Origin of the sequence: Mesorhizobium hawassense (assembly GCF_003289945.1) — a bacterium.
GTDB lineage: Bacteria > Pseudomonadota > Alphaproteobacteria > Rhizobiales > Rhizobiaceae > Mesorhizobium > Mesorhizobium hawassense.
Genome location: NZ_QMBP01000027.1, coordinates 1 through 52811 on the forward strand (window position 1 = coordinate 1; position 52811 = coordinate 52811).

Annotated in this window: 62 protein-coding genes and 2 tRNA genes (1 of these 64 running past the window's edge); 34 read left to right on the plus strand and 30 right to left on the minus strand. The window is 63.8% G+C overall.

What is annotated here, in order from left to right:
- The first annotated feature begins 401 nt into the window (after positions 1–401).
- Entirely contained in the window at positions 402–602 is a 201-nt protein-coding gene (locus tag DPM33_RS32580; protein ID WP_112101472.1) for a hypothetical protein, read from the plus strand.
- A gap of 61 nt (positions 603–663) precedes the next feature.
- The gene (locus tag DPM33_RS32585; RefSeq protein WP_112101473.1) at positions 664–1608 is read left to right on the plus strand and encodes a ketopantoate reductase family protein; all 945 of its coding nucleotides are present in this window, start codon (positions 664–666) and stop codon (positions 1606–1608) included.
- Positions 1609–1668: 60 nt separating this feature from the next.
- Here DPM33_RS32585 and DPM33_RS32590 read toward each other — a convergent pair whose 3' ends face one another.
- From DPM33_RS32590 to DPM33_RS32605, 4 genes are all read right to left on the minus strand, one after another.
- A complete protein-coding gene (locus tag DPM33_RS32590; protein WP_112101474.1) occupies positions 1669–2037 on the minus strand; it encodes a response regulator in 369 nt (122 codons plus the stop codon).
- Positions 2034–5618 carry a CheR family methyltransferase gene (locus tag DPM33_RS32595; RefSeq protein ID WP_112101475.1) on the minus strand — a complete coding sequence of 1195 codons (3585 nt, stop codon included), beginning with the start codon at positions 5616–5618 and terminating at the stop codon, positions 2034–2036. Before DPM33_RS32595 ends, DPM33_RS32590 begins: the two co-directional genes overlap by 4 nt.
- Entirely contained in the window at positions 5572–6636 is a 1065-nt protein-coding gene (locus tag DPM33_RS32600) for a chemotaxis protein CheB (RefSeq protein ID WP_112101476.1), read from the minus strand. Before DPM33_RS32600 ends, DPM33_RS32595 begins: the two co-directional genes overlap by 47 nt.
- A 216-nt stretch (positions 6637–6852) precedes the next feature.
- A complete protein-coding gene (locus DPM33_RS32605) occupies positions 6853–7545 on the minus strand; it encodes a glutathione S-transferase family protein (RefSeq protein ID WP_112101477.1) in 693 nt (230 codons plus the stop codon).
- A 61-nt stretch (positions 7546–7606) separates the two neighbouring features.
- On the opposite strand from DPM33_RS32605, the gene DPM33_RS32610 reads away from it, so the two are divergent.
- The 4 genes from DPM33_RS32610 (at position 7607) to DPM33_RS32625 (ending at position 10979) form a co-directional block, all read left to right on the plus strand.
- Positions 7607–8119, plus strand: a complete 513-nt coding sequence (locus DPM33_RS32610) for a DinB family protein (RefSeq protein ID WP_112101478.1) — start codon at positions 7607–7609, stop codon at positions 8117–8119.
- A 185-nt stretch (positions 8120–8304) separates the two neighbouring features.
- Positions 8305–8982 carry a TrbL/VirB6 family protein gene (locus DPM33_RS32615; protein WP_146770362.1) on the plus strand — a complete coding sequence of 226 codons (678 nt, stop codon included), beginning with the start codon at positions 8305–8307 and terminating at the stop codon, positions 8980–8982.
- A 269-nt stretch (positions 8983–9251) separates the two neighbouring features.
- On the plus strand, positions 9252–10037 hold the full coding sequence (locus tag DPM33_RS32620; RefSeq protein WP_112101480.1) for a GGDEF domain-containing protein: 786 nt from the start codon (positions 9252–9254) through the stop codon (positions 10035–10037).
- A gap of 126 nt (positions 10038–10163) precedes the next feature.
- Positions 10164–10979 carry a sterol desaturase family protein gene (locus DPM33_RS32625; protein ID WP_112101481.1) on the plus strand — a complete coding sequence of 272 codons (816 nt, stop codon included), beginning with the start codon at positions 10164–10166 and terminating at the stop codon, positions 10977–10979.
- A 63-nt stretch (positions 10980–11042) separates the two neighbouring features.
- Here the strand turns inward: DPM33_RS32625 and DPM33_RS32630 are convergent, their stop codons facing one another.
- The 5 genes from DPM33_RS32630 to DPM33_RS36480 form a co-directional block, all read right to left on the minus strand.
- Positions 11043–11345, minus strand: a complete 303-nt coding sequence (locus DPM33_RS32630; protein ID WP_112101482.1) for a DUF982 domain-containing protein — start codon at positions 11343–11345, stop codon at positions 11043–11045.
- Positions 11346–11454: 109 nt separating this feature from the next.
- Positions 11455–11736, minus strand: coding sequence for a hypothetical protein (locus DPM33_RS32635; RefSeq protein WP_146770363.1), 282 nt, complete (start codon positions 11734–11736; stop codon positions 11455–11457).
- A gap of 105 nt (positions 11737–11841) precedes the next feature.
- A complete protein-coding gene (locus DPM33_RS32640; RefSeq protein WP_112101484.1) occupies positions 11842–13923 on the minus strand; it encodes an ATP-dependent helicase in 2082 nt (693 codons plus the stop codon).
- Between the two features lie 153 nt (positions 13924–14076).
- Positions 14077–14409: a hypothetical protein gene (locus DPM33_RS32645; protein ID WP_146770364.1), complete on the minus strand. Its 333-nt coding sequence runs from the start codon at positions 14407–14409 to the stop codon at positions 14077–14079.
- A gap of 36 nt (positions 14410–14445) precedes the next feature.
- The gene (locus tag DPM33_RS36480) at positions 14446–14613 is read right to left on the minus strand and encodes a hypothetical protein (protein ID WP_167449291.1); all 168 of its coding nucleotides are present in this window, start codon (positions 14611–14613) and stop codon (positions 14446–14448) included.
- Positions 14614–14741: 128 nt separating this feature from the next.
- Here DPM33_RS36480 and DPM33_RS32655 point away from each other — a divergent pair, with 128 nt between their 5' ends.
- On the plus strand, positions 14742–14924 hold the full coding sequence (locus DPM33_RS32655) for a hypothetical protein (protein ID WP_112101487.1): 183 nt from the start codon (positions 14742–14744) through the stop codon (positions 14922–14924).
- A gap of 291 nt (positions 14925–15215) precedes the next feature.
- On the opposite strand, the gene DPM33_RS32660 is transcribed toward DPM33_RS32655, so the two are convergent.
- Positions 15216–16184: a LysR substrate-binding domain-containing protein gene (locus DPM33_RS32660; RefSeq protein ID WP_112101488.1), complete on the minus strand. Its 969-nt coding sequence runs from the start codon at positions 16182–16184 to the stop codon at positions 15216–15218.
- A 112-nt stretch (positions 16185–16296) separates the two neighbouring features.
- Between DPM33_RS32660 and DPM33_RS36485 the strand changes: the two genes are divergently transcribed.
- From DPM33_RS36485 to DPM33_RS32695, 5 genes are all read left to right on the plus strand, one after another.
- Complete coding sequence (locus tag DPM33_RS36485) at positions 16297–17130, plus strand: hypothetical protein (RefSeq protein WP_167449292.1); 834 nt, start codon at positions 16297–16299, stop codon at positions 17128–17130.
- Complete coding sequence (locus DPM33_RS37210; RefSeq protein ID WP_245442596.1) at positions 17130–18254, plus strand: DMT family transporter; 1125 nt, start codon at positions 17130–17132, stop codon at positions 18252–18254. Before DPM33_RS36485 ends, DPM33_RS37210 begins: the two co-directional genes overlap by 1 nt.
- The gene (locus DPM33_RS32685; RefSeq protein WP_112101489.1) at positions 18244–18456 is read left to right on the plus strand and encodes a hypothetical protein; all 213 of its coding nucleotides are present in this window, start codon (positions 18244–18246) and stop codon (positions 18454–18456) included. The genes DPM33_RS37210 and DPM33_RS32685 overlap by 11 nt, the downstream gene beginning before the upstream one ends.
- Before the next feature lie 354 nt (positions 18457–18810).
- Positions 18811–19254, plus strand: coding sequence for a Ros/MucR family transcriptional regulator (locus DPM33_RS32690; protein WP_112101490.1), 444 nt, complete (start codon positions 18811–18813; stop codon positions 19252–19254).
- A 22-nt stretch (positions 19255–19276) separates the two neighbouring features.
- On the plus strand, positions 19277–19549 hold the full coding sequence (locus DPM33_RS32695) for a hypothetical protein (RefSeq protein WP_146770365.1): 273 nt from the start codon (positions 19277–19279) through the stop codon (positions 19547–19549).
- Here the strand turns inward: DPM33_RS32695 and DPM33_RS32700 are convergent.
- On the minus strand, positions 19534–19734 hold the full coding sequence (locus DPM33_RS32700) for a hypothetical protein (RefSeq protein ID WP_112101492.1): 201 nt from the start codon (positions 19732–19734) through the stop codon (positions 19534–19536). The two genes, DPM33_RS32695 and DPM33_RS32700, sit on opposite strands and share 16 nt — an antisense overlap.
- 375 nt (positions 19735–20109) lie before the next feature.
- Positions 20110–20487 (minus strand): hypothetical protein, encoded by a 378-nt coding sequence (locus DPM33_RS32705; RefSeq protein ID WP_112101493.1) that lies wholly within the window; start codon positions 20485–20487, stop codon positions 20110–20112.
- On the opposite strand from DPM33_RS32705, the gene DPM33_RS32710 reads away from it, so the two are divergent.
- The 4 genes from DPM33_RS32710 to DPM33_RS32725 all read left to right on the plus strand — a co-directional run bounded on the left by DPM33_RS32710 (position 20486) and on the right by DPM33_RS32725 (position 25261).
- Positions 20486–22363 carry an ABC-F family ATP-binding cassette domain-containing protein gene (locus DPM33_RS32710; protein WP_112101494.1) on the plus strand — a complete coding sequence of 626 codons (1878 nt, stop codon included), beginning with the start codon at positions 20486–20488 and terminating at the stop codon, positions 22361–22363. The two genes, DPM33_RS32705 and DPM33_RS32710, sit on opposite strands and share 2 nt — an antisense overlap.
- A 100-nt stretch (positions 22364–22463) precedes the next feature.
- The gene (locus DPM33_RS32715; RefSeq protein WP_112101495.1) at positions 22464–22781 is read left to right on the plus strand and encodes a hypothetical protein; all 318 of its coding nucleotides are present in this window, start codon (positions 22464–22466) and stop codon (positions 22779–22781) included.
- An 8-nt stretch (positions 22782–22789) separates the two neighbouring features.
- A complete protein-coding gene (locus tag DPM33_RS32720) occupies positions 22790–22990 on the plus strand; it encodes an NrdR family transcriptional regulator (protein WP_146770366.1) in 201 nt (66 codons plus the stop codon).
- Positions 22991–23155: 165 nt separating this feature from the next.
- Complete coding sequence (locus DPM33_RS32725; protein WP_112101497.1) at positions 23156–25261, plus strand: molybdopterin oxidoreductase family protein; 2106 nt, start codon at positions 23156–23158, stop codon at positions 25259–25261.
- Here DPM33_RS32725 and DPM33_RS32730 read toward each other — a convergent pair whose 3' ends face one another.
- Positions 25262–28075 (minus strand): tetratricopeptide repeat protein, encoded by a 2814-nt coding sequence (locus DPM33_RS32730; protein WP_112101498.1) that lies wholly within the window; start codon positions 28073–28075, stop codon positions 25262–25264.
- Positions 28076–28290: 215 nt separating this feature from the next.
- On the opposite strand from DPM33_RS32730, the gene speB reads away from it, so the two are divergent.
- The 5 genes from speB (at position 28291) to DPM33_RS32755 (ending at position 32931) form a co-directional block, all read left to right on the plus strand.
- A complete protein-coding gene (gene speB / locus DPM33_RS32735; RefSeq protein ID WP_112101499.1) occupies positions 28291–29100 on the plus strand; it encodes an agmatinase in 810 nt (269 codons plus the stop codon).
- A 61-nt stretch (positions 29101–29161) separates the two neighbouring features.
- The gene (dapB, locus tag DPM33_RS32740; RefSeq protein ID WP_112101545.1) at positions 29162–29938 is read left to right on the plus strand and encodes a 4-hydroxy-tetrahydrodipicolinate reductase; all 777 of its coding nucleotides are present in this window, start codon (positions 29162–29164) and stop codon (positions 29936–29938) included.
- A 231-nt stretch (positions 29939–30169) separates the two neighbouring features.
- Positions 30170–31129 carry an ABC transporter substrate-binding protein gene (locus tag DPM33_RS32745; RefSeq protein WP_208648482.1) on the plus strand — a complete coding sequence of 320 codons (960 nt, stop codon included), beginning with the start codon at positions 30170–30172 and terminating at the stop codon, positions 31127–31129.
- 103 nt (positions 31130–31232) lie between these two features.
- The gene (locus DPM33_RS32750; protein ID WP_112101501.1) at positions 31233–32042 is read left to right on the plus strand and encodes an ABC transporter ATP-binding protein; all 810 of its coding nucleotides are present in this window, start codon (positions 31233–31235) and stop codon (positions 32040–32042) included.
- Positions 32043–32052: 10 nt separating this feature from the next.
- Positions 32053–32931, plus strand: a complete 879-nt coding sequence (locus tag DPM33_RS32755; protein ID WP_112101546.1) for an ABC transporter permease — start codon at positions 32053–32055, stop codon at positions 32929–32931.
- Positions 32932–32960: 29 nt separating this feature from the next.
- Here the strand turns inward: DPM33_RS32755 and DPM33_RS32760 are convergent, their stop codons facing one another.
- Both DPM33_RS32760 and DPM33_RS32765 read right to left on the minus strand, forming a co-directional pair.
- Positions 32961–34334, minus strand: a complete 1374-nt coding sequence (locus DPM33_RS32760) for a sensor histidine kinase (RefSeq protein WP_112101502.1) — start codon at positions 34332–34334, stop codon at positions 32961–32963.
- Positions 34331–35008 carry a response regulator gene (locus tag DPM33_RS32765; protein ID WP_112101503.1) on the minus strand — a complete coding sequence of 226 codons (678 nt, stop codon included), beginning with the start codon at positions 35006–35008 and terminating at the stop codon, positions 34331–34333. Before DPM33_RS32765 ends, DPM33_RS32760 begins: the two co-directional genes overlap by 4 nt.
- A gap of 475 nt (positions 35009–35483) precedes the next feature.
- Between DPM33_RS32765 and DPM33_RS32770 the strand changes: the two genes are divergently transcribed.
- From DPM33_RS32770 to DPM33_RS32785, 4 genes are all read left to right on the plus strand, one after another.
- Positions 35484–35717: a DUF680 domain-containing protein gene (locus DPM33_RS32770; protein WP_112101504.1), complete on the plus strand. Its 234-nt coding sequence runs from the start codon at positions 35484–35486 to the stop codon at positions 35715–35717.
- A 57-nt stretch (positions 35718–35774) separates the two neighbouring features.
- Entirely contained in the window at positions 35775–35981 is a 207-nt protein-coding gene (locus tag DPM33_RS32775) for a DUF680 domain-containing protein (RefSeq protein ID WP_112101505.1), read from the plus strand.
- A 279-nt stretch (positions 35982–36260) separates the two neighbouring features.
- Positions 36261–36506: a DUF680 domain-containing protein gene (locus DPM33_RS32780; protein ID WP_112101506.1), complete on the plus strand. Its 246-nt coding sequence runs from the start codon at positions 36261–36263 to the stop codon at positions 36504–36506.
- A gap of 51 nt (positions 36507–36557) precedes the next feature.
- A complete protein-coding gene (locus DPM33_RS32785) occupies positions 36558–36803 on the plus strand; it encodes a DUF680 domain-containing protein (RefSeq protein ID WP_112101507.1) in 246 nt (81 codons plus the stop codon).
- Positions 36804–36890: 87 nt separating this feature from the next.
- Here the strand turns inward: DPM33_RS32785 and DPM33_RS32790 are convergent, their stop codons facing one another.
- The 5 genes from DPM33_RS32790 to DPM33_RS32810 all read right to left on the minus strand — a co-directional run bounded on the left by DPM33_RS32790 (position 36891) and on the right by DPM33_RS32810 (position 40393).
- On the minus strand, positions 36891–37409 hold the full coding sequence (locus tag DPM33_RS32790) for a SixA phosphatase family protein (RefSeq protein WP_112101508.1): 519 nt from the start codon (positions 37407–37409) through the stop codon (positions 36891–36893).
- A 3-nt stretch (positions 37410–37412) separates the two neighbouring features.
- A complete protein-coding gene (locus DPM33_RS32795; protein WP_245442598.1) occupies positions 37413–37631 on the minus strand; it encodes a hypothetical protein in 219 nt (72 codons plus the stop codon).
- 121 nt (positions 37632–37752) lie between these two features.
- Positions 37753–38460: a phosphoribosylglycinamide formyltransferase gene (purN, locus tag DPM33_RS32800; protein ID WP_112101509.1), complete on the minus strand. Its 708-nt coding sequence runs from the start codon at positions 38458–38460 to the stop codon at positions 37753–37755.
- On the minus strand, positions 38457–39536 hold the full coding sequence (purM, locus tag DPM33_RS32805; RefSeq protein ID WP_112101510.1) for a phosphoribosylformylglycinamidine cyclo-ligase: 1080 nt from the start codon (positions 39534–39536) through the stop codon (positions 38457–38459). The genes purN and purM overlap by 4 nt, the downstream gene beginning before the upstream one ends.
- Before the next feature lie 194 nt (positions 39537–39730).
- Complete coding sequence (locus DPM33_RS32810; protein WP_112101511.1) at positions 39731–40393, minus strand: Imm52 family immunity protein; 663 nt, start codon at positions 40391–40393, stop codon at positions 39731–39733.
- A 196-nt stretch (positions 40394–40589) separates the two neighbouring features.
- Between DPM33_RS32810 and DPM33_RS32815 the strand changes: the two genes are divergently transcribed.
- From DPM33_RS32815 to hdaA, 3 genes are read left to right on the plus strand one after another with little or no spacing between them, the layout of a single operon-like run.
- Positions 40590–41207 carry a CDP-alcohol phosphatidyltransferase family protein gene (locus DPM33_RS32815; protein ID WP_112101512.1) on the plus strand — a complete coding sequence of 206 codons (618 nt, stop codon included), beginning with the start codon at positions 40590–40592 and terminating at the stop codon, positions 41205–41207.
- Complete coding sequence (locus DPM33_RS32820; protein WP_112101513.1) at positions 41119–42366, plus strand: AI-2E family transporter; 1248 nt, start codon at positions 41119–41121, stop codon at positions 42364–42366. The genes DPM33_RS32815 and DPM33_RS32820 overlap by 89 nt, the downstream gene beginning before the upstream one ends.
- Position 42367: 1 nt before the next feature.
- Positions 42368–43072 carry a DnaA regulatory inactivator HdaA gene (gene hdaA / locus DPM33_RS32825; protein WP_112101514.1) on the plus strand — a complete coding sequence of 235 codons (705 nt, stop codon included), beginning with the start codon at positions 42368–42370 and terminating at the stop codon, positions 43070–43072.
- Between the two features lie 74 nt (positions 43073–43146).
- Here hdaA and DPM33_RS32830 read toward each other — a convergent pair whose 3' ends face one another.
- From DPM33_RS32830 to DPM33_RS32840, 3 genes are all read right to left on the minus strand, one after another.
- The gene (locus DPM33_RS32830; protein ID WP_112101515.1) at positions 43147–43410 is read right to left on the minus strand and encodes a hypothetical protein; all 264 of its coding nucleotides are present in this window, start codon (positions 43408–43410) and stop codon (positions 43147–43149) included.
- Positions 43411–43681: 271 nt separating this feature from the next.
- Positions 43682–44395, minus strand: a complete 714-nt coding sequence (locus DPM33_RS32835; protein ID WP_167449293.1) for an LCP family protein — start codon at positions 44393–44395, stop codon at positions 43682–43684.
- Positions 44396–44577: 182 nt separating this feature from the next.
- Positions 44578–44654: transfer RNA gene (locus DPM33_RS32840), tRNA-Pro, on the minus strand.
- A 164-nt stretch (positions 44655–44818) separates the two neighbouring features.
- On the opposite strand from DPM33_RS32840, the gene DPM33_RS32845 reads away from it, so the two are divergent.
- Positions 44819–45322, plus strand: coding sequence for a YbjN domain-containing protein (locus tag DPM33_RS32845; RefSeq protein WP_112101517.1), 504 nt, complete (start codon positions 44819–44821; stop codon positions 45320–45322).
- A 30-nt stretch (positions 45323–45352) separates the two neighbouring features.
- Here DPM33_RS32845 and DPM33_RS32850 read toward each other — a convergent pair whose 3' ends face one another.
- Positions 45353–46528, minus strand: coding sequence for a flavin-containing monooxygenase (locus tag DPM33_RS32850; RefSeq protein ID WP_112101518.1), 1176 nt, complete (start codon positions 46526–46528; stop codon positions 45353–45355).
- Between the two features lie 234 nt (positions 46529–46762).
- Positions 46763–47731, minus strand: a complete 969-nt coding sequence (locus tag DPM33_RS37680; protein ID WP_146770367.1) for an NAD(P)H-dependent oxidoreductase — start codon at positions 47729–47731, stop codon at positions 46763–46765.
- Between the two features lie 239 nt (positions 47732–47970).
- Between DPM33_RS37680 and DPM33_RS32860 the strand changes: the two genes are divergently transcribed.
- Both DPM33_RS32860 and DPM33_RS32865 read left to right on the plus strand, forming a co-directional pair.
- Positions 47971–48276: an ETC complex I subunit gene (locus tag DPM33_RS32860; RefSeq protein ID WP_112101520.1), complete on the plus strand. Its 306-nt coding sequence runs from the start codon at positions 47971–47973 to the stop codon at positions 48274–48276.
- A gap of 54 nt (positions 48277–48330) precedes the next feature.
- Positions 48331–48407, plus strand: a tRNA-Arg gene (locus DPM33_RS32865).
- Here DPM33_RS32865 and DPM33_RS37825 read toward each other — a convergent pair.
- Genes DPM33_RS37825 through DPM33_RS32880 form a run of 3 tightly spaced genes read right to left on the minus strand, consistent with a single transcriptional unit; the run spans position 48366 to position 50116 of the window.
- Positions 48366–49520: a tyrosine-type recombinase/integrase gene (locus DPM33_RS37825; RefSeq protein ID WP_112101547.1), complete on the minus strand. Its 1155-nt coding sequence runs from the start codon at positions 49518–49520 to the stop codon at positions 48366–48368. The genes DPM33_RS32865 and DPM33_RS37825 overlap by 42 nt on opposite strands.
- Positions 49493–49747 carry an XRE family transcriptional regulator gene (locus tag DPM33_RS32875; protein WP_112101521.1) on the minus strand — a complete coding sequence of 85 codons (255 nt, stop codon included), beginning with the start codon at positions 49745–49747 and terminating at the stop codon, positions 49493–49495. Before DPM33_RS32875 ends, DPM33_RS37825 begins: the two co-directional genes overlap by 28 nt.
- 57 nt (positions 49748–49804) lie before the next feature.
- Positions 49805–50116 carry a hypothetical protein gene (locus DPM33_RS32880; RefSeq protein ID WP_112101522.1) on the minus strand — a complete coding sequence of 104 codons (312 nt, stop codon included), beginning with the start codon at positions 50114–50116 and terminating at the stop codon, positions 49805–49807.
- Between the two features lie 99 nt (positions 50117–50215).
- On the opposite strand from DPM33_RS32880, the gene DPM33_RS36500 reads away from it, so the two are divergent.
- From DPM33_RS36500 to DPM33_RS32890, 3 genes are all read left to right on the plus strand, one after another.
- Entirely contained in the window at positions 50216–50380 is a 165-nt protein-coding gene (locus DPM33_RS36500; protein ID WP_167449294.1) for a hypothetical protein, read from the plus strand.
- Positions 50381–50501: 121 nt separating this feature from the next.
- Positions 50502–50915, plus strand: coding sequence for a helix-turn-helix domain-containing protein (locus DPM33_RS32885; protein ID WP_146770368.1), 414 nt, complete (start codon positions 50502–50504; stop codon positions 50913–50915).
- On the plus strand, positions 50912–51109 hold the full coding sequence (locus DPM33_RS32890; protein WP_112101524.1) for a hypothetical protein: 198 nt from the start codon (positions 50912–50914) through the stop codon (positions 51107–51109). Before DPM33_RS32885 ends, DPM33_RS32890 begins: the two co-directional genes overlap by 4 nt.
- Positions 51110–51223: 114 nt before the next feature.
- Here the strand turns inward: DPM33_RS32890 and DPM33_RS32895 are convergent, their stop codons facing one another.
- Together DPM33_RS32895 and DPM33_RS32900 are read right to left on the minus strand one after the other, a co-directional pair.
- Entirely contained in the window at positions 51224–51460 is a 237-nt protein-coding gene (locus tag DPM33_RS32895) for a hypothetical protein (protein WP_112101525.1), read from the minus strand.
- A 349-nt stretch (positions 51461–51809) separates the two neighbouring features.
- Positions 51810–52811 carry the end of a hypothetical protein gene (locus DPM33_RS32900; protein ID WP_112101526.1) on the minus strand. It continues 1377 nt past the right edge of the window, so only the last 1002 of its 2379 coding nucleotides appear in the window; its start codon lies beyond the right edge, outside the window — the gene reads right to left on this strand; its stop codon occupies positions 51810–51812.

Genomic DNA, 52811 nt, shown 5'->3' on the forward strand with positions numbered 1-52811 from the left:
GAAGAGCGTGTCGTTGCCCGCGACAATACCGTCGCCTTCGCGCGGCTCAGATTGCAACTGCCGCAAAGCCCGATCCGACACCACTTCGTCAAAGCCACCGTCAAGGTCAGGCAATACACTGACGGAACACTCGCAATCTTCCACGGACCGCGCCGCATTGCCACATACACCTCAGATGGCGCACCAATCCTGGACGGATGCTCAATCGGCAGAGCTGCGTGAACCGCTTCGACGCAAAACTGAAGCGGACAAATGACGTGCTACCAAACCGGACAACTTGATTAGCTACCGACAGGGGAGGCGGCTTCTGGTCAAGGCGGCCTGTTTGCGGGATAATTAGACGGCTGCATGCGCCTCGGGCGCCTGGTTCCCGGAGCGCCGCGGCGGCGGAGCCCGAGGCGATGAACTGGCCTTATCTCAGACGCGGCGACATTGCGGGCATCGTCCTCATGGCGCTGATGTGCGCCGTGATCGCCTTCTTGCTGCTGGCCCTGCCGCCGCGCGATCACAATTTCGGCTTCGGCCCCGAATGGCAATGCGCGCGCATGGACGACGGCGACCCGATCTGCGTCAGGCTGGTCGACAAGGACGCGGCGAAGTGACTTCGTGATGTCTCGGCCAGTTCGACGGGACGTGCTCCCCCAAATGCTGTATGAAACGGCAATGACTGATCCAAGGATACTGGTTCTTGGTGCTGGCGGCATCGGCGGCTATTTCGGCGGCCGCCTCGCCGAAGCGGGAGCCGATGTCACCTTTCTCGTGCGAGAGGGACGTCGGAGGGTCCTTGATGAGCGCGGCCTGCGGATCGAAAGCCAATTTGGAAATGCCGATCTGGACGCCAGGACCATCCTGGCTTCGGATGTCGAGAACGGCTACGACGCCATCATTCTGACCTGCAAGGCCTATGATCTCGACGATGCCATCAGGACGATCGCGCCGGCGCTCGCATCATCCGGCTTCGTTTTGCCGCTGCTCAATGGCGTGGCGCATATCGATATCCTGAACGAGGCTTTCGGCCGGAACCGCGTACTCGGCGGATCGGCCAGGATACAGGTCGCCCTGACGGACGAGGGTGTCGTCCGGCAACTCAATGACTGGCGCTCGATCACATTCGGCGAGCAATCGGGAGAGATGTCCGATCGCGTTGGGGTCTTGAAAGCCCTGTTCGACAAGACGCGCGGCGTCGAGGTTCATGCCGTCGCCGATATCATGCAGCGGATGTGGGAAAAGCTGGTCCACCTTGCGACCGCCGCCGCCATGACCTGCCTGATGCGGGCCAATGTCGGCGAGATCGTGCGGACCCCTGACGGCGAGAAGATATTTCTCGGCCTGCTGGACACCATGGGCCATATCGCCGCCGCCCAGGGTTTTCGCCCGAGCAAAGAGTTCATCGAAACGTATCGCAAGACGTTCGCACAGCGCGACTCCCTCTATACGACGTCCATGCTGCGCGATGTCGAGCGGCGCGGTCGAACCGAGGCGGACCACATCATCGGCTTCATGCTGCAGAAGGCACGGGGCGCTGGTGTGGATGCGCAAACGCTCTTGCTCGCATACACGCACCTCAAAGCCTACGAGCAGAGGCTGGCAGCCGGCCGCTTTGCATAGCTTCACAGTCGGCGCGGTCTGTGCATTGAGGCCTTGGCGCGCGTCGGGAAATTCCCGCCGTTACCGAAACCGCGCGACCGCCTCGATCAGCCCCCTGGTATCGACGGGCTTCGACAGTCTCGGCGTATCCTGAAACTGATCGGGAAAGACCGTTGCGCTGTCATAGCCGGTGAGGAAAACAAAAGGGACGTCGCGGGCGGCCAGATGCTCGGCCAGCGGAAAGCTCCGCTCGCCATTCAGATTGACGTCCAGCACCGCCCCGTCCAGGTCGACGCCGTCGATCTCCTCCAAGGCCTGTCCGACGGAGGATGCAGGCCCGACGACATCGCACCCTGCCTCGGTCAGTTCGTCGGATAGATCGAGCGCAACGAGAAAAGTATCCTCGACGACGAGGACGCGAAGGCCGGACAATGGGGTGCTCTTGTTCATTCTTTGCCTGGCAGCAGGCCGAAGGCTTCCGTTCGCGGCAAGGGGATATCAAGCGTGCATTCCAAGCCGGAGGGTCTGAAGTCCAAAACGACAGTTCCGCCCAACTCGTACTCTAAACTCTGCTGGATGAAAGTCGTTCCAAAACTTCTGCGCGATGGCTCCTTCACGGCTGGACCGCCGGTCTCCTTCCAGACGATCGACAATATGCCCGGTTTCACGACATCCCAGGAGACTTCGACGCGGCCGTTTTCCACGGAAAGCGCTCCATATTTGACGGCGTTGCTGGCAAGCTCGAAGAGCACCATGCCAAGCGTTGCCGCCGTGGCTGCCTCGAGTTGGAACGGCCGGCCGTGGACAACAACGGCCTGGCGTTCCGCGCTGCTGTAGGAAGAAAACGTCGCCAGCAGCAGCTGCTCGAGGTCGGCATCGCCCCAGTTGTAGGACGACAGCACCTCGTGCGTCCGCGCCATCGCGTGCAATCGCTCCTGGAACGAGGTCGAGAATTCGCCGATCGAACCTGACGAGCGGATCATGCGCGAGGCCAGCGCGGTGATCGTGGCGAGGATGTTCTTCACGCGGTGCTGCAACTCGTGCAGCAGCCTTTCCTTGCTGCGCTCGGCTTCCTTGTGGCTCGATATGTCGACCAGGGTCGCGATAGCGCCACGAACCTTGCCGGATTCATCGAACAGCGGATTTGCCGATATCGCAACGTCGACGCTGCTGCCGTCCGCCCGCGCGATTCTCGCCTCATAGGCGCGGATCGGCTTGCCCGTTCGCATCGCTTGCTGCAGGGGTTGGTCCTCGGTTTGCACCGCGGCGCCGTTCGACATCAGCGATAGGGCGGCCGACGCCAGCTTGCCATCCGTGGCGTCCCCGCCGGCGAGTTCCACGGCGCGGCGGTTGGCGCGGATGGTACCATTGGCTTGTTCGGCGATGATGATGCCCACCGGCACCAGGTCGAGCAGTGTCTCCAGGCTCTCGACGCGGTTGCGCAGATCGTGCGAAAGCGTGCCGATCCTTTCTTCCGCCTGCGCGATCTTGGTGACGTCGACAAAGGTGACGACCACGCCGGCAATGACATTTTCCACCGTCCGATAGGGCAGCACTCGCATAATGTAGCGCATGCCGTTGTCGACGCCCCCGATCTGCCGCTCGATCGTGCCGAGCCTGTGCAGCACCTGCTCCATATCGGTCTGCAGACCGTCGGCGGGAAAGCGCGGGCGCACATGCGCGAGCGGCCGGCCGACATCGCTTTCGACCAGTCTGAACAGGTCGCGCGCCGTTGGCGTGAAGCTCTTGATGCAGAGGTCCCGATCGAGGAAGACGGTCGCGATTTGCGTGCTTTCGAGCAGGTTCGCCATGTCGTTGTTGGCGCGGCTGAGCTCATCGACGCGGATGTTGAGCTCGGCATTGACGGTCTGCAGTTCCTCATTGATCGACTGCAGTTCCTCCTTCGAGGTTTCCAGCTCCTCGTTGGAGGATTGCAGCTCCTCGTTGATCGAGGACAATTCTTCGTTCGAGGACTTCAGCTCTTCATTGGAGGATTCGAGCTCCTCCGTCGTGATCTGCAGCCGCTCCCTGGTTTCCCTCAGCTCCTTTTCGAGCTGGCTGACATTGGCGCTTTCGACGTCGTCCGTGGTGTGGACCGGCTCATCCTCGGCCTCCGGCTTTATGCCGCCGACATCGCGGAAGACCAGCATGTAGAGCGGGTCGGAAGTGCCGTCGGCCGGCAGCGGCTGAACGGCCAGGCTGATCGTCTGACGCCCGCCATTGGTGCCGATGCTGATCTTGTTCTGGACTGCCACCTGTCCGGTGCTGACCGCCTTGTGGAGCGCTGCCCTCAGGTCCATGCGCAGCCCGCGCCTCGCCATGGAAAAGACGTTGTGGTCGGGAGCGCCGGCGGCGAGCTCGAGATATTTTCCCGTGCCCCCCGAGCTGTGCATCACTTCGCCGTCGGCGTTGATGACCACGTAGGCGGGCGCGTAGCGCTCGACGAGGACCCGCTCGGCAACTTCCCGCAGGGTCGCCGCCGGCGCTCCCCGGCGCGCAAGCGCGGGCGCCTGCCTGGCCGTGGCCGCCAGCGGGAATTCCGGCAGCCGCTGCATGGCGGCTCCGCTGCGCTTCTGGAAGATGCGGCTTGCCTTGTCGATGGTCGAGAACAGGCGCATGTGGCGCGTGACATTCTCGGAGGAACCGAGGAACAGGAAGCCGTTGTTGCGCAGCGCATAGTGGAATATCGGGACGATCTTTTCCTGAAGCTCCGGCCCCATATAGATCAAAAGGTTGCGGCAGGCGATCAGGTCGAGCTTGGAGAACGGTGGATCGCGCAACAGATTATGCGTCGAAAACAGGCAGGTTTCCCGCAGATCGGAGGCGACGCGATAGGTGCCGTCCTCGCGCGAGAAGAACTCCTTCAGCCGCTTCGGCGTCACGTCGGTCGCGATCGTCGACGGGTAGCGGCCGGCGCGGGCCACTTCCAGCGCGCGCTCGTCTATGTCGGTGGCAAAGATCTGCAGGTTGGGCGAGGCAGCACCCCGCGGCGCACGCTCCTTGAGCAGCATGGCGATCGAATAGGCTTCCTCGCCGGTGGCGCAGCCCGGCACCCATACCCTGATCGTCTCATCCGGCTTGCGGCTCTCGAAAAGCTTGGGGATGACGAAGCGCTCGAGTCCTTCGAAGGCATGCTGGTCGCGGAAGAAGCTGGTGACGCCGATCAGCAGGTCCTGGAACAGAAGATCCACCTGCTGCGGCTCGTCGCGCAACCGCTCGTAGAAGACGGTCGGGTCGTCGATCTGCAGCACCTGCATGCGGCGCTGGATGCGCCGTAGGATGGTGTTGTCCTTATAGCCGCTGAAATCATGGCCGGTGCGAACGCGAAGCAGTGCCGCGATCCGCGACAACTGCTCGGCCACATCGCGCTTGCGACGGTCGCGCTCGCCTTCAGTGTGGCTGAAGTGGCGGAAGTAACCGACCAGCTTGGCGGCCATTTCCTCCGCCGGAAGCACCATGTCGATCATGCCGCTCTGGACGGCGCTGCGCATCATGCCGTCATACTCGGCGCTTTCTTGCGCAAGCGTCAGGCCGCCGCGCTCCTTGATCGCGCGCAGTCCGATGGTACCGTCGCTGCCCGTTCCGGAAAGGATGATGCCAGCGGCATTCTCGGCTCGCCCCTGCGCCAGCGAGGTGAAGAAATCGTCGATCGGCGTCCGTTTGGCGCGCGTCGTGGCCATCTTGGCGACGCGAAAGCGCCCGTCCTCGATCGTCACGGAGACTCCCGGAGGGGTGACATAGATATTGTTCGGCTCGATTTCCTGGCCTTCCGCGGCGTTTTGCGTGTCGATTGCGGTGCAGCGTTGGATAATGTCCGCGAGCACGCTTTCGTGCTCGGCGTCGAGATGCTGGATCACCACATAGGCAAAGCCGCTGTCAGCCGGAACTTCCGGAAAAAATGTCTGCAGCGCCCCGATGCCGCCGGCCGATGCGCCGATGCCGATGATCGGGAAGGGCAGGGGCTCCTTGGCCGCGGTGCCTCCCTCAGTTCGCGCTTTCCTGACCCTTGCCTTCCGCGCTGACTGAGCCATCGTCTGTTGCCTGTGCCCGCCTGGTCTCGAGAATACGCTCTATGAGAGCCGCATCCGATTCATAGTCCTTGGCTCGCCTGCCTAACTCCGCGGCGAGTTTGGAGCGATCTTTCATCCGCTCCCGCTCCGCCATTCGTCTGGCAAAGGCCGCCCGCTGCTGATGTGAGCGCAGCAGGCTCCATAAGATTTCGTCCTGTTCGATCGCCTGCGCTTCCATCACCGTGTCGCCGGTGAAGGCGTGCCCGGTATGGCACCGATAGCGCAGCATGTCACCGTCTTCGATCTCCCACAGCGGTCCGTGGCATTCCGGACATGTAAACACCGACAGTTCGCCAAGTCGATCTTCATCTTGCATGGTCGAATGCTCCTGCGCGGCGACCGCCGCTTCCAATCTGAGGGTTGGCGGTGCGGCGAAGGTTTCGCCGGCTGGCTCGGCCGCGAGCCTGGCCAGCAAAGGGCCTATCTCCGCCGCGGGCAGACAGTGGTCGACATCGACATAATGCAGCGCGCTTTCCACCATCGCGGGCACCAGCGTATCCCTCGGGTGTTGTACGACCGCCAGTCCGCCGACGGCCTTGACGGCTCTCATGCCGGCCGTGCCGTCGGCAAGTGAACCCGACAGCAGCACGCCGATGACGCAGGCGCCGTAACTCAGTGCTGCCGAGCGGAACAGGGGATCGATGGCGGGCCGGGCAAGGTTTTCACGCGGACCGCGTCGCAACAGCATATGGCCGTCATGAAGGAGAAGGTGGAGGCCGGGCGGCGCCACATAAATGCAACCCGTCCCGAACTCCGCACCGTTCCGGGCAACTCTGGCGTCGAGCCTACCCGCGCGGTCGAGAATCTCAGGCAGATAGCTGACCTGGCCGATATGGACCACGACGAACACGGCCGCCGGCAGATCGGCTGGCAGATCGCTGACGATCTGCTTCAGCGGCTCGATGCCGCCCGCCGACGCGCCGATGACGACGATGTTGTGCTTGTTGGAATGCTTTGATCGACCTGTGGAAGTATCCATTCTGCGAACGAACCTCCAACGGAAGCGATTTCCTTGGCATCGAGCGCTCTGGTGCCAGCGACCCGGCCGGTCAGTTAACCGTGCAAAGCTCGCAATGTTCCACTGCCGCTAGCGGATGCCGACGCTGTCCTTCGCCGCGAGGAAGGCATCGGCACCTCACGCGCGGCACCCCTGTCGCTTCTGGCGACCTCTGTTTCAAGCGGGAAGATTGGCCGCTTACGCCGCCGCAGCGACCTGCCGGCCGATCCCGCCATGCAGGTCGAGGCAGCGCTCGAACCAGCGGGCGATGCCGTCGCTGTCGTCGAGCAATTGGAAAGGCGATGCGATGCGGCCCCATTGCAGCGCGCCGAACACGATGTAATCGGCAAACAGCGGCGTCTCGCCGCCGATGAAGGGCTGGTAGGTCAGCGTCGAGCGCAGCGGCTCCATCGCGGCGCGGAAGGCCGAGAGCCCGGCATCGCGGTTGGCCACCACATCTTCCAGCCGCTTGCCGTATCGCTGCTCGCGGCTTTCGCGGAAATAGGCGGCGTTCGGCTCGTCCTGCATGGCATGCAGACCGGTCAGCGCCACCGTCGCGATATAGGGATGGATGGTGAACTGCGACCAGCGCTCGATGAAGCGCGCCGTCGCCTTGCCGCCTTCGCCGCCAAACAGCGTCGGCCGATCCGGATAGGCTTCGTCGAGATAGAGCGCGATGGCGAAGGAATCGACCACGACGCGGTTCCCGTCGCGGATCACCGGCACCGTCTTCGACGCGCCGCCCTCGACTTCGGGCACCTCCAGGAAGCGCGTCGGCACCTTGGTGGCGGCGAGGCCCTTGTGCGCCAAGGCCATCTTGGCCTTCCAGCAATGCGGGCTGAATGGGCGTGCGGCGTCGTGGCCGACGAGGTCGTAGAGCAGAATGGTCATTGGCGGGTCCGTTGCTGCGGGTTACGAAGGGCCCGGATTCGGGTTTAGCCGGGTGGGAAGAATGAAGCAGCATTTCATGATGTTTGCGGCCTACAATCAATGGGCCAACGGCCGTCTCTACGATGCCGCCGCCGATCTGAGCGATGAGGAATTCGGTCGCGACGTCGGCGCCGTCTTCGGCTCGATGCTCGGTACCCTCAACCATCTGCTTGCCGTCGACCGCGTCTGGATGAAGCGCTTCACCGGCGAGGGCGACGCGCCTTCCAACACCGCCGCTATCCTCCACCGCGCTTTGTCCGTCCTGCGGCAGGCACGCGAGGCGGAGGACAGGAGGATTGCCGATTGGGTCGGCGGCATGAGCGACAAGGCGCTCGCCGGCCGCTTCTCCTACATGACGCTGACCGATATGCGCACCGTCTCGCAGCGGGTGGCGCCGGCGCTCAGCCACTTCTTCAACCACCAGACCCATCATCGCGGCCAGGCGCATATGTGCCTCACCGTGCTCGGCCGGCCCTCGGTGCCGCTCGACCTGGTGCTGTTCCAGCGCTCGGAGGAAGGCCGCGCCTACGCCTGAGGGGTCGCTCCGGGGACCCTCGCATTTCTGGCGCGGGTTCATGCGACTGGCGCTCGTTGCGAGAAGTGTTTCCTGGTTGCTCTGCTTATTTAAATATCGACGAAAAGTCGAAAATCTATTTAACAATTCGGTATATCAATAGAAACTAAAAAATATTCTTGCAAATTCATGTTTGAAACTGAGGAATGGCTTTCAGCGTAGATATGTATGCGCATAGCGTTAACAAGAGAACGCAATGCTCGTGTGATGCAGTGCAGCATATACTATCTAAGGAGGAAAGTATCATGCCAAGTATCATTCGAAAGTTGCATAGAGTCCTTACTTGCGGAGCGATTGTCGCTATTTTGGCGGTTCCAGGAAATGCTGCCAGTCTTGGGCTGGGTGGTCTCGGCGGCGTATCGGTCGGCGGTAATGGAGCCAGCGCCAACGCTGGCGGCGCGAGCGGCGCCGATGCGGACGCCTCGTTTGGCGGAAGCAGCACCAGCGCGACGGCTTCCATCGGCGGAACCAGCGGTGCCAACGGTGCCGTTTCGCTTGGTGGCGACCAGGCAGCGGATACGGCGGTGTCCCTGGGCGGGACCGACACCGGAGCCACGGCCTCTATCGGCACCAGCGGCGCCAATGTCGGTATTGGGACGCTTGGTGCTTCCGCCGGTGTTGGTGCCGGCATACCAAGCACTTCGGGAGTTCCGGTTACCCCCGGCACTTCGGTCACTACCGGGCCCAAGCCTTCGGCCGCTCTTGCCCAGATGACGGGCAACAAGCTGATGCGCATGAAGAAACGCTGCGTCGATGTGCTTTCCAGCGAAGGAACCTATGATGCCGATCTGAGAGCGCTCTGCCTGATGATTTCGCGTCGCTGATGCATGGCCGCAAGGCAACGTCTCGGCGGACGGACCAACTGTGGGGTTCCGCGGCATTCTCCTACGTGTCGCCGGCCGGGCCGGCGGCACGCTGACGAGAGCCTCCGGCCGGTCGGAAAGCCCGCCACATCCGTGGTGGGCTTTCCGGTTGTCTGCCACGTAGGCGGGCACTGAAGGAGAATTAACCAAGTTTACCGAACTGGCGCGTATATTAGCAGTTCGTTTGCCTTCCTCGCGGCAAGATGGCCTGACGCAACGGGAGCAAAGGCATGCGCATCGATTTGTCCCCGACGAGTTGGGGCAGGGTGGTGGTGGTTACCGCCGCCGGCACCGCCTTTTTCATCGCCGCTGCCTTCTTCGTCGATTCCTTCAATTTCCCCTCACTGACGCCGCAGGCGCTGCTTTGGGCGCAACTGACGGATCTTTTCCTGCCGCTTATCCTTGGCGGCTCTTTCCTGTTCTTCCTGATGTGGAAGATGCGCCAACTGGCGATCGCCCAGAAGGAGCTCAGCGTCATTGCCGCGACCGACAGCCTGACGGCGGTCTTCAACCGTGGCGCCTTCTCGATGCTGGTCGAGGCCTATCTCGACCAGGCGCGCGGTCAGGCCGTGGCCGATGCCGGCGCGCTGCTGATCGTCGACGCCGACCACTTCAAGTCGATCAATGATCGCCTCGGCCATGCTTGCGGCGACCAGGCGCTCCGGTTGATCGCAGCGACGATCAAGGGGCAGCTGCACGGCGCCGACATAGTCGGGCGCATCGGCGGCGAGGAGTTCGCTGTCTTCTTGCCTGGCGCCGACGCCGCGCGCTCCTTCCTGGTCGCCGAATCCATCCGGCGTCGCATCCGCGAGGCCGAATTTGCGCCCGGCGGTCGGCCTTGCCCGCTTTCGGTGAGCATCGGCGGCATCGCCTTCAGCGGGCCGACCACCTACCAGGACATGTTCCAGGTCGCCGACCGCCATCTTTACAAGGCCAAGTCCAATGGCCGCGATCAGGTGAGCCTCGAGAACCCGCGTGCCGTCTTTGCCGGTGACGCCGCTGGCACCGTGCACTAAGCGGTCGAAAAAGTCTCACCGGATTTTCGTGGCATGCGGGTGCAGCGCATGCCCAGGCCATCAACGGTCCGTTCATCCTTTGGCGGCTAGTGTCGGCGGCTGACCTCAGCCGATCCGCGAGCGACCGTGTTCGATCTTATCGACTTCAAGGCGGTGCTGGTCATCGCCCTCATCTTCATTCCGCTGGAGCAGCTCCTGCCGCTGCATGCCGAGCAGTCGGCGACGCGCCGGCATTGGCTGAACGACGTTTTCTATCTGCTGTTCAACGGCATCGTCATCAAGCTCGGCATGTTGCTGGTGGTCGGCGCGGCAATGTTCGTGGTGCAGCGTTTCGTTCCCGAAGCGCTCACCGCCGCTGTTCAGTCGCAACCTTTGTGGCTGCAGGCGGTCGAGGCGCTGCTCGTCGCCGACATCGGCTTTTACCTTGCCCATCGCGCTTTCCACGCGGTGCCGTTCCTGTGGCGCTTTCACGCCATCCACCACTCGATCGAGGAGATGGACTGGCTGGCCGCCCACCGCGTCCATCCGGTCGACCAGATCCTGACCAAGTCGGCATCGTTCCTGCCGCTGTTCGCGCTGGGTTTTTCCGGCGAGGCGGTGCTCATCTACGTGCTGGTCTATCACTGGCAGTCGGTGTTCATCCACTCCAACACCCGCATCAAGTTCGGGCCGCTGAGATGGCTGATCGCCTCGCCGCAGTTCCATCACTGGCACCACGCCAACGAACGCCAGGCCTTCGACAAGAACTTCGCCGCGCAACTGCCTATTCTCGACCTGATCGCCGGCACCTTGTTCATGCCGCGGCGCATGCCGGAAAAATACGGTGTCGACGAGCCGGTGCCGCAGCTCTACCACCAGCAGCTCGTCTATCCCTTCGTTGCGGCGGCCGAGCCATCCGCGCCGATCGCCGAAGCCGCGCCGGCAGCCGCCAAGCCGGAGTGACGGCACGAAAAAGCCCGCCTTCGAAGGCGGGCTTTCCCGGGAGGATGATCTGTTGCCGTAAGATCAGGCGGGAAAGCCGCCATACCCGCGCGCCACGGGCTTGACCGAGATGACCGGCTGGTCCGAAGGCCACAGCACGCCGGCCGTCGCCGCGAAGGTGATCAGCGCATCGCGCGCCGCCTCGGCCGGGATGTCTCCGCTCCGCGCGGCCTCGCAGGCCTTCACCGCAGCGCCACAACTGAGGCGCCGGCGCGACGGCGGGAACTCGGTCAGGAAGTCATGCATCTCGAACAGCGAGGCGATCATGCGCTTGTGGCCGGCGCCGACGCTGAGGGCGACCGGGGTGAAGAACATCCTGTCGTGCATTAGGGCCTCTTGGGTTGGGCGGGGGCTTTGCGGATGGTGGGACGCCCAATAACGCGGTTTGCCGCCGCGGGTTCCACAAGCGTGGGTTTGAAAAGGCAATGTTGTGTGTCTAGTCGGTCCCTGCGTCGACGCGCTGCACGAGGTAGTCTGTCGAAATCGCGCCGGAGCCGTTTCCCCTGGTGACGCGCACCATGGCGACCCGATTGCCCGGAGCGACGCCCGTCACAGGCTGGCATTTGCCGATCATTCCCGTGCCTTCGAGGCGAACGGGGAGGGCGGCGATGCACTGGTCCATGCCGGCATAGATGGCTGGCCGCGTGTCCACCATATGGCAGCCCTGCATCTGCGCGCCGCAGGAAAGCAGGATCATAGCCACAGTTGCCGGTTCCATCGTCGCGACCCGTTTCAAGCAATCTCAGCAAAAAGATCTCAAGCAGACCTTGGAGACCTACCGCTTTCGAACAACGCCGATCCTGACCTTTGGTTGCCGCTGAGCCTATTTCCACATGCCGCGCATGCGGGCGCCGAGGTCGACCTTGACGCCAGGCCGCTGGCGCGGGTCGTCCTTGAGCGCCGCGCTCGCCCAGGACGATTGCTCGAAGGCGGCAAGCATCGAAGCCGGGATGAAGCGGGTGCGCGAGGCATAGACGTGGCGGTCGCCGCGCGCCGGCTGGTTGTGCGGATAAAAGCGCTGCGGCACGATGAGATGCAGGCTGTCCTTGGCCCTGGTCATCGCCACATAGAGCAGCCGGCGCTCCTCCTCGATGTCCTCCTTGGTGCCGACGCCGAGATCGGCGGGGATGCAGCCGTCGACGGTGTTGAGCACGAAAACGTTCTTCCACTCCTGGCCCTTGGCCGAATGGATGGTCGACAGGATGAGATAGTCCTCGTCGCGATGCGGCGGCCCGGCCTGGTCGCTGGTGGCGTCGGGCGGGTCGAGCGTCAGCTCGGTCAGGAACCGCTCGCGCGACGGATAGGTCGAGGCGATCTGTTCGAGCTGGATGAGATCGGCCCGGCGTGTGATCGCATCCTCGTGGATGCGTTCCAGATGCGGCTCGTACCAGAGCCTTATCCGTTCGAGATCGGCCGGCCATTTGGGGCCGGCGCGTAAGCCGCTATAGATGTCGAGGAACACCGGCCAGTCCTGCGCGGCGCGCTGCGGCGGCCGGAAGCGAGCCAGCCCCAGTGTCTCGTCCAGCGACGTCGCCATGGCGTCGACGATCTGCGAGGCGGCGGACGGTCCGATGCCGGGCATCAGCTGCAGCACGCGAAAACCGGCGACGCGGTCGCGCGGATTCTCGGCGAAGCGCAGCATCGCCAGCATGTCCTTGACATGCGCGGCATCGAGGAATTTCAGGCCGCCGAATTTGACGAAGGGGATGTTGCGGCGCGTCAGCTCCACCTCCAGCGGTCCGCTGTGGCTCGAGGTGCGGAACAGCACCGCCTGCGCCTTCAGCGCCGTGCCGGCCTCGCGTTCGGCCAGGATCGCCTGGCAGACGTAATTGGCCTGCTCGGCCTCGTCGCGCACGCTGACCAGTTGCGGCTTGTGCGAGGACCGGCGCTCGGTCCAAAGATTCTTGGTGAAGCGCTCGCTGGCCTCGCCGATCACCTTGTTGGCGGCAGCCAGGATCGTCTCGGTCGAGCGGTAGTTGCGCTCCAGCATGACGACCTCGGCGCCCAGCGCGAACTGCTTCGGGAAATCGAGGATGTTGCGCACTTCCGCGGCGCGGAAGGAATAGATCGACTGCGCGTCGTCGCCCACCACGGTCAAGCCCGCGCCATCCGGCTTCAGCGCCAGCAGGATCGAGGCCTGCAGCCGGTTGGTGTCCTGGTATTCGTCGACCAGCACATGGTCGAAGCGGCTGCCGAGATGCGCCGCGATCTCCGGCTCGGCCGCCATCTGCGCCCAGTAGAGCAAAAGGTCGTCGTAATCGAGCACGTTCTGCGCCTGCTTGGCTTCCACGTAAGCCGCGAACAGCTCCTTGAGCTGGTCCGCCCAGGCCGCGCACCAGGGGAAGGCGGAGCCCAGCACTTCGCCCAGCGGCGCCTGCGCGTTCACCGCCCGCGAGTAGATCTGCAGGCAGGTGCCTTTGGTCGGAAAGCGGCTCTCGGTCTTGGAAAATCCCAGCTCGTGGCGGGCGAGGTTCATCAGGTCGGCCGAATCCTCGCGGTCATGGATGGTGAAGGCGGCGTCGAGGCCGATCTGCTCGGCATAGTCGCGCAGGAGCCTCGCGCCGATGCCGTGAAACGTGCCGGCCCAGGCGAGCGCGTCGGCAATGATGGCCGCGTCGCGCCCGAGCACCTCGCCGGCAATGCGCTCGACGCGCCTGGCCATCTCGCCCGCCGCGCGGCGCGAGAACGTCATCAGCAGAATGCGGCGCGGATCGGCGCCCTTGACGATGAGATGCGCGACGCGATGCGCCAGCGTGTTGGTCTTGCCGGAACCTGCGCCGGCGATCACCAGCAGCGGTGCCGCCGCCTTGCCGTCGCCATGCACCACGGCCAGCCGCTGCTCGTCATTCAGCCGGGCAAGATAGGCGGGCGCCTCGAAGGACGAATCACGAGCGGCGATGTTCATCGCCCATCAAGCATCGTTTCCGCTTTGTTCGCAATAATTTCCTCGCCCCGCGAGAGCGGGGAGAGGTGGCCGCGAAGCGGCCGGAGAGGGGACTGCGCCGGCGTACCAAATACCTTTGTCCTGCAATGCGGTCGGTGGCTTGCCTAAGTCGCCTCAGTTTCGGGTCGGCCGCGCCGGCGGACTAATGCCGGCATTGGCAAGGCGGCGCGCAAGTCTGTCTATCCATTCGCCCTGTTGAAACTGCAATGCTTCCCAATGCGGCCAACCTGGCGCGGCTTCGATCAGGTGCAAAATGGTCCAGTTCAGGCCATATGCAGTATCGCCGTCCGCCGGCAGCAATGACACAAGCTCCCGCACGTCGTCCTCCGATAGCGGCAACACCAGAGCAGACAGGAGCTTCTCGATCGCTTCGAACTGCTGCTGATCGAGGTTTTCCACCAAGCTCGGCGTAATGGCGCGTATCGCCCTGATTGCGTCTTGCGTCATAACCGCAATTAGGCACGAGGCGGGGGACCCGAGCAACTACCGCCTCGGCTCCACCCCCATCGCCGCCGATTGCCGCCGCAGCGCGCGTCTCTCGTCGCCGGGCATGTCCAGCGGCGCGACGTCTCCCGGCACCTCGTCGATGATCCTCACGGCGACGCGATAAGCGGTGTAAGCGAACAGACCTGTAAGCAGCAGGCGTATCATGATCGTTTCCTCGTTCGGTTCGGTGGTTTCAACCGAACGCCGGCCGGTTGGTTCCCCGCGCCGCGCAACCAAATTGCCCGCGCCCCGTTGCCTTTCACGAGGAAGGGGCGAACGAGCGGAGGTCGTCCATGATGAAGCTTCCTGTGCTGCTGGCTGTTGCGGCAGGGCTCTCGCTCGCCGCCTGCGACAACAGCGTGCAGCCCACCAAGGCGCCGGGCAACGAAGTCAACCAGAGCCCGCAGGTCGACAAGAACCCGGTGCCGCAATCGAGCACCGGCGGCGATCAGCAAGGAACGCCCCCGAAGCAATAGGGGCAAGGTGAGCTCGGTCAGCGGGAGCGTTGGGCTTAACGAAGAAGGCCGGCGCTGCTTGGGAGGAAGCTCGATAGCGCCGGCCAAGCGGGAAAATCAGGCCCGCCGCAAGAAGAACCATAGCTGAGTCTGGTCGTTGGGTCAGCGGGATAGCTCGTGAAGTCTCTGGATTTCTGCCAAACGCCGCCCAGAATGGAGGCTATTGTGTGAAATCTACAACAATGATCCTGGGCGATACCCAGCCTCGTCACAGCCGCCCACTTGTTAGTGACCGTCCGTGACCCTGTTTTATCAAGCCAGCGCCGAGCGCCTCACCGGCACGTCGGCGATCTCCATGTCCAGCTGGCGCTGCGTCAGCGCCGCTTCGGCCATGATCCACTGTTTGAACAGCTCCACCTTGCGGGCGCCGAGCGCTTTGAGCGGGCCGACGAAATACCAGCCGGCCGTGTTGGGGTGGTGGACCGCGAAGGGGGCCACCAGCCGTTCGGCGCGGATGTCGCTGGCCATATAGGCGCGGTTGGCGACGGCGAAGCCCATGCCGGCATTGGCCGCTTCGTAGGACATCATGCAGGAATCGAAATAGACGCTCCTGGTCTCGCCCAGCACGAAGCTCGCGCCGGCAAAGCCAAGCCACGACTGCCAGTTCTGGGTGCAGGTGTCGGAGTGCAGTAGCGTGAAATAGCGCAGGTCGTCCGGCGTCACCTTCGACAGCGGCTTGTCGCCTAGCACGTCGTGGAACAGCTTGCGGCTGCACACCGGCGTCAGGTCTTCCTTGAACAGCAATTCCGAGGTGAGACCGGGGAAATTGCCGTCGCCATAGCGTATCTCGAGGTCATATTCCGAGGTCGCGAATTCATGCGTGGCGTAGGAGGTCGACACCCGCATCTCGATGTCGGGATATTGCCGCTGGAAGGACGACATTCGCGGAAACAGCCAGCGCGCCGCGAAGGTCGGCAAAACGCAGATCCGCAGCACATGCGCCTGCGACTGGCCTGTTGCCTCCATGCTGGCCGCCACGATCCGCTCCAATGCCTCGCGCACGCGCGCCACGTAGGTCTCGCCCTCCGGCGTCAGCGACACCGCATTGCCGCCGCGCTCGAAGATCTTGAAGCGCAGCTGATCCTCCAGGCTCTTCACCCGCTGGCTGACGGCGGAAGCGGTGATAAACTGCTCTTCGCCGGCGCGCGTGAAATTCCTGTGCCTCGCGGCGCTCTCCACGATTTTCAGCGAGTTGAGGTTGACCTGACTGAGCAGACGCACCGGGTTTCGACCTTAAGCTGGGCTTACGCTACCACCAGCATTCCTAAATTTACAGGGGGAGGCGTTTAAATGACTGTTAACCAAGTGTTGCCCCCACCTTGGAGAAGATAGAATGAACGCCAACACAATTCCCGAACTGCGTTGCGCAATGAGTCGCGAGGCCATCATTGGTCATGAGACCGCCTGGAAAGTCTCGACGTTCGGCGTCGCCCAGTATCGTCACGGTTATGACCCGGCTCTGCTTGCCGCCATCGAGGAAGCTGCTCTGAAACTGAAGGCCAGCCATGCCGTGCACAAGCATCTCGACCTCACTTTCATCACCGGCGCCGACCGCTATATTCCGGAGATCAGGGAGCTTTTGCACGACAAGCTGCGTCTGGAACGGCTGTCGGACATGATGGGAACCAAGCTCGAGCCCTATCCGCTGTCGATCGTCGGCTCGACCGTCACCTTCATGAATCCCAGGGACGGCGCGGTCGAATGGCATTGCGATGGCGTTCCGGTGACCGAGCTCATCCCGCTGTCGATCAGCGACCCGCTCATCGGCGGCCATCTGGAAATCTATTGCGACGATTCCGAGACCGGCCGCTCGATCCTCGAATCCGGCCGCGACCTGCCGCGCAACAAGATCATGCGCATCGATCACAAGATGAACTACGCAACGCTCGGCCAGTTCCTCGGCGTGCTTCACCGCACCGCGCCGATCCAGCTCGGCGAGCGAGTCACGTTGGTGCTCAACCAGCGCTCGGCGACCAAGCCCTATGTCGACGACAACCGCATGTTCTACCTCGCCGCCGACAACGACCAGGACCGCGCCTGGGTGAACGAGCTGGCCGAGGATGTGTGGACCAACCAACTGCCCGCCTATCGCCGCCATGCCGAGGAGCATCCGGTGCCGCAGCCGGCGGCGGAGGCGGTTTCCGGCGGGGCAAGGGAGTCGTGGTAATGAGCCATGATCGGGCCGAGCGCCAGCCACCTCCAGTGCCGCTGAGCCTCGTGCCGGAAAGCAAAAGCCGCTCCAGTGCCGCCCCCGGGGCGGCGCTGGCCTTCGCCCTCGGCGCCGTGGCGCTGTGGGCGACCAACGCCCTGGTCGGCAAGACGCTGCTGGCCAGCTATCCGGTGTCGCAAGTGCAGTTCCTGCAATTCTGCGGCGCGGCCCTCGTGTTTGCGCTGATCCGGTTCTTCCCTTCTCCCCTTGTGGGGTCCGAAGGACGGGGCGAGACCCGTGGCTCGCCCCCGGGCGGTGGCCGAGCGAAGCTCGGTCGGATGAGGGGTGCTGGACGGATCGCCGACGCTGGAGTTTCTTCCAACACCCCTCATCCGTCTCGGCGCTTCGCGCCGATCCACCTTCTCCCACAAGGGGAGAAGGGGAATGCCGCGCTCGCCTACGCCGTCGGCTTCCTCGGCCTGGTCGGCACCATGGTGCTGCAATATATCGGGTTCGCGTCGATGCCGGTCATCGAGGCAAACCTCGTCGCCTATACTTGGCCGCTGATGATCGCCGCGGCGGTCATCCTGCTTGGCCGGCCGCGGCGCCCGCTGCTGCTCGGGCTGGCCGCGGCTGTCGGCTTCGTCGGCGTGGCGCTGGTCATTTCCGGCGGCCGCGCGCAGTCCTGGTTCGAAGGCGGCAGCCTCGTAGGCTACCTCGCCGCTTTCGGCTCGGCGCTCTGTATGGCCTTCTACTCGCTCGCCGTCGGCCGTCTTGCCGTGTCGCCGGAGCGCCTGCTCTTGCCCTCGGCGCTGATCGGCGTGGCGCTCACCTTCGCCTGGTGCCTGCATGACGGCGTCGTGCACCCGACCGGCGCGCACCTTCTGCTTGGCCTCTATCTCGGCGCCGGACCGATGGGGTTCGGCTACTATTTCTGGTCACGCGCCGCGAAGCTCGATGACGGCGGCCGGATAGCGGTCGTCGCCTATCTGACGCCGATCGCGTCCACGTTTCTGCTGACGCTCTCGGGCGAAAGCCTGTCGATGATGGCGGTTGCCGGCGCCGTCCTCGTCATCGGCAGCTGCCTCGCGGTCGGCATCGAAGGTACGGAGATCATGGACGATGTACAAAATGGCCGTTGACGAGGACGAACGCCGCGCCAGACAGGAGGCGCACTGGCTGGTCAGGGAGTTTGGCGCGGAGGCGCCGCTCTATGCGGCCATGAAGGCGGAAAGGGCCATCGAGCAGAAGGATTTCGGCCGCTGCGCGCGCTGGAAACGCGTGCTGGAAATCCTGGCCGACAGGCCTGCGGCGGATATCAGGAGCGGCGCCGCCGCCGAATGAGCGATTTGCCATGGCGTCGCCGAATCACGCATGGTCGATTATCCGGTCGCGGATTATCGTCTCGATGCCGGAACTTGGCCTGAACTTCGATTTTTCAGCAACTTCCGCGATAAATCGAAGTGCTATAGCGCTTTTTACGCGTCCAGGCGAGCTGCCTGTTCTATAAAGCGTTTGTTATTGCTATTAGAATTCCTAACTTGCGCGTTCGCGGTCCGCATAGAAACATCGCCCTGTATTGAGTCTGGTAGCTTTACTGACTATGGACGGTCCGTTGGGGGACAGGTCCAATTCGATACACCGACGAAAATCTTAAAAAGAGCTGGCGATTTGACGACCAGCAGAAGGTGAAAAAAATTGTCCAACATCGACGACAAGACTGCAATCGAGCTGACCGCCGACATTGTCTCGGCCTATGTCGGCAACAATCCGCTCCCGGCCTCCGGCCTGCCTGATCTGATCGCCAGCGTTAGCGCATCGGTGCGCAAGCTCGCCGGCGGCAGCGTGGTCAAGGAGGCGGTGGCGCTGACGCCCGCCGTCAATCCGAAGCGCTCTGTCTTCCCCGATCACATCGTCTGCCTGGAGGACGGAAAGAAGTTCAAGTCGTTGAAGCGCCACCTCTCGACCGACCATGGCCTGACGCCGGACGAATACCGCTCCAAATGGGGCCTGCCTGCCGACTATCCGATGGTGGCGCCGAGCTATTCGGCCACTCGCTCGGCGCTGGCCAAATCGTCCGGCCTCGGTCGCAAGCCGGCCGCCGGCGATGCGGGCAAAGGCAAGCGCAAGGCCAAGACCTGAGGCATGCTGCCAGCAGCGGATGATGTCGCGCCAACACCATGGCGCGACCATCTGGCTGCCCTCGGCGCGCTGCGCCGGGGAGTACGCCCAGTCCTCGGTGGACGCGGCTGGCGGCGTCAAGGCGCGGCGTATTCTGTTTTCGAGGGGCAGGCCGTCCGGCGACCTGCTTGCCGCGCTCGACCGGTTCGAGCGCGCCATCGTCGAATGTGACGCTCCGCCAGCCATCGAGACACACAGGCTGAACTGCCTCGCCGTTCCGCACCGCCTTACGGCAGGCGGTCAGCCGCGGGCCTGAGGCGGCTTCGCCTGCCGGGCGCGCTTGGGATCCTGTTCGTCCGCCAGGCTCTCCGCCTCGACAGCCGTCATTTCAAGAAGATAGGCGAGCATCTGGTAGCGCGTGCGCGAGAGCATTTTCGCCAGCTTGCGCGTGATCTCCGCGACATATCTCAGCGTGCGTTGATCGTTGACCGCCGCGCCCATCGTGAGCTCCTGACATGTCGAGGGCCAAGTTGCTTGGTCCCAAGTTATCGTTGGCGCCCACTCACGACTCACGGCGCCTCTGCAAGCTCGCAGGTTTATGAGAAAAACTGAAATCAATTTTTGATAAGCATCACGCTCTGCCCGATAGACATGATGCCCTTTTTCGGTGGCATCGTCACTTGCTGCATCAATATTGACCACAAGGCGAACTTGCGGTTGTCTTGCCGTGCCGGGTTCGTATTTCGCGTGGGAATGTTGATCGCCGAAGGTGGTAGGCTGGTGGCGAGCGCCGCTTAGTCCTGGCTGGAACAACAAGGTCGGCGAATTTCGCGCGTAGCCTTCACGCGGGGCGGGCGTGCTTCCGCGCCAGCCTTCTCAGTCGGTCACAGAAGACGCTCGAGATATTTTTCCGGAATCTATTTGGATCAACAAGTGCTCAGGCGCCAGCCTGCCCGCACCAAATGGAGTGAGCGGCTGCGCCTGCGTGTCACTTAGGGACAGTGCGGCGGGAGCAACCGCGGCCGTTCCGTCCTCGAACAGCACCACCTGCGTCGCCAGCGCTGCTGTCGTGGCGACCTGGAAGAAGATGAAGGCGAGGGCGAAATGCCGGATCACGGGTCGCACAACGCTCCGGCAGGCAACTGGTTCCAGCCCATCGGACTTTTTTTGCCGATGATGTGAGCGCGCGCGCCGCGCCTCATCCAGGCCCTGGCTCTTGCGGAGCGCCGACGTCCCGTGCAAAAGCCCGCTCATGCTTATCATCAACGACCTTTCGCTGCGCATGGCGGGGCGGCTGCTCCTCGATCATGCCTCGCTGACCTTGCCGGCCGGCACGAAAGCCGGTCTCGTCGGCCGCAACGGCACCGGCAAGACGACCCTGTTCAAGGCGATCACCGGAGATTTCCCTTCGGAGACCGGCTCGATCAGCCTGCCTAAAAACACCCGCATCGGCCAGGTGGCGCAGGAAGCGCCCGGCACCGAGGAGCCGCTGATCGAGATCGTGCTCAAGGCCGATGTCGAGCGCGCAGCGCTGCTCGAGGAGGAAAAGACCGCCACCGACGCGCATCGCATCGCCGAGATCCACACAAGGCTGGCCGATATCGACGCGCATTCCGCCGAGTCCCGCGCCGCCACCATCCTCGCCGGCCTCGGCTTCGACGATGCCGCGCAGCGGCGGCCGGCCTCGTCCTTCTCCGGCGGCTGGCGCATGCGCGTGGCCTTGGCCGCCGTGCTGTTCTCCGAGCCGGACCTTTTGCTGCTCGACGAGCCGACCAACTATCTCGACCTCGAAGGCACGCTGTGGCTGGAGAACTATGTCTCCAAATATCCGCATACGGTTCTGCTGATCTCGCACGACCGCGACCTGCTCAACCGCGCCGTCAACTCGATCGTTCATCTCGACCAGAAGAAGCTGACCTTCTGGCGCGGCGGCTACGACCAGTTCGAGCGGCAGCTCACCGAGCAGCGCGAGCTGCAGGAAAAGAGCCGCGTCAAGCAGGAAGCGCAGCGCAAGCATATGGCGTCGTTCGTAGAGCGCTTCCGCGCCAAGGCTTCCAAGGCCAGGCAGGCGCAGTCGCGCCTGAAGGCGCTGGAGAAGCTGAAGCCGATTGCCGCCGTGGTCAACGACACGGTTCGGCCTTTCTCTTTCCCCGAGCCGGTGAAGACGGTGGCCTCGCCGATCGTGGCGCTGAACGGCGTCAATGTCGGCTACACCGAGGGCAGCCCGATCCTGAAGAAGATGACGCTGCGCATCGATGCCGACGACCGCATCGCGCTGCTCGGCGCCAACGGCAACGGCAAGTCGACCTTCGCCAAATTGCTCGCCGGCCGGCTGAAGGCCGAGACCGGCTCGATGACCATCGCGCCGGGGCTGAAGGTGGCGATCTTCGCCCAGCACCAGCTCGACGACCTTCGCCCCGAGGAAAGCGCTTACGAGCATGTGCGCCGGCTGATGCCGGACGCGCCGGAAGCCAAGGTGCGCGCCCGCGTCGCCCAGTTCGGCCTGTCGACCGAGAAGATGAACACCGCGGCGAAGGACCTGTCTGGTGGCGAGAAGGCGCGGCTGCTGATGGGCCTGTCCGCCTTCGAGGGACCGAACCTCTTCATCCTCGACGAGCCGACCAACCACCTCGACATCGACAGCCGTGAATCGCTGATCCATGCGCTCAACGATTTTCCCGGCGCGGTCATCCTGATCTCGCACGACCGGCATCTGCTCGAAGCGACCGCCGACCGGCTGTGGCTGGTCAAGGACGGCGCGGTCAATCCCTATGACGGCGACCTCGAGGACTATAAAACCCTGGTCACCGGCGTCTCCTCCAACCGGCGCGAGCAGAAGGAAGCCGACAAGGCCTCCAAGGCCGACCGCCGCCGCGAGGCCGCGCAGCGCCGCGCCGCGCTGGAGCCGCTGGCCAAGGAAATCCGCGCCACCGAGGCGCTGATGGACCGCATGCGCAAGCGCATCGACCTCATCGAGGACGAGCTCGCCAACCCGGCGATCTACGAAAAGGACCCTTCGACCGCGACACGACTGGCCAAGGAGCGTTCGCAGCTTGCGCACACGCTGGCGCAAAACGAGGACAAGTGGCTGACGATGTCGGCGGAGTATGAGGAAGGGATCGCAGACTGATGGGCTGATCTCCCCACAAGGGGAGATCGGCTAATTTTCTCTGGCCCTACACGCTGCCCTCGCATCCGGCTAGTCTCATCCCTCAGCAACAGGGTGGCCTATGTCAGCGATCGATGACTTCATGGACGAGTTTGCGCGCGAGGACGGCTTTTTCCTCGGTCTTCACCAACGCCAATTCGATCCAGTCGCAGCCGAACGCGCTCTGCAAATTTTGAGACGTATCGAGATTGGTTCCGACCACGGGGCGAACTACCTGCTGGCAGACGGCGTGTTCCAGGCTGACTTCGAGCTTAGTGCCCAAGAGCCATTCAATCGCGATGACGAGCGGTTCATTTATTACCATCGGCTGTTCTTTGACGAGATCGCAAAAAGGTTCTCAGCATTGGGAACCAGAGGCTCTCAGTTGCGCGGGAAATAAGATCATCAATGTCCAGAGAGTTGTGGATCAAGGCAGGCAGCCTTCTGGCCGTTGACCCGGAGGCAATCGTCAAATGCCCAGAATGTGGCGAAGCGGACCTTGAAGTCTTCGACACCAAAGCAGGCGAAGATCATATCGAGCGGCACATGCGTTGCCCGAAATGCGGCGCCTATAATGCGCTTTATAAAAATAAAAACATCGCCGAGTAGCGGCCGGATGAGAGGTGACCCAGCCTGACATCCCCGGCGATCCGTCACGAACCCCTCATCCGTCTCGGCGCTGCGCGCCGATCCCCCTTCTCCCTTTGTAAGGGGAGAAGGGGGAGATCCATCTGGCCCTACACCTCTCCCGCAAAACCCGCTACACACCCCCGCATGAACCAGCACGCCAAGCTTCGGATCGGCCATTCGGCCTGTCCGCACGACTGTCCTTCCACTTGCGCGCTCGAAGTTGAGCTGCTCGACGAAAACCGCATCGGCCGCGTGCATGGCGCCAAGGCGAACAGCTATACGGCGGGTGTCGTCTGCGCCAAGGTCGCGCGCTATGCCGACCGCGTGCACCATCCAGACCGGCTGCTGAAGCCGCTGGTGCGTGCTGGCGCCAAGGGCGAGGGCGCCTGGAAGGAAGCGAGCTGGGAAGCGGCGCTCGACCTCGTCGCGGAAAAGTTCATCGCGGCCGAAGACAAATACGGCTCGGAGACGGTCTGGCCGTACTTCTATGCCGGCACGATGGGGCTGGTGCAGCGCGACGGCATCGAGCGGCTGCGGCACGCGAAAAAATATTCGGGCTTCTTCGGCTCGATCTGCACCAATCTCGCCTGGACCGGCTGGATGATGGGAGCGGGCGCTTTGCGCGGGCCCGATCCGCGCGAGATGGCGAAGGCCGATTGCGTGGTGATCTGGGGCACCAATGCCGTGGTCACGCAGGTCAATGTCATGACCCATGCGATGAAGGCGCGCAAGGAACGCGGTGCCAGGATCGTCGTCGTCGACATCTACGACAATGCCACGATGAAGCAGGCCGATCTCGGCCTCGTCTTGCGGCCCGGCACCGACGGCGCGCTCGCCTGCGCCGTCATGCATGTGCTGTTCCGAGACGGCATGGCCGATCGCGCCTATCTCGAAAAATACACCGACGACCCGCGCGGACTGGAAGAGCATTTGCGCACCCGCACGCCTGAATGGGCGGCTGCCATCACCGGCTTGAGCATCGCCGAGATCGAAGCTTTCGCGCAGCTCGTCGGCACCACGAAGAAGACCTATTTCCGCCTCGGCTACGGCTTCGCGCGCCAGCGCAACGGCTCGATCAACATGCATGCCGCGTCCTGCATCGCCGCCGTTACCGGCGCCTGGCAATATGAGGGCGGCGGCGCCTTCCATTCCAATTCAGGCATCTTCAAGCTGAACCAGGATGTGCTCGAAGGCACCGCGATGCGCGATCCGAAGGTGCGCTATCTCGACCATTCGCGCATCGGCCCGGTGCTGACAGGTGCTGAGGACGCGCTCTATGGCGGTCCGCCGGTGACGGCGATGCTGATCCAGAACACCAATCCGGCCAATGTCGCGCCGGAGCAGCGGCTGGTGAAACAGGGTTTCCTGCGCGAGGACCTGTTCACCTGCGTCCACGAACAGTTCATGACCGATACGGCCAGGCTTGCCGATGTCGTGCTGCCCGCGACGATGTTCCTGGAGCACGACGACGTCTACAAGGGCGGCGGCAACCAGCACGTCACGCTCGGCCCCAAGCTGATCGAGCCGCCGGAAGGGCCGCGCACCAACCATTACGTCAACGAGGAACTCGGCAAGCGGCTGGGCGTCGGCGACCGTCCGGGCTTCGGCCTGACCGAGCGCGAGCATATCGACATCATTCTCGGCAAGCGCGGAATCGGCAGCTTCGATAGTTTGAGGGCTGAGAAGTGGGTCGACCTGCAGCCCGACTTCGCCGACGCGCATTTCATCAACGGCTTCGGTCATGCCGACAAGAAGTTCCACTTCCGGCCCAACTGGACAGGGCAGTCGGCGCCCAACCGGCCGCCGAAAAGCATGGGTCTGTTCGGCCCGGTCGAGCGGCTGCCCGAATTCCCCGACCATGTCGAGCTGATCGAGGTCGCGGACGAGGAGCACCCGTTCCGGCTCGCGACCTCGCCGGCGCGCAACTTCCTCAATTCGAGCTTTGCCGAGACGCCGGTGTCGAAGGCCAAGGAGGGCAGGCCGGAGCTGCTCATCCACCGCGAAGATGCAGCAGTGCTCGGCATCGAGGATGGGGGCCGCGTCGAGGTCGGCAACCGGCGCGGCGACGTGGTGTTGCATGCCAGGTTCTTCGACGGCGTCAAGCGCGGCGTGGTGATCGCCGAAGGCATCTGGCCGAACAGCGCGCATGAACGCGGCGAGGGCATCAACGTGCTGACCGGCGCCGACGCGCCGGCGCCCTATGGCGGCGCCGCCGTCCACGACAACAAGGTCTGGCTCAGGGCGCTCTGATTACTTCGCGGCCTGCGCATCCAGCGTCTTGATCTCGTCGGCGGCCGCCTTGCGCGCCGCGGCGTCGACGCCGGAAGCGCCCTTGTCCTTGGCGAAGGCGATCAGCGCCGTGCGGGTGTCTTCGTCGCATCCATCTTCCCCCACGCCGTCGATGCTGGCTTTCTTGGCCGCGGCGAGCACGGAATCGCAGGCGTCCGGCGCGAAGGCGAACTGGCCCATGATGGCGCCGAGCGTCAGCGGGTCCTGCAGGCGCGGATCGTCTCGGATCGCCTGCAAGGTGGCGCTGCCCACGGCTTTGGATTTCCGGTCCTGCGCGATCTGCGTCAGGTCGAAGATGAACTCGAACTCCGGCTTGTCGACGCCGGCTGGCTTCGACACCAGGATGTCGAGCGCATAGCGCGTGACCTCCTCCGGAGTGACGACCGTGCGCACGACCTTTGCCTGATGGTAGTTGCTCATCACCGCCCAGCGCGACGGGAGGTCGCCGTAGCGTGCGAGCATGTCGTACTGTTTGACGACGGCAAGCCTCTGTTTATCGGTCTTGGCGGCCTGCGCCTGGGTGGAGACCCTTTTGCGGACCCGGTCGAGCGTTTCGCTCGTCAGCAGCCCGGCGGCCGGTGCGGCCTGCTGCGTCGCCGCGGTTTGGGCGGGAACATCGGCGAGCGGGCCCTTTGCATCGACCCACGCGGCCAGTGCCTTACGCACGTCCGGACCGAAATAACCTTTCGGCTCGCCGGCGTAAAAACCTTCGCGCTTCAGCGTCGTCTCGATCGCGGCGCGGATTTCGTCGGGCAGCGCCTTGCCGATCCCGACCAGGTTCTGGTCGTCGAGCCCTGCCGGCGCCTCGCGGAAAGCGTCCATCACCGCGGCCGCGACCGCCGCGTTTCCGGCGCTGGAGGCAGGTCCGGAAAAGAGGCCGCTCAGTTCCATGTTGGCGCCGGCGTCGCCGAACACGCCGAGACCCATTCTGCCGATGCCGTCATTGTAAAGCGCGATGCGGTCGGTGATGCCTTCGCGCAGCGTCATCAGATGGTCGAAACTGTCGAAGGTGAAGGCGTTCGCAAGCTTGTCCTTGGCCTTGAGCGAACCGAGCCGCGCGGCCTCGCGCCAGGCATGCAGGCGCTCGCGCGGGTTCTTGTCGATGCCGAGACCGTCGGCATAGGCGTCGCCGAGCAGAACCATGGCCTCGACGCTGCCGAGATTGGCGGCGTTGATCAGCATCGCGGTCGCCTTCTGGTCGTCCTGCTCGTAGACCACGCCTTTGCGCAAGAGCTTCGCCTGCAGCAGATAGGCTTGCGCTTCCTTCTTGGCTTCTCCGTCGACGATCAGGGCTTTCAACTGATCGTCGCTCAGCCCCTCGTCGCGGCGCGACGGGCGGTAGCTGGTCGAATCGAGATTGGCATATTGCGTCGAGGCGTAGAGCCAGAGCGCCTCGCGGTCGCCGGCGTCCGCCAGCGGCTTCAGCATGGCGCGCGCCAAATCCTCGTTCTTGAACTGCTGATCGTCCGACAGCTGCAGCCGCGCCAGCGCCAGCGCCGCGCCGGACTCGCCGGCCTGGGCGGCGTCGTTCAGGCGCTCGATCAGCTGGTCCGGATTGTCGATCTGAAAGCCGTCATAGTCGGGAAGCAGCTTCGCCAGCTTGATGCTGGCGTCGAGGTCCCAGGGGGCGTTGAGCAACCGGATCGCCTCGCGCGGCTGACGGCCGACGAACTTGCCGTCCAAAAGCAGGCCGGCGAGCATCGGCCCGGCGCCGGCGACATCCTTGGTGGTAGCGCGCAATATGGCGATCGCGCGCTTGCCGCCCGCCGCGCCGCCTTCGCCCTTGGCCAGCATATCCGCCAGCATCGGCACGGCATACTGATCGTTGGCGACGCGCGCCTCCAGCAATTGCCTGGCCTTCGCCGCGTCCTGCTGCGTGCCGCGGCCGAGCCGCAGCGCCTTGATATAGGCGAGCACCGACGGTTCGGGCCCGATGGTGCCCGCCTTGGAATCCGCTTCCACGACTTGAAAGGCCTTTTGCTGTTCCTCGCCGGTGAAACCGTCATTCTCCAGCACCGTCCGCGCGATCAGCAGCGGCATGGCGTTGCGGAGCTGGCTGTCCCATTCGCCGGGCGAGGGACCCTGGACCGGCGCGTCGATGATGTGCTGCGCGGTCTCGACCAGCTTGTGCGCGTCGCGGCGCAGCAGCGGTCCGTCGCTATACTGATGCAGCAGCGTCACCAGGGCCGTGAGATGGCCGGCGGCACCTGCCTTCTGCAAGGCATCGAGCGCCACGTCGCGCGTGACTGGCGGCGGACCGGCATCCGCGCTGTCGTGCCGATGCACCGAATAGACTTCGTAGAGCAGGTAGTTCGCCTCGGGACTGCCGCCGTCGGCGATGAGCTTGATCTGTGGGAGGAGAAAGGCCAGCCCCGCTTGGTTGAGCGCGACCTGAACCCGCAGCCATTCGAGCGTCAGCCGCTTTTCCTGCGGCGCGCCGAGCATCGCCGCCTGGCATTTGTCGGCCAGGGTCTTGAGCTTGCTGAGGTCGAAATCCTGAGGGAAGAGCTCGCTATACTGGACCGACGGCGCTTTTGCTTCGGGATCGAGCGGCACCGAGGCGCCGTGATCGCAGACGCTGATCGCCTCGGCGAGTGCCGCCTTCTTCGCCGCGTCGAGCGCTTCCTTCTTGGCGGCATCGTCCTTCTTGGCCGCATCGTCGGGTTTGTCGGAAGATGCCTGGGCCGCGAAGGCCCCGCCGGCAAACGGCGTTGGAGAGATGCTACAAAGGACGGCGAGGCAGGAAAGAACCAGGACGTGCACTGGCCGCAGCATGGGCGTCCCCCCTCGGACACGGGTCCGGTGCAGCCGGACGCTCAAGCTAAATTAGCACATCGCACGGGTGGCGATCAGTGCGGCGTTTCACATTCGCGTGCGGCGCGCCTGCGCCCGCGGCGCGCTTTTCCGTCTGGCCCAAGCGCCTCTCGTCGCGCCTGCCAGCTCCCGTCGTTATAGAGGCGTTCTGTCTCAACGACGCGCGGGAGGATGTCATGGCCAAGGTCTCGCTTCTGGGCATTCCGCATGACGCGAACTCGTCTTACCTCCAGGGCCCGGCCGAGGCGCCGGCGCTGATCCGGCGCGAGCTTCACAGCGACGCGTACAGCTCCTGGTCGGAAACCGGCTTCGACATGGCCGACCGCCTCGTCGATCACGGGGACATCGATTTCCCGCAAGGTGGCGATCCGTGGCAGCGCATCGAGAACGAGGTCGGCCGCGCGCTCGATGCCGGCCATCCGCTGATCTCGCTCGGCGGCGACCACGCCATCGCCTGGCCGGTGCTGCGCGCGGTACGCCGCCGCCATCCAAACCTGACGATCGTCCAGATCGACGCGCATCCGGACATGTATGACGCCTATCAGGACAATCCGCGCTCGCACACCTCGTCCTTCGCGCGCATCATGGAGGAGCGGCTCGCCGACCGCCTGATCCAGATCGGCCTGCGCACCCTCAACGACGAGCTTCGCGGCCAGTTCGAGCGCTTCGGCGTCGAGGTGGTGGAGATGCGGCATTTCAGGGAAGGGCTGTCGCTCGACCTCGAGACGCCCGTCTATCTGTCGGTCGATCTCGACGGGCTCGATCCGGCCTTCGCGCCCGGCGTCTCGCATCGCGAGCCGGGCGGCTTCAGCACCCGCCAGGTCATCGGCCTGATCCAGGCGATAGACCAGCCTATCGTCGCCGCCGACGTCGTCGAATACAATCCGCGCCAGGACCTCTCCAACGTCACGGCGCTGGTCGCCGCGAAGCTGGTCAAGGAGATCGCCGGCATGATGCTGAAGACGAATGGTGTGTCCGCCGGCTGAATCAATTTACCAAGGTGGCGTGCTAGACGATTGTTCCGACTCGCTTTCGACAGGGATCACCATGCCGCAGCCGCTCAAGATCGCCATCGCCGGCGCGCTCGGCCGCATGGGCCGGCAGATGGCGCAAACCGTCGCGGCCGATCCGCGGCTGGAGCCCGTCGCGCGCTTCCATCGGCCGGGCAGCATGGGCGAGGGGCTGGTCGAGCGCGACGAGGCGTTGGCGCTTGTCGATGTCGTCATCGATTTCACCACGCCCGCGGCTTCGGTCGAGCTGGCAAAAGCCTGCGCCGCGCGCGGCGGTCCGGCGCTGGTGATCGGCTCGACCGGCTTCAGCGCGTCGGAGTTGGCCGCGATCGCCGAGGCGGCGAAGACGATCGCCATCGTGCGCTCCGGCAGCTATTCGCTGGGGCTCAACATGCTGACCGGCCTGGTCGAGCAGGCGGCGAGGGCGCTCGGGTCCGAAGACTGCGACATCGAGATCCTCGAAGCGCATCATCGCTTCAAGGTCGACGCGCCGTCGGGCACGGCGCTGATGCTCGGCGAGGCGGTCGCGCGCGGATGTGGCGTCGACCTGGGCGACGTGGCGAGGCGCGCCCGCGATGGCCTGATTGGTCCGCGCCCCGCCGGCGAGATCGGCTTTGCCGTGCTGCGCGGCGGCAGCATCGTCGGCGAGCACAGCGTCGGCTTCCTTGCCGAGGGCGAGACGCTCACGCTGTCGCATGCCGCTGGCGACCGCTCGATGTTCGCGCGCGGCGCCATCGCGGCCGCACTGTGGGTCGCTGGCCGGCCGCCCGGTGAATACGACATGCGCGACGTGCTGGGCTTCACTGCCTCGTGACCTGGAACCAGGCCGGATTTCCATTTCCACCGCCGCTAAAATGGCTGAAAGCCAGCTGAAAGCTTGGCCATGCCATGACAGTTTTGTGGCGTTCGCCACATGACCGGCCTGGGAGGGCCGGCAAGGAGGAGATGCGGCGTAGCTCGGATGGCGCGCCGCCCAGGTGGAGGAAGTTACGTGACCGCTTTTATCTCTAAACACGCTCTTCGTTCGGCGACGCTGACGCTTGCCATGCTTGCGGCGGGCGCGACGGCAGCGTCGGCCGCCGACAAGATCTCGATCATGGTGGGCGGCTACGAAAAGCAGATCTACCTGCCCGCCAAACTCGCCGAGGCGCTCGGCTATTTCAAGGATGAGGGCCTCGACGTCGAGTTGCTCAACGAGCCGGCCGGCGTCGACGCCGAGAACGAGATGCTGGCGGGCGCGGTACAGGGCGTGGTCGGCTTCTATGACCATTGCATCGATCTCCAGGCCAAGGGCAAGTTCGTCGAATCCGTCGTTCAGTTCAGCCAGGCGCCGGGCGAGGTCGAGCTGGTCTCTTCCAAGCATCCCGAGATCAAGTCGCCGGCCGACTTCAAGGGCATGAGCCTGGGCGTCACGGGTCTCGGCTCCTCGACCAACTTCCTGACCGAGTACCTCGCGGTCAAGAACGGGCTGAAGCTTGGCGAGTTCACCTCGGTGCCGGTCGGCGCCGGCAATACTTTCATCGCCGCCATGCAGCAGGACAAGATCCAGGCCGGCATGACGACCGAGCCGACGATCACCCGGCTGCTCAAGACCGGCGAGGCCAAGGTCTTGATCGACATGCGCACGATCGAAGGGACCAAGGCGGCCCTCGGCGGCACGTATCCGGCGGCATCGCTCTATATGCAGACCGAATGGGTCGAGGCGCATAAGGATACTGCGCAGAAGCTCGCCAATGCCTTCGTCAAGACGTTGCAGTTCATCAACACGCATAGCGGCGCCGAGATCGCCGAGAAGATGCCGAAGGATTACTATGTCGGCGACAAGGAAGGCTATGTGAAGGCCCTCGACGCCGGCAAGGCTATGTTCACCGCCGATGGCGTGATGCCTCAGGGCGGCCCCGAAACGGTGCTCACCGTACTGTCGGCCTTCAAGAAGGAACTGCAGGGCAAGCAGATCGACCTTTCGAAGACCTACACCACCGAATTCGTCAAGAACGCGAAGTAGCGGACAAGGCCGGCGCCGGATTTCCCGCGCCGGCGTCCCACCTGTCCCTTTGCGCCAGGCGATCCCCGCGCGGCGGTCGCCTGCTATTGGAGTTTGCTCTGCCATGGCCATCGAAAAGACCGCTCCGGCGATCGAGCTGATCAATGTCAGCCGCCGCTTCCTGTCCCCCACCGGCAAATCGCTGACGGCGATCCGCGATTTCACCATGACCGTCGAGCGGGGCGAGTTCGTCGCCGTCGTCGGCCCGACCGGCTGCGGCAAGTCGACGACGCTCAACCTCGTCACCGGGCTCGCCAGCCCGAGTGCCGGCGAGGTCCGCGTCATGGGCGCTCCCGTCAAGGGCATCGACCCGCGCATCGGCTTCGTGTTCCAGACCGACGCGCTGTTTCCCTGGCGCACGGTGATCGAGAACGTCATGGCCGGACCGCTGTTTCGCGGCAAGCCGAAGGCGCAGGCACAGGCGTCCGCGCGCGACTGGCTGGCGCGCGTCGGCCTGGCGCGTTTCGAGCAGCACTATCCGCACCAGCTTTCGGGCGGCATGCGCAAGCGCGTGGCGCTCGCCCAGACTTTCATCAATGGCCCCGAGATCCTGTTGATGGACGAGCCGTTCTCCGCGCTCGACGTGCAGACGCGCGTGCTCATGCATGAGGAGTTGCTGCGGTTGTGGTCCGAGGCGAAGGCCTCCGTGGTGTTCGTCACGCACGACCTCGAGGAGGCGATCGCGCTGGCCGACAAGGTCTATGTGCTGACCGCTGGGCCGGCGACGGTGAAATCCGTCTACACGATCGACCTACCGCGGCCGCGTGTCGTCGCCGACATCCGCTACGAGCAGAGCTTCATCGATTATTCGCGCACCATCTGGGCCGATCTCAAGGAAGAGGTCGAGACCAGCTATGCCCGCGCGGCGGCATGAGGAGGCTGAAATGACCGACGCCACCATCAACATTTCCAGCGCAAATTTCAGGCCGGGCACGTCGGATGCGGAAATCGAGGCCGCCGCCGCCAAGGCCGCAGCGCATCGCCGCCACACCGTGACGTTCTGGCGGCTCGCCATCCTCTTCGTCTTCCTGGGCGCCTGGGAGATCGCGGGCCGCATGGCCTGGATCGATCCCTTCTTCTACGCCATGCCGAGCACGATCGCCGGGCGGCTTTATGAGTGGATTACCGAAGGCACCTCGGAAGGACCGCTCTGGTACCACCTCTATGTGACCATGGAAGAGTCGGTGCTGGGCTTCGTCACCGGTTCGGTCGCCGGCATCATCATCGGCGTCGCGCTCGGCCGCAACCGCATGGCCGCCGACATCTTCTCCATCTACATCAAGCTGATCAACTCGATCCCGCGCGTCGTGCTGGCGCCGATCTTCATCATGATCCTGGGGCTCGGCCTTGCCTCCAAGGTGGCGCTGGCCTTCGTCATGGTGTTCTTCGTCGTCTTCCACAACGCCTTCCAGGGCGTGCGCGAGGCCGATCGGGCGATGATCGCCAATGCCCGCATCCTCGGCGCCTCCGACTGGCAACTGACGCGCTCGGTGATCGTGCCGTCGGCGATGAGCTGGATCTTCGCCAGCCTGCATGTCAGCTTCGGCTTCGCCATCATCGGCGCCATCGTCGGCGAGTTCGTCGGTTCGCGCTTCGGCATCGGCCTCTTGATCAACATCGCCAAAGGCTCGTTCGACGCGGCCGGCATGTATGCGGCGATCGTCATCGTGATGGTGGTGGCGCTGGGCGCCGAATACCTGATGACGCTGGTCGAGAACCGGCTGGCGAAATGGCGGCCCCAGCCGTTGCACGAGACGCAGTAGGCACCATTGCGGTTCGCCGGCGGGCGCCCTCAGGGGCGAGCCAGCGGCAGCCGAACATCGACCTTGAGCCCGCCGGCGGCGGCGTCGCCCAGCGTGACGCTGCCGCCGGCATTCTCGACCACCTCGTGGACGATGGCGAGCCCGAGCCCGCTGCCTTCCTCGGCCGAGCCGGCTATGCGGTAGAAGCGCTCGAAGACGTGCTCCCTCTCTTCCAAAGCAATGCCGGGTCCACCGTCGATGACCGTGAGCGCGGCCTCGTCGCCAATGGCGGTGAGCTTGACGGTGACGCTGCCGCCGGCCGGTGTGTAGCGCAGCGCGTTGTCGACAAGATTGACGATCATCTCGCGCAGCATGGTGCCGTCGCCGATGACCGGCACGGGGCCGGTCTCCTCGAGACCGAGGTCGATGTTGCGTTCGACCGCCTTCGGCGCATGCGCTTCCAGCACCTGCCGGGCTGCCTCAGTGAGGTCGATGCGGTCGGCGCGCGGCCGCCGGCTGCCGGGCTCCGCACGCGACAGCGTGAGCAGTTGTTCGGCCAGTCGCGCCAGTTTGCCTGAACTTGCCTGCAACGCCATAAGCGCTTCCCGCCGTCGATCCGCGGCGCTTTCGCGCAACGCATAGCTCGCCTGTGTCGACAAAAGCGCCAGCGGGGTGCGCAACTGGTGCGCGGCATTGGCGATGAAGCGGCGCTGCGCCGCCATCTGGGCTCGTACGCGCTCCATGTAAGCATTGAGCGCCTCGATCAGCGGCCTGATCTCGCTCTGCGCGCCAGGCACTTCGACCGGGTCGAGGTCGCTGCGGCCCGGCGAGCGAACCGCATCGCGCAGGCGGATCAAAGGCGCCAGCCCGCGGCGCAGGCCAAGCAGCACGAACACGCCGGCGATGGCCACCAGCGCCAACTGCTGGCCAAAGGCGCTCAACCACAGACGCCTCACCATCGCGTCATGCCCGGCAAGCGTCACGCCGACGGTGACCGTGATCGGCGAATCCGCACCGGCGCCGATCACCGCGTGGCTGAGTGTCGCCAGCCGCAGACGATGATCGCGAAAACCGGTCTCGATGCTGCCGCGCAGTGTGGCCTTGGGCAGGTCCGGATAGCCCGTGAGCAGGCGTCCACCCGCGGTCTCGACATGGTAATAGACACTGTCGCGGTCGCCGGTATCGAACATTTCTATCGCCGCCGGCGGAATGCTGGCGTCGAGCACGCCGTCCTTCACCGCGACCTGCTCGGCGATGGCGCGCGCCGACGCCATCAGCATCCGGTCCGTGACCAGATCGGCAGTCGCGCGTGCATTTCCATGGCTGGTCCACAGGTTTATGGCGGCGAGCCCGGCCAGCGGCAGCACCACCCAGGCCAGCAATTGCAGGCGAAGGCTGCCGATCCGAAGGCTGCCGATCCTCATGGCGCCGGATCGTCGTGGCGCAAGAGATAGCCGAGGCCGCGCAAGGTGGCGATCTGGACGCGTGAACCCTCAAGCTTCTTGCGCAGGCGGTGCACATAGATCTCGATGGCGCTGGGGTCGGCGTCGGTCTCGAAGTCGTATATCGCGGCCGAGAGCGCTGCCTTGCTCACCGTGCGCCCGGCCTTGACGACGAGCTGTTCCAGCACCGCGTGCTCGCGCGGCGTCAGCGACAGCGTCGCGCCGCTGAGCGAGAACAGCCGGGTGTTGGTGTCGAAGACGAGATCGCCGCAGGCAATGACCGGCGCGGTGCGGTCATTGGCGCGGCGAAGTTGCACGCGGATGCGCGCTTCCAGCTCTTCGATCTGGAAGGGTTTGGCCAGATAGTCGTCGGCGCCTTCGTTGAGGCCCTTGACCCGGCCGTCGAGGCTGGCATTGGCGGTGAGCACGATCACCGGCACCGGGTTGCCGCGCGCCCGCAACCTTTTCAGCACCTCCATGCCACCCATGCGGGGCAGGGCGAGGTCGAGGATGATCAGGGCATGATCGCCGGCGGCCAAGGCGTGCTCGACATCCTCGCCGTCATGCACGACGTCGACGACATAGCTCGCCTGGCGCAGCGTCTTGCTCAGCCAATCGGCCAGTTCGCGATTGTCCTCGACAAGCAGCAGCCGCATCGTTCGTCGCTGTTTCCTCCCAACGGCGCCGGCCTTCGCCAAAGGCGGCGTCCGAATTGGTCCCTCGAGCCCAACCGATAGTATCGATCCGCCCTCAAGGCAAACGTGGTTTGCCGGCGGTCGCCACCACAGCCATTGCGCCTGTCGGGTCGCCTCGTCGCTCGGACAAGTCATAAAACCGAACCGTTCGGTTCAATTTATGTTGACGGTTCGTGTAGTCACGGTGAACGCTGGCACGACGGACTTGGGTGCCAACTCGCCAGGCGATCTTCGTAACTCATTGATATAAAACAATTAGAATATGACCGCCGCGCCGATCACATAGTTTCAATGTCGAACCGAACGGTTCGGTTCGCAAATTTTCGTGATTGGAACTGGCAGCAGGGCAGACCCATTTCGGGATGGTCCGAGCGACGCGAGTTTCCATCAAGGCACGCCACTAGACGGACAGGACTTTGAATCCGGAGTACTTTAAATGACCAAGATTGCTCTTACCGCCGCCGCCCTCCTCGTCGCCACGAGCGGCGCCTTCGCCAGCAGCGATCATTATGGTTCCGACAACGTCAACCAGCCGGCCGTGACCGCTCCCGCGGGCAACGTCGACAACAGCATCACCGGCTCGATCCGCACGTTCGAGCAGCGCGATCTCCACATCACGCCTGACCAGAACCAGCCGCAGTCGGGCCAGGGCATCTGGGGCAACCACTAAGCCATTCCCGGCCCTGACCAGATCCAATCCATCAGCTTCAAATCTGGAGTAACTCAAATGACCAAGATCGCTCTTACCGCCGCCGCCCTTCTCGTTGCCACCGGCGCCGCTTTCGCCGGCTCGGACAATTACGGCTCGGCCAATGCCAACCAGCCGGCCGCTTCGGTCGACACCTCGTTCACCGCTTCGATCAAGAAATCGGACGCGGATGCGCAGAAGCCGGTCGTCCAGGGCGCCAATCACGACCTGTTCGGCAACCGCTAATCGGTTCTATCCGCGACAGACATCAAAGCGGCGGGCTGGTCCCGCCGCTTCGCTTTTATGCGGCCGGCTATGTACGAAACCTGAATCTGACGCCGAGCTGTCCCGCGTATCCCATTGTTCAGGATCGCTTTTTTCATCAGCGTCGCGGCTCGCGCTTTTGAGCGCTCGGCGAAAAACGATCCTTGCTCGGGAATAATTCCAGGCCGTCACCGGTCTTGTCGGCAGCGGGCCATCCTCCCAAGGCGCCGCCGATGAAACGACAGGACAAGGAACATTGAGATGACCAGGATCGCATTCGTTGCGGCCGCCATGCTCGTCGCTGCCATGGGCAGCGCCTCTGCCGGCAGCGACCACTATGGCGCCGACACCGCCAACCAGCCGACCGCCGGCGCCGACCACATGATGACCAGTTCGATCCGCGTGCGGGACATGGCGCAGCAGCAAACCCCGGTGGCCACCGCGACCAGCCAGACCGCCGCCGACATCATCGCCCGGCACAACGACGACGGTCTCTGGGGGCGCTGACGCCTCGACCATCCTCGAAACCTCCACCATTCAACGACAGGAACTTCTGAAATGACCAGGATCGCTCTCACCACTGCCGCAATGCTTCTCGCCATGGGCTCCGCCTTCGCCGGCAGCGACCATTACGGCGACACCAATGCCAACCAGTCGACAGTCGGCGTCGACCGCGGCCTCACCGCCTCGGTCCGCAAGCATGACGTCGCCAAGTCGGCCAATGTCGATACCTCGATGACCACCGGCTCGGCTATGCCCGACAGCTTTCCGCCGGAATCCGGCCAGGGCATCTGGGGCAACTGATTTCTTCGCGCCTCACAATGCCAAAGGCGGCGGGCTTGCTCCGCCGCCTATCTGTTTGGCGCTCGCGGCCTCTTCCCGAGGGGGGAATTACGCAGCCAGGTCCTTCGGTTTGAGGCAATGCGTCAGCTGGGCGTCGCCAAAGGCCAGGTCCGACCAGTCGTCCTCGAGCGTGAAACGGGCGAGCGCCCCGGTCGGGAATTTCTCCCTGATCTTGTCAAACACACGCGCATCCGACCCGGCCCCGGCCAGCCGCAGCGCGAAGTCCTGCAGGCCGGGATTGTGGCCGATCACCAGCAGGCTCGTCGCCTTCGCCTGCCGCACGCGCGTCAGGATGGCGGCAGGGGCGGCTTCATAGAGCTCGTCGGCAAATTGCGCCGGCACATGTCTGGGCAGCTCGGCCGCGATCAGCCGCCAGGTCTCGCGGGTGCGCAGTGCCGGCGAGACCAGCGCCAGATCCGGCAGCCAGCCGCGCCGGGCAAGCTCCCGGCCCATCAGCGGCGCGGTCTTTTGCCCGCGCGGCCCGAGCGGCCGGTCGAAGTCGGCGAGGGAGGAATCGTCCCAGCTCGACTTGGCGTGGCGCAGGATGAGCAACTGTTTCACAGGCATCGATCAGGACCAGGGAATCTCGGCGTTGAAATCCTCGCCATGCCTACCACCGCATCTTGCGCCCGTCTCGGCATCGAAAGCGGCCGTAAGCACGCCGAAGACGAAGAGGCCCACGCGCTGCTCGTCCTTGTCCCATTTCACCGCGATGTCGGCCTCGGTGATCGACCAGGCTCCGGATCGAACGTGGATCGCGCCGACAATTGAGCCATCGGGTTCGTACAATAGGCTGTGGCGCTTTGCGGTCCGTCCTCTTCTTCATACTCGAAGACGCCGGCCAGATCGCCTTTGGTGCGGACCGCGCTGTCGAAGATCTCCAAAGGCTCCAGATCCTGACAGGTTCAAACTACGGCGTGATCCGCGCCAGCTGTTCGAGGTCGGTTTCCTCGCGCAGCGGGTCCGGCGCCATCACCACCGAGGTGGCGTTGTCGGCATCGTCGGCGAAATGCGCGAGGACGGTGTGGCCCTTTTCCATGCGCGCCTTGCCTTCGGCGACCAGACCCAGCGCCAGCGGATAGAGCCGGTGTTCGACCTTCAGCACCCGCGCGGCCAGCGTGTCCTCATTGTCGCCGACCATGACCGGCACGGCGGCCTGCGCGATGATCGGGCCGTCATCCATCTCGGACGTGACGAAATGCACCGAGCAGCCATGGATGCGCACGCCCGCGCGGATGGCGCGGGCATGCGTGTCCAGCCCCTTGAAGGCCGGCAGCAGGGCAGGGTGGATGTTGACCATCCGCCCCTGCCATTTCTCGACGAGGCCGCGTCCGAGGATGCGCATATAGCCGGCCAGGGCCACGATGTCGGCGCCGAAGCCGGTGAGCGCGGCATCGATCGCGGCGTCATAGGCATCCTTGTTCGGATGGTCGGCGCGCTGGATGACCTTGGTGGCGATGCCGCGCGACTGGGCGATGCCGAGACCGGCGGCGTTGGCGCGGTCGGAGATGACGCCGACGATCTCGGCCGGATAGGTCGGGTCGCTGGCCGCCGCGATCAGCGCCGTCATGTTGGAGCCGCGCCCCGAAATCAGGACGACCGTGCGTTTCCTGCTCATAGGCCGATCGAGCCCCGATAGATGACGCCGGCGTCGCGGCGCGGCACGATGCGGCCGATCGGCGTCACCGTCTCGCCGGCTTCCTGCAGCACTGCCGCGACCTGTGCCGCCTGGCCGGAGGCGACGGCGAGGACCATGCCTATGCCGCAGTTGAAGGTGCGCATCATTTCTTCCGGCGCGACGCCGCCGGCCTTTGCCAGCCACGAGAACACCGGCGGCACGTCGATCGCCTCGAGGTCGAGCTCGGCCGAAAAATCCTTGGGCAGCACGCGCGGAATGTTCTCCGGAAAACCGCCGCCGGTGATGTGGGCGAGCGCCTTGATGCCATGCGTGTTGCGGATCGCCTTGAGGATCGACTTCACATAGATGCGCGTCGGCTCGAGCAGCGCCTCGGCAAGGCTGAGCTCGTCGTTGAACGGCGCCGGATCGCTCCAGCCAAGCCCGCTCGCCGCAACGATACGGCGCACCAGCGAAAAGCCGTTGGAGTGCAGGCCGGAGGAGGAGAGGCCAAGCAGTACGTCGCCCTCGACGATATCGTCGGTCGGCAGCAACTGGCCGCGCTCGGCCGCGCCCACGGCGAAGCCGGCAAGGTCGTAATCCTTGTGGTGATACATGCCGGGCATTTCCGCGGTCTCGCCGCCGATCAGCGCGCAGCCGGCCTGCCGGCAGCCCTGCGCGATGCCGCCGACGATCGAAGCGCCCTGGTCGGGGTCGAGCTTGCCGGTGGCGAAATAGTCGAGGAAGAACAGGGGCTCGGCGCCCTGCACGACGATGTCGTTGACGCACATGGCGACGAGGTCGATGCCGATCGTGTCGTGCTTGCCCGCATCGATGGCGATCTTGAGCTTGGTGCCGACGCCGTCATTGGCGGCGACCAGCACCGGATCGGTGAAGCCGGCGGCCTTCAGGTCGAACAGTCCGCCGAAGCCGCCGATCTCGCCGTCGGCGCCAGGCCGGCGGGTGGCGCGCACCAGCGGCTTGATCTTCTCGACCATCAAATTGCCGGCATCGATGTCGACGCCCGCCTCGGCATAGGTGAGCCCGTTCTTGCGCTTGGCCTGATCGCCCTTGCTCATCGTCGGCTCGTCCCTGTTTCCATTGCGGGCTCTTCGCATGAATGGTTTCGGGGAGCAAGGATGACGGTCGTCGAGGCGGACAAAACCGTGGAAAGCGGACGAGGCGCGGAAACTGCCAATCTCCCTCCTCGTGGGGGAGATGTCCGGCAGGACAGAGGGGGGGCGCTGTCCCGCCGGCTTCGCGAGTATGACAGTCAAATCTCTTCTAGAAAGGATGCCACCGCTTCATCCACCCACATACGCCCGTTAGGAACAGCAAGCACTTTTCCCACGGTTCGTTGTTGCGACGCCAAGCCCTGTTGTTGTTGGTAATACGCGTATTGGGCACGGGTCGGATACTCACGGCTGCCAGCCGGATGCCCTTCCTGAACGTCCCGCCAGATCGAACCCCAGGCTGGTTCCCAGATTTCGACGAATCTGTGGAATAGGGCGAGCAAGGTTCCAGCCTCCAGTGGCTGGGCATCGGCCATACAGGTGAGTTCCAGGCTAGCGATGTTCTGGCTGTCTTCTGACAGATATTCGGAATACGCCCCGCAATGGACGGATGTCGCTGCCTCGATGCCTCCGCGGCGCTGGTTCCAAAGTGAAACGCGGTAACCTAATTCCGGTATCGGCTGGCGCGGCGGCATGTCGGTCTTGTTTTGACCTTTTTGCAGCAGCCGGAATAGTTCCACGGATGCCGAGGTGTCTATCGGTTCGGATGCCATCGCCTTTTTTAAGGATCTTGCCAGCGGACCCCAGCCTGCGAGCCTTTTGTCCGCTGCAGCCAGTGTTCGGAAATGCGCTTGAAGTTGCGGGATCAAATCCTCGGCAGTGCGTTTCCTTGGTCCCCAATATACGTAAATCTTGACCGACATGCTGCGCGCCTCCCTATGGCATGTAGCCTATCAGCTTCTTCCACAGGTCTCTTGGCCCAAAAGCCGGCGTTCCTTCGCGCCCCCCTCTGGCCTGCCGGCCATCTCCCCCACGAGGGGGGAGATCAGCAGTTCGTCCCTTGCGCCAATCCCCCATCTCCCTCATCTTTTTCCCAACAAAAACACGACGGGACCTCACGTGACCCTTCCCAACATGATCACGATCATGCGCCTGCTTTTGGTGCCCGCCGTGGTGCTGGCCATGCTGCAGTCGCTTTGGGGCTGGGCCTTCGCCGGCTTCCTCGTCGCCGGCATTTCCGATGGCGTCGACGGCTTCATAGCGCGCCGCTGGAACCAGTCGTCCCGCCTCGGCGCCTATCTCGATCCGGTCGCCGACAAGCTTTTGCTGGTCTCGGTCTTCGTGGTCATGGGTTTTGCCGGCGAACTGCCGCTGTGGCTGGTGGTGACCATGGTCTCGCGCGACGGGTTGATCGTCTGCGCCGTGCTGTTGTCGAGCGTCATGAGCCATCCGGTCGAGGTGAAGCCGCTCTTCGTGTCGAAGGCCAATACCGCCGCGCAGATCGTGCTGGCGGCGGTGGTGCTGGGCGAACTCGCCTTCTCTGTGCATCTGGGTCCGCTGCGGACCGCGCTCATATTGCTGACCGGGGTCTTGACCGTGGCTTCGGCCGCGGCCTATCTCGTGGCTTGGCTAAGGCATATGAGCGGCTATGGCGAAGGCTCCCAGACGAGCAACTCCCGTACAGGCGACACCAAGTCGGGCATCGGCAAGTCGGGAGGCTCCAGCACCGGCCCCTGACAACGATGCCGCCGTGATCGCGGCTGACGACGGCTCGGGCGGGCTTCGCCGCCAGGTTTTCTTCTGGCTGGCGACGGCCGTTCTGCTGGCGCTGTTCCTCTACATCTTCTCCGGCATCCTCTTGCCCTTCGTCGCCGGCATGGTGCTCGCCTATTTTCTCGATCCGGTCGCCGACTGGCTGCAGCGGCTCGGCCTCTCGCGCCTGATGGCGACGGTGGTGATCTTGATCGCCTTCATCGTTGTCGTGGTTCTTGCCTTCGTCATCCTGGTGCCGGTGCTGGCCACGCAGATGGCCGATTTCGGCCGCAAGCTGCCGGAATATTTGACGCGGCTGCAGTCGCTGATCACCAGCTTCGATCCGAAATGGCTGGAGCAGCGTTTCGGCGTCAATGCCGGCAGCCTGCGTGACGGGCTGAACTCGCTCTTGACCTCCGGCTTCAGCCTTTTGACCACCGTCTTCACCTCGATCTGGAGTTCGGGCGTGGCGCTGGTCTCGGTGGTCAGCCTGTTCGTCGTCACCCCTGTCGTCGCCTTCTACATGCTGCTCGACTGGGACCGGATGGTGGCCGAAGTCGATGGCTGGGTGCCGCGCGACTATGTCGAGACGGTGCGCGCGCTTGCCCGCGACATCAACACCGCCACCGCCGGCTTCGTGCGCGGGCAGGGCACGCTCTGCCTAGTGCTCGGCGCCATGTACGCCACCGGCCTGACCTTCACCGGATTGAATTTCGCCATCCTGATCGGCCTCTTTGCCGGCCTGATCTCCTTTATCCCCTATGTCGGCTCGCTGACCGGTCTGGTGCTCGCAGTCGGCGTCGCCTTCGTCCAGTTCTGGCCGGACTGGACGATGATCGTGGCGGTGGCCTGCGTGTTCTTCGTCGGCCAGTTCATCGAGGGCAACATCCTGCAGCCCCGGCTGGTCGGAAAGAGCGTCGGCCTGCATCCGGTCTGGCTGATGTTTGCGCTGTTTGCCTTCGGCGCGCTGTTCGGCTTCGTCGGCCTGTTGATTGCCGTGCCGGCGTCGGCGGCGATTGCCGTTCTGGTGCGCTTCGCCATCGCCCGCTATCTCGAATCGCCGCTTTACAAGGGCCACGCAGGCGGGCCGGTGGCGCCATTGCCGGCTGATCGCGGCGGCGGCCATCGCTCGACGCGGGGCTGAAATGGCTGCTCAACAAGCAGATACGCCGCGCCAGCTGCCGCTCGATCTCGGCCACGGCACCGGCTATTCGCGCGACGAGCTCGTCGTCTCGGGCACCAATGCGCAGGCGGCATCGCTGATCGACCGCTGGCCGGACTGGCCGTCGCCGGTCGTGGTGCTGGCCGGGCCGCCGGGCTCCGGCAAGACGCATCTTGCCCAGATCTGGCGGGATCGGGCGCATGCCGTCGCCGTCGATCCCGGCCGGATCGGTGAGCATATTGCCGGGCTCGGCGTCAGGCCGGCGCTCATCGACGACGTCGACAAGGCGGCAATCGACGAGCAGGGCCTGTTCCACCTGATCAACGCCGTGCGCGGCGCCGGCTCGACGCTGCTTTTGACGGCGCGGCGTTTTCCCTCGGCCTGGCGCGTCGCGCTGCCCGACCTCGTCTCGCGGCTGAAGGCGGCGGCGACGGTGGAAATCCACGAGCCGGACGATCTCCTGCTCGCCGGCGTCATCACCAAACTCTTCGCTGACCGCCAGATCGAGGTCGAGCCGCATGTCGTGCAATATCTGGTGCGCCGCATCGAGCGCTCGCTCGGCACCGCCATGCGCGTCGTCGAGCGCCTCGACCGCGCGGCCCTCGAACGCAAGACGCCGATCACCCGCGCCTTGGCCGCCGAGACCGTCAGCGCCATGGACGAAGGGCAAGGCGAGTTCGATATCTAATTCCAGGAAAAGTGAGGCACGGTTTTCCGTCAGGAATTGCGTCGAAACAAAGCGATGGAGAGGCGGTTCCGCTGTTACGCCCACAGTCCGGCCAGATGCCGGGCCAGCAGATAAGTTCCCGTATGTGCCGCAACGTAACAGGCGGCAACGAGGACGAAGAGCATCACGCCGGTGGACCGCGAACGGGCGGCGCCATTCTGCCTCTTGCTCGGCCGGTTGTTCCAGACCCACAGCGCGGCGCACAGAATGGCCCAGACGACCATCACCGGAACCGCAAAACCGTAATAGGCCAAATAGGCCGGGCCGATCAGCGACAGCAGCGCTTCGAGAACAGGCATCGAAAATCCCCCTTTCTGCGAAGTCTAGACCGGCGACAAAGCTGGAAGCGAGGGAATATTCGAGCCGCGCCGGGCGTTTACGTGATCAATCGCGGAGCATCCGGCCGGAGCTGTCCCATTCCGGAACAGACTTTCCGGCATCGCTCTTGCAACGCGGACAATGCCGGTTGATCCCGGTCCCGGTCGCGTTCCAGATCGGGTTGTAGGCTCGCCGGGCTCGAGGTGTTGGGGTTCTCGCCCGGCGGGTTTACCGTTTCCGCGGCCGAATGGGCTAGGCCCGCGTACGTTTGAGCTTTTCCCGCAACCTACGGATTTGCCGACGCCACCATGGCTTCGGCTTGCGCGGGACCAGGACCATCTTGCCGTCGAGGACGGCGTCATCCACCCAGTCATGCACTTGCATGCGCCAACCGGCCGTGACGCGAGCAAGCATCGGCAACGGGTCCTCCCCGGCGATCCGCGCCAGCGCCGGATCCTTCAGCACCGAGCGGAAATCGAAACCCTGGGCGATGAGCGCGCGCAGGAACACGATCTGGCGCCGCATGCGGTGGAAGTCGGTTCCGTGGCCGTCGACCATGGTGCGGGCGCCGATCCACTGGTGCAGCCGTTCACCCGACAGCGTTTCGCCCGGCGGCCGGAACGATACCAGTTTGCGGCCGTCCTCGATGCGGCTCGTGGGGAGGAGCGGATACCAGAAATCGAGCGGTTCGCCGACCGGCACCCGGACACTGGCGCCGGCAAGTGCTGCCTCGGTCGCGCCGCGCCTGAGGCAGATGGCGCTCTGTGCAGAAAATCCCAGCTCCGCGAGCGCGTCGAGCAGCAAGCCGCCGCCACCCATGGCGAAGGCCGCGTTGACGCGGTCACTGATGAGGGGAGACCAGAGGTCGCGCGGCACCCATGTCAGCCGGCGCCTGGAAACATCCACGAAGACGGTGATGTCGGTGTTGGCGTCCCAATTGTCCCTGTCCAGGATCGCTACAACCACGGCTGCCAAGATTGGAGCCCTTCTGGCTAAAGCAATTCCAGGAAAAGTGCGTAGCGGTTTTCCGTCCGAAATTGCGCAAAACAAGTCCTTGAAGCGGTTCGGCGATTCTGTGAAACGCTGAACCCGCTTCAGGGTGCGACGCCCTGCGAGACCGGGCCTGGTTCGGTCAAGAAAGGAAGCGATGGTCGGAGTGGCGTGATTCGAACACGCGACCCCCTGATCCCAAATCAGGTGCGCTACCAGGCTGCGCTACACTCCGACGTCCCGCGGCGTATAGGGGGCGCACGCCCGGAAGGCAACACAAAAACGGAAGCGCCCCGGTCGAGCCCATGCCGCAGTGTTGAACAGCGCCTGACCTCGGTTTCATTGACAAGCAGTTGGACCTGCTGTTGACTTTCCCTTGGGTCAATTGGGGGTTTGGACATGGCACGCTTCGCACGCGTCATAGCTTTCGCATTTCCATTGGTTCTGGCCGGTCTCCCCGCGTTTGCGGAAGACACGAGCAAGGCTAGCGACAAGCCTGAAGTTCTCACAAAAGTCACGCTGGAAGACATTAGGGACGCGCTGCAGAACGCCGGCTATCGCGGCCAGATAGGGTCGGACAACGGCGGCGACTTTGTCTCGAGCGCCTCGAGCGGGAGAAACTTCTTCGTCAGCCTCGGGGGCTGCGACGACCAGAAGCTCTGCAAATATATCCTGATGGAAACCGGGAGTTGGACACCCAAGACCGCGCTGACCGTCGATGCGATCAACCAGTTCCAAGGCGACAACGCAGGCTGGGTAACCCTTCTGATGTCCAAGGACGGAAAATGTTACGGCGACTATCGGGCCGTTCTGACGGGAGGCGTGACGAAGGCCTGGCTGCGGTCGACGCTGGAAGCGTTCGCAACCTCGACGGAGAACATCGCCAACTTCCTGGAGAAATGACCAGCAGACTGCCGGCCGAGTCCTGGCCGATCAGCGCTTCTGACTCGTGATCCTGTTGGCGATCGCCGCGCCCTGGATTCTGGCGTTGGCGAAGCAGCCGCGAATGCTCGGCCGCATGCCGGTGAACCAGAGCCCGGGCAGCTTCGGATCGTTCGCGGCGCCGTTGAACAGCGGCACGCCCTTGGCGTCGAGCACGCCGAGCTTGCCCAGCATCTTCTCCAGTCCGGTGCGGTAGCCGGTGGCGGCAATGACGATGTCGGGCGCAATGCGCTGGCCATTGTCGAGCACGACGTCGTCACGCCTGAATTCGCGCAACTGCGGCACGACGATGACGCGCCCGGCCTTGATGGCGTCGACCGCGCCGTCGTCGGCGGCGATCGCCGTATAGTCGGAGCCGAGCCGGCTGGCGCCGCCCGATGGGGCAGGGGGCAGGCCGTATTTCGTCAGATCCCCGAACACCAGGCGCTGCGTCGCCGCCATGACTGCATCCGCGAGCCATGTGGGCAGGCTGGCCATGAGCGGCGATATGCGATGCACCGCGATCTTACCGATGCGCTTGGGCAACAGCGAAGGTCCGTTGCGCGCCGAAAGCCACATCTGGCCCGTCTCGGCGCCGGAAAGATGGTTGAGCGCGTCGAAGCCGGAATTACCGGCGCCGACCACCAGCACCTTCTTGCCGGTATAGTCGCTCGCCTTGCCGAAATCGGCCGAATGGATGATCCTGCCCGAAAACTGCTCCATGCCCTTCCAGGCTGGGATGAAGGGTTGCCGGTCGCGCCCGGTGGCGATCACCACATGTCGCGCCGCCTTCAGGCCCTCGCTTATGCGCAGCAGCCAATGGTCGCCGCGAAATTCGATCTCCTCGACCTCGACACCGAAGGCGATCGGCAGCCGATGCGTCTCGGCGAAGTCGTTGAGATGGCGGATGACGGTGCTGCGGTGCGGAAAGGCCGGCGTTCCTGCCGGATAGGACACGCCCGGCAAGGAAGAGAGGTCGCGATGGGTGTTGAGGTGCAGATTGTCGTGGCGGCGATGCCAGGGCTCGGCCAGCCGTTGCTCGCGTTCAAGTATCTGCGTCGGCACGCCGGCCTTGGCCAGCGCATGCGCGACGACGAGCCCCGCGGCGCCCGCGCCGATGACGATCGCGCCGTCCGGTATCGCTGGCTCGCCGACCCCCGACGGCAAGACTTTCGCTTCCGCGCCCATTCGTGTCTTCATCGTCGCCATCATGCCTTCAAGTGGCATGACCATGTATCTGACATATGCCGCTCACCGGCCAAAAGGAATAGGCGGCGTTGCAAAAGCCTCCGGCATTGTGTCGCGGATTTCAAAGAGGCCTCTAGAGCAATTCCAGGAAAAGTGTGAGCGGTTTTCCGTCCGGAATTGCGTCAAAACAAAGAGATAGAGTGGTTCGCCGTTTCCGTGAAACGGTGAAACGCTCTAATGAGCCGGGTCGGCATGGCGGTGCACCAGCTTGAACGCGCCGTCCTCCAGCCGGAACACCTCGGTCACCCGCAGGGTCATCTCGGTCGCTTCGCCGTTCTTGCCCATGCGCGCCCTGGCATGCTGCAGCCCGGTCCAGAAGGCCAGGTCGCCGCTTGCCGACGCCTGCAGCACCTCGAGGTCGGTGCTGCCGCCTTTGTGGAAGCTCGCCGCGTCGCGTTCGTAGCGGCCGGCAACCGCCTCGGCGCCTTCCAGATGGTCGCCGCGCGGCGAAAAGAACGTCGCCGGCCCGGCATGCGTGACGATCGCCTTCAGCGAGGCGGCGTCGCCATTGACATAGTCCCCGGCGATCTTCTCGCGCTGCTTCATGAAGGCATCGAAGGATGAGCCGCCCGGATGCACCGTCCTGATCCACGTCTCGAGGCTGGCCATGAATTTTTCGAGGAAGGCGGCGGTGTCGCCGCTGGTCACGGCGCCTTTGTCATCCAGCAAGTCGGTGACATTGCCGATATAGGCCTCCGGCTGCTGCATCACCGGCATGTCGAGGAAGGCGAAGGTTTGTCTCAGCGCATGGTTGGCGCCGAAAGCGCCAAGCTGATACGGCGTGACGCTGACCACCCCGGCGGGCAGCCCCTTGAACACGCTCTTGCCCGACGGCCGCGAGCCGACATCCAGCGCATTCTTGAGGCAGCCAGGGATCGAGCGGTTGTATTCCGGGGTGACGAACAGCACCGCGTCGGATTCGCGTATCGCCGCGCGAAAGGCCGACCACGCCGCCGGCGGGCGGTCGCCGTCCAAATCCTCGTTGTAGAGCGGCAACTCGCCGATCCCGATGAAGCGGCAGCGCAGCGAATCCGGCGCGCGGGCCGCAAGCGCCTTGGCGATCTTGCGGCTGAAGGATTGGGCGCGCAGGCTGCCGACGAGCACGGCAAGCTGCAGGACGGCATGGTCGGTTGCATTGGTCATGGCAAAACGTCCGTTTCGATGATGGCTTGCGGGAAGGCCGGCCGCGGCCGACATTTCGATAATGTCGCCGGCGCGGCGAGGTTCCCTGCGCGATGGCGGGCAGGGCGCCGCCTGTGGCCTTGCCGCCGCGGCCATTGCACAGTAATGACGGATTGGCGCGAGATTTAAGGCTCCCTGGGAAGCCTCGAAGATTGCGCCGCAAAGGAGTGCCCGGATCTTCGGGCGGCAAAGAGGTGGTCATGTCCGCGCGCATTTTCAGTCCAGCCAAAACCGCGATGCAGTCCGGCAAGGCCAAGACCGGACATTGGGTGCTGGAATTCGATCCCGCCCAGCGCAAGAAGATCGACCCGCTGATGGGTTACACCACCTCGGGCGACATGCTGAGCCAGGTGAAGCTCACCTTCGACACGAAGGAAGAGGCGGTGGCTTATGCCGAAAAGGAAAAGATCGCCTATCGCGTCGAAGAGCCGAAGGAAGCCAAGCGCCGGCAGATTTCCTATTCGGACAATTTCCGCTATGACCGCAGGACGCCCTGGACGCACTGACTTTCTGGTCTTGCGTCACGCGGCATGACAGACCAGCCGGCTTGGCCGGCCGACGGTCCCGTAGCTCAGCTGGATAGAGCACCGGCCTTCTAAGCCGATGGTCGCAGGTTCGAATCCTGCCGGGATCGCCAATCTCCTTTTTTGGTCAACAATTTCAATATGTTGTCGTCGGAATTGCCTAACTCGTCCGACTGGTTAGGCAAACCGGGAAGCTTGATGACATCAAAACTGCCTTCAAGCTTAGCCATGGCTTGCGCGGAAAGCAGCTTGCGGCTGGCTTCCCGGCAATAGCGTTCGACCTCCCGAATGTCGGTGTGACCGGTAATGGACATGATCTCGGGCGCGGTGCAGCCCGCTTCCGCGAGTCGACGGCAGGCAGCCTTCCTCAGGCCATGCGGGGAGGAACGCGATGGCAAGCCTGCGTTGGCTGCAGCCTCGGATATGTAGGCTGAAAACGCCTTCTCGGATCTCGCTGCGTCGCCAGATTTGACGATAAACGTTTTGTTGTCGGCCGGGCAGCTTTTCAGGAACCGCGCAAGCTCTGCAGTAATGGGGATGTGCAGTTCCGCTCCGGTCTTTTGCGCCGTGATCACGAAAGCGCCGCTGGCTGCATGGCGCCAGCCGAGCCGCACAGCATCGGACCGACGCAATCCAGTATGGAGCAGGACTTCCATGGCCAGGCGCTCGGGCGTGCCGACCTTCCAGTGTTCGCGGTAGGCGGCAATGTCCTCTTCGGTCCACGTGCGGTGGCCGTCCGACTCATAGCGAACGCGTTTTGCGTCCGCGACTGGGTTGTCAGCGCGCATACCGGCCGAGACCGCGTAGTCCATCACGGCGGAAAGGCGTTTGCGAAAATTCGACGCTGCAGCTGGTGTCGACGCCATCTCGTCAATAATGGCGTTAACATGCTTGCCCTGCATCCCGGCAATCGGACCGGCACCGTATTTGCTCGCGACAAAGCGGTCGAGCACGCCGCGGTAAACAGCCTGCGTCGTGGCCGCCAGAGACTTGAATTCGATGCTGCCATAGTACCCGTGCACAGCGGCAGCGATCGAACCGGGCTTCAGACGGTTCGCCTTGACGGGCTCGTTTGCCATGGCGGCATGATACGCTGTCCAGAATTCTTGCGAGTATAGCGGCGTCGGCAACGCCAATTGGGGGTGGCCGGGGCGCCTAAGGTAGATCCGCGCTCGCCCGTGGCGGTCGACGTACTCGTTTATGTATGTCGGTTTTCTGTGGCGCATTCGCGGTCCCACCAGTCGGCATCATTGTCGTTGGCTGCAGCCGCCGCCGGCTTGCCGTCAAAAAGAGCGTCTAGGTCGTGTCGATCATACAAGGTCACCCCAAACAGCAGCTTGGGTGCCGGCACGTTGCCCGCAGCGAGCTCCTTGTCAAAGTGTGATGGCGAGATGCCGAGGTAAGCCGCCGCAGCTGCCCGCCGTAGCCCTCTGGGTTGAACAACCTGCATCATCGTTTCCTTCTAGGCATATGCAATTGGCAATGAGCCTGTCGACCCAAGCAAGGAACATCATCTACCGGTCTCAAAAAAGCGAAACGCCCGCCGAAGGAAACGGCGAGCGCAGGACGTTATTGGGACCGCTTTACCAAAATAAAAGTCAAGTCCGCCCTGCTGTTCATTGGCAAGGCCGCAGATATACATTTCGTCTGCGTCGAGTTCGGCCGGCTTCAGATCCCCTTCGGCCACTATCGCGAATGGGCCATCGTCGTCATAGACATTCTCGACCTGCCAAAACCCTTCAAAGTGCGCTGGCGCCAAGACGAATGCCTTCGCTCCTTGGCCGTACTGCACGACCTGGCCGGGGTGAACTGCATTAAACATGTCGGCGACTCCTCGTTGCTAGTTGATGTTAGCAATGGTAAAACAATGCAAGCGCACCGTCAACTAGCATCTGCTAACAATTGCAAACAGGAGTCATGCATGGCCCGTACCGCACCCCTCGGTTTGAGAATCGAACCAGCCGTGAAGGCAGCGCTCGAGAAGGCCGCTAAGGCGGATCGCCGTACTGTCGCGGCGTATGTCGAAATCCTCATCATCGCAGACTTGGAAGCCAAGGGGTTTTTAGTCCAAGGAGCCGCAGAGTAGGGCGCGCCGCGTTTTATCAAGCCACGGCACGCCCAGATTTCGAGGCGTCGAAATCGGTTCGCCGAAACCAGCCGGCCCGTTCCTGACTAGCCCAACAGCAGGGTAGTTCGCCGCGGCCTCAATGGCAAGCGAGACCGGCTTACCAAATTACCAATTTAGTGAGCAATTACAGTGCCTTGACTCCGCCGAGGTGCGCGTGCAATCCATGCCGCGCATGGATGAGGTCTTCACACTGGACGAGGTGGCTGCTGCACTGCGGATGACGCGGCGCGGCGTCCTGAAAATAGCCAAGCGCCATGGCCTCTGTATGGTGCACGGGCGTGAGGTGACCTTCACGGAGAGCGACGTCGAAGGCATTAAGCAGGCAATGCGGCCAGCAGCGAAACAGCCGCTACCGGCCGTCGCGGTGCGCAGCCAAGTTGAAGGGCGTGTTGGCAAGGTCAAATCCGCCTCGCCAAAGCTGCGCAATCTGTTCCTGCAGCGCTCGACTAAGCCTTGGGCGAAAAAGCTTCTGAAGGAGGAGTTCGGCGAATGACCGAAGCCGAAATGCTCCAACGCATCGAGGATCTCGAGGCCAAATCCGGCCAGGCCTACCAAGTCATCGGCAACCTGCTTTCGCAGTGCGGCCTGCACGAGACCAAAGAGGGCACACGAGCCTTGGACTACTTTTCGCAGGATGGCTACGACGACGATTTCTTGCCGTGGCCGAAGGGTGGCGAATTCAATTGATGCCGCCAGTGCGCAAACTTGTCTGGGCTGCGATCGACGCCGCCGAACAAATTGCGCTCGGTCTTCTTCTCGTCGGCTTGATGGCCTTTATTTGGCTGGAACGGCGATGCAAGCCTACCCGCCGCTCATCGGCGCCTGATGCGGCTTCTCATAATCCGCCGGCCGACCGTTTAGCAGATTCAGAGCACGCTTGATGTCACGCTGAAGATCCGAGCACGCGTCGTAGTGCGGCACGAACGGCGTCAGCGACAGCTGCGCTGCGGACAGTTCCTTGCCCAGCAGCCAGGCCGCCCTGTCAATCTGCTGGAGGTGGTATTCAGATATGGCTGGGAAGCGACGTCGGCGAGGCATCCGGTGTTCCTACACGATAGGAAAATAAGCCTATCAAGCTGCACCTAAAGTGACAAGAACTAAAAGAGAACAAAAAGCTTGTGGGAAACTCCTGCCTTTGCGGGCGGAGTGAGTCGGTTTTCAGTACATTGGGAGGAGTTGGATGGGGTCTGCGGTGTCACCTGGAAAATGACTTAAGCCGCAAACCCCGCGTTCCAGCTTGGAGCGTACCCGCGGGCGAGGGGGCAGTTAGCGCTGCCTCCTCGTTCCCGTTTCAGGGTGTAACCATTTTGGTTCCACGGTGCGATTTTCGCAACACCTGAAAATCGCTTTATACAAGTTTCTCGTGTTTCAGTGCGCCGGTTGGCCGTCAGTTTGCCCGGTGGATTAGCCAATTCGTGCCGTCGCTAATAAGATCGGCCCACTTGCCGGCTGTCGCTGCCAGGATCGCCGTGCCCGCCGCCCCGCCCGCGAGGGGCAAGACATTGGATGAAGCCGACACAGTCGTGAACGCGACCGTCGTTCTGATTGTGATACGCCTGCCGGGGAATGTCGCCGCAGACGGCAAAGTGATCGTGCAGGTCGACCCCTTCGTGACAATGATGTCGGTGACGCTTGACGCGACTGTCAGGTCGACGTTTGTCGTTGTTGGCGCCACGCGGTCTAGGCCGCCAATGTCAGGCGCGTTGCCGCCGACTTGCTTCGTAGAGCCGGTACCGCCATCTGAGACGCCGCCGGATATGTTGGCGCGCAGGCGACATCCCATGACGATATAGTTGTTGCTTGCGCCGGCCGCGATCTCGATGCCGTACTTGTGGCTGGCGCCAAAGCCAACGCCGGCACCAGACTGCACGCCGATAATGCTGAAGTCCGATATGCCAGCAGCTACAAGGATGCCGCTGTAGGTGCCCGACGACGCGCCGCTGTTACCAGCAACCATGCCGCCATTGATGTTCAGGAAGGCGCCGCCAGTGACGTTGATGCCAACCTGCTGGTTGTTGAAGACCCGCGGGTTGTTAATGTCCGTGCCGTCGATGTTGCCGAGCGATCCAACGATGATGCCGTTGTTGGTGCAGGTGGAGGCCCATGGCCCATCAATGAATGTGCCCTTGATTGACCCGCCAGCTGCCGGCGCAATGCAAAAGCCATACGTGCTTGTGTCGCACGTATCGCCGATCGAAAACGTCCAGGTGACCGTTTGGGTATTCTGCGGGTCGATGAGGTAGGCGCTTCCGCACCACAGAATCGAATTGCCTGAGGTGTAGGTGCCGCCAGACTGACGGATGTCGATGCCCGCGTAACCCTGCGTGCCGCTGGCGGCACCACGGATGAAGTTGTCGCGGATAAAGAAGTCGTTGCCGACAGCACCTGC

What these genes read in the sequence shown, in the direction of transcription:
- DPM33_RS32850 (WP_112101518.1), bottom strand. Translation starts at nt 46,528, where the DNA reads ATGGGCGCGGAAGCGAAAGTCTTGCCGTCGGGGGTCGGCGAGCCAGCG.
- DPM33_RS32770 (WP_112101504.1), top strand. Translation starts at nt 35,484, where the DNA reads ATGACCAAGATTGCTCTTACCGCCGCCGCCCTCCTCGTCGCCACGAGC.
- DPM33_RS32750 (WP_112101501.1), top strand. Translation starts at nt 31,233, where the DNA reads ATGGCCATCGAAAAGACCGCTCCGGCGATCGAGCTGATCAATGTCAGC.
- DPM33_RS32780 (WP_112101506.1), top strand. Translation starts at nt 36,261, where the DNA reads ATGACCAGGATCGCATTCGTTGCGGCCGCCATGCTCGTCGCTGCCATG.
- DPM33_RS32765 (WP_112101503.1), bottom strand. Translation starts at nt 35,008, where the DNA reads ATGCGGCTGCTGCTTGTCGAGGACAATCGCGAACTGGCCGATTGGCTG.
- DPM33_RS32875 (WP_112101521.1), bottom strand. Translation starts at nt 49,747, where the DNA reads ATGATGCAGGTTGTTCAACCCAGAGGGCTACGGCGGGCAGCTGCGGCG.
- DPM33_RS37825 (WP_112101547.1), bottom strand. Translation starts at nt 49,520, where the DNA reads ATGCGCCACAGAAAACCGACATACATAAACGAGTACGTCGACCGCCAC.
- DPM33_RS36500 (WP_167449294.1), top strand. Translation starts at nt 50,216, where the DNA reads ATGGCCCGTACCGCACCCCTCGGTTTGAGAATCGAACCAGCCGTGAAG.
- DPM33_RS32630 (WP_112101482.1), bottom strand. Translation starts at nt 11,345, where the DNA reads ATGCACGACAGGATGTTCTTCACCCCGGTCGCCCTCAGCGTCGGCGCC.
- DPM33_RS32635 (WP_146770363.1), bottom strand. Translation starts at nt 11,736, where the DNA reads ATGGAACCGGCAACTGTGGCTATGATCCTGCTTTCCTGCGGCGCGCAG.
- DPM33_RS32885 (WP_146770368.1), top strand. Translation starts at nt 50,502, where the DNA reads ATGGCAAGCGAGACCGGCTTACCAAATTACCAATTTAGTGAGCAATTA.
- DPM33_RS32730 (WP_112101498.1), bottom strand. Translation starts at nt 28,075, where the DNA reads ATGCTGCGGCCAGTGCACGTCCTGGTTCTTTCCTGCCTCGCCGTCCTT.
- hdaA (WP_112101514.1), top strand. Translation starts at nt 42,368, where the DNA reads ATGGCTGCTCAACAAGCAGATACGCCGCGCCAGCTGCCGCTCGATCTC.
- DPM33_RS32640 (WP_112101484.1), bottom strand. Translation starts at nt 13,923, where the DNA reads ATGAACATCGCCGCTCGTGATTCGTCCTTCGAGGCGCCCGCCTATCTT.
- DPM33_RS32745 (WP_208648482.1), top strand. Translation starts at nt 30,170, where the DNA reads ATGCTTGCGGCGGGCGCGACGGCAGCGTCGGCCGCCGACAAGATCTCG.
- DPM33_RS32775 (WP_112101505.1), top strand. Translation starts at nt 35,775, where the DNA reads ATGACCAAGATCGCTCTTACCGCCGCCGCCCTTCTCGTTGCCACCGGC.
- DPM33_RS32655 (WP_112101487.1), top strand. Translation starts at nt 14,742, where the DNA reads ATGATGAAGCTTCCTGTGCTGCTGGCTGTTGCGGCAGGGCTCTCGCTC.
- DPM33_RS32720 (WP_146770366.1), top strand. Translation starts at nt 22,790, where the DNA reads ATGTCCAGAGAGTTGTGGATCAAGGCAGGCAGCCTTCTGGCCGTTGAC.
- DPM33_RS32760 (WP_112101502.1), bottom strand. Translation starts at nt 34,334, where the DNA reads ATGAGGATCGGCAGCCTTCGGATCGGCAGCCTTCGCCTGCAATTGCTG.
- DPM33_RS32645 (WP_146770364.1), bottom strand. Translation starts at nt 14,409, where the DNA reads ATGACGCAAGACGCAATCAGGGCGATACGCGCCATTACGCCGAGCTTG.
- DPM33_RS32785 (WP_112101507.1), top strand. Translation starts at nt 36,558, where the DNA reads ATGACCAGGATCGCTCTCACCACTGCCGCAATGCTTCTCGCCATGGGC.
- DPM33_RS32895 (WP_112101525.1), bottom strand. Translation starts at nt 51,460, where the DNA reads ATGCCTCGCCGACGTCGCTTCCCAGCCATATCTGAATACCACCTCCAG.
- DPM33_RS32890 (WP_112101524.1), top strand. Translation starts at nt 50,912, where the DNA reads ATGACCGAAGCCGAAATGCTCCAACGCATCGAGGATCTCGAGGCCAAA.
- DPM33_RS32600 (WP_112101476.1), bottom strand. Translation starts at nt 6,636, where the DNA reads ATGGATACTTCCACAGGTCGATCAAAGCATTCCAACAAGCACAACATC.
- DPM33_RS32610 (WP_112101478.1), top strand. Translation starts at nt 7,607, where the DNA reads ATGAAGCAGCATTTCATGATGTTTGCGGCCTACAATCAATGGGCCAAC.
- DPM33_RS32700 (WP_112101492.1), bottom strand. Translation starts at nt 19,734, where the DNA reads ATGGGCGCGGCGGTCAACGATCAACGCACGCTGAGATATGTCGCGGAG.
- DPM33_RS32830 (WP_112101515.1), bottom strand. Translation starts at nt 43,410, where the DNA reads ATGCCTGTTCTCGAAGCGCTGCTGTCGCTGATCGGCCCGGCCTATTTG.
- DPM33_RS32790 (WP_112101508.1), bottom strand. Translation starts at nt 37,409, where the DNA reads ATGCCTGTGAAACAGTTGCTCATCCTGCGCCACGCCAAGTCGAGCTGG.
- DPM33_RS32615 (WP_146770362.1), top strand. Translation starts at nt 8,305, where the DNA reads ATGGCTTTCAGCGTAGATATGTATGCGCATAGCGTTAACAAGAGAACG.
- dapB (WP_112101545.1), top strand. Translation starts at nt 29,162, where the DNA reads ATGCCGCAGCCGCTCAAGATCGCCATCGCCGGCGCGCTCGGCCGCATG.
- speB (WP_112101499.1), top strand. Translation starts at nt 28,291, where the DNA reads ATGGCCAAGGTCTCGCTTCTGGGCATTCCGCATGACGCGAACTCGTCT.
- DPM33_RS32710 (WP_112101494.1), top strand. Translation starts at nt 20,486, where the DNA reads ATGCTTATCATCAACGACCTTTCGCTGCGCATGGCGGGGCGGCTGCTC.
- DPM33_RS37210 (WP_245442596.1), top strand. Translation starts at nt 17,130, where the DNA reads ATGAGCCATGATCGGGCCGAGCGCCAGCCACCTCCAGTGCCGCTGAGC.
- DPM33_RS32705 (WP_112101493.1), bottom strand. Translation starts at nt 20,487, where the DNA reads ATGAGCGGGCTTTTGCACGGGACGTCGGCGCTCCGCAAGAGCCAGGGC.
- DPM33_RS32580 (WP_112101472.1), top strand. Translation starts at nt 402, where the DNA reads ATGAACTGGCCTTATCTCAGACGCGGCGACATTGCGGGCATCGTCCTC.
- DPM33_RS32845 (WP_112101517.1), top strand. Translation starts at nt 44,819, where the DNA reads ATGGCACGCTTCGCACGCGTCATAGCTTTCGCATTTCCATTGGTTCTG.
- DPM33_RS32715 (WP_112101495.1), top strand. Translation starts at nt 22,464, where the DNA reads ATGTCAGCGATCGATGACTTCATGGACGAGTTTGCGCGCGAGGACGGC.
- DPM33_RS32725 (WP_112101497.1), top strand. Translation starts at nt 23,156, where the DNA reads ATGAACCAGCACGCCAAGCTTCGGATCGGCCATTCGGCCTGTCCGCAC.
- DPM33_RS32755 (WP_112101546.1), top strand. Translation starts at nt 32,053, where the DNA reads ATGACCGACGCCACCATCAACATTTCCAGCGCAAATTTCAGGCCGGGC.
- DPM33_RS32685 (WP_112101489.1), top strand. Translation starts at nt 18,244, where the DNA reads ATGGCCGTTGACGAGGACGAACGCCGCGCCAGACAGGAGGCGCACTGG.
- DPM33_RS32880 (WP_112101522.1), bottom strand. Translation starts at nt 50,116, where the DNA reads ATGTTTAATGCAGTTCACCCCGGCCAGGTCGTGCAGTACGGCCAAGGA.
- DPM33_RS32620 (WP_112101480.1), top strand. Translation starts at nt 9,252, where the DNA reads ATGCGCATCGATTTGTCCCCGACGAGTTGGGGCAGGGTGGTGGTGGTT.
- purN (WP_112101509.1), bottom strand. Translation starts at nt 38,460, where the DNA reads ATGAGCAGGAAACGCACGGTCGTCCTGATTTCGGGGCGCGGCTCCAAC.
- DPM33_RS37680 (WP_146770367.1), bottom strand. Translation starts at nt 47,731, where the DNA reads ATGACCAATGCAACCGACCATGCCGTCCTGCAGCTTGCCGTGCTCGTC.
- DPM33_RS36480 (WP_167449291.1), bottom strand. Translation starts at nt 14,613, where the DNA reads ATGATACGCCTGCTGCTTACAGGTCTGTTCGCTTACACCGCTTATCGC.
- DPM33_RS32820 (WP_112101513.1), top strand. Translation starts at nt 41,119, where the DNA reads ATGGCGAAGGCTCCCAGACGAGCAACTCCCGTACAGGCGACACCAAGT.
- DPM33_RS32860 (WP_112101520.1), top strand. Translation starts at nt 47,971, where the DNA reads ATGTCCGCGCGCATTTTCAGTCCAGCCAAAACCGCGATGCAGTCCGGC.
- DPM33_RS36485 (WP_167449292.1), top strand. Translation starts at nt 16,297, where the DNA reads ATGAACGCCAACACAATTCCCGAACTGCGTTGCGCAATGAGTCGCGAG.
- DPM33_RS32605 (WP_112101477.1), bottom strand. Translation starts at nt 7,545, where the DNA reads ATGACCATTCTGCTCTACGACCTCGTCGGCCACGACGCCGCACGCCCA.
- DPM33_RS32695 (WP_146770365.1), top strand. Translation starts at nt 19,277, where the DNA reads ATGTCGCGCCAACACCATGGCGCGACCATCTGGCTGCCCTCGGCGCGC.
- DPM33_RS32585 (WP_112101473.1), top strand. Translation starts at nt 664, where the DNA reads ATGACTGATCCAAGGATACTGGTTCTTGGTGCTGGCGGCATCGGCGGC.
- DPM33_RS32595 (WP_112101475.1), bottom strand. Translation starts at nt 5,618, where the DNA reads ATGGCTCAGTCAGCGCGGAAGGCAAGGGTCAGGAAAGCGCGAACTGAG.
- DPM33_RS32590 (WP_112101474.1), bottom strand. Translation starts at nt 2,037, where the DNA reads ATGAACAAGAGCACCCCATTGTCCGGCCTTCGCGTCCTCGTCGTCGAG.
- purM (WP_112101510.1), bottom strand. Translation starts at nt 39,536, where the DNA reads ATGAGCAAGGGCGATCAGGCCAAGCGCAAGAACGGGCTCACCTATGCC.
- DPM33_RS32810 (WP_112101511.1), bottom strand. Translation starts at nt 40,393, where the DNA reads ATGTCGGTCAAGATTTACGTATATTGGGGACCAAGGAAACGCACTGCC.